The organism is Polaromonas sp. P1_F1 (genome assembly GCF_056405795.1).
This window is the reverse complement of record NZ_JBFUBJ010000008.1, coordinates 152,501-210,171: the sequence shown is the minus strand read 5'-3', so window position 1 is coordinate 210,171 and position 57,671 is coordinate 152,501. Positions and strand designations below refer to the sequence as shown.

The window sequence follows — 57,671 nt, the reverse complement described above, 5'->3', positions numbered from 1 at the left end:
TCAAAAAGTGGTTGCTGACACCTCTACGACGAATGGCTTCGACCGGAATCGACCGGAATCGACATCTTTTTTGGCAAAAAAACTGCGGCGCTTCAGGCCAGCAGCGCGGGCAGATCGGCCATGGCCGTGAACACATGCACCGCACCGGCAGCGCGCAGGGCTGCGGGCGCGTCGTGGCCCAGCTCGGGCGGGCTGTAGCCAAACACCGTGCAACCGGCCGCCACGCCGGCCGTGACGCCGGTGACGGTGTCTTCGACCACGGCGCAGCGCTTCGGGTCTACCCCCAGCGCGGCGGCGGCGGCCAGGTAGACATCCGGGAAAGGCTTGGAGCGTGGCAGCTCGTGCCCGCTGAAGATGTTGCCCTCAAAGAATGGCATCAGGCCGCACTTTTCCAGCTGCAGCTCGACCTTGAAACGGTCGGCGCCGGACGCGCAGGCGATGCGGCCCTGGTAGGCCGTGTGGATCTGGCTGACGGCCTCGACTGCGCCATGCACAGCCAGCAGCGACTCGACCAGGGCTTCGTTGCGGCGGGCGCGAAACTCCAGCATCCACGCTTCGGTCAGCGGCTTGCCGGTGTGGGCTTCGATGGTGGCGGCTTCGTCCTTGACGGCCTTGCCGACAAACATGGCCATGCATTCGGCCGAGCCGAGCTTCCAGCCGAGCTCTTCGAGCATGTCGCGGAGCACGCCGTTGGTCAGTGGCTCGCTGTCGACCAGCACGCCATCACAGTCGAATAACACCGCCTCGAATTTCATGGTTCTCTTTCATGGCCCGCTTGCGGGCTTGTGCCACCCAGGGTGAACAGCACCCATTCAGGCCGCATATTAAAACGCACCGGCAGGATACTGACGCCGAGCCCGCTGGTGATGTACATGCGATTGTCGCCGTGCGCCACCCAGCCGTGGGCCCATTCGCGCGGGCCGGCACCGGGCACCACGGGCGGGCCGTAGAAGGGAATGCTGACCTGGCCGCCGTGGGTGTGGGCGGCCACGATCAGGCCGCGCACCGGCGGCAAGTCAAACAGGCTGGCCGGCTCGTGCATGAAGACCAGCGCCTGCGCGCCCTTGGGCACCTTGCTCATCGCCTTGGCCGGCTGGGAGTGGCCGGTGTAGTCGTCACCCACGCCCACCACCCAGACGGGCGTTGCGGATGCCCCAGGTGGCACGGGCAGAGGCACGGCGTCGTTCTCGAGCACCGTGATGCCCGCACGGGTGAATGCCGCGGTGAATTTTTCGCCGTCGTGCCACCAGTCGTGGTTGCCCATGACGGCGTAGACACCCAGCCGGGCTTTCAGCCCGCCCAGCACCTGGGCGATCTCGTCTTCGGGTGTGGCGGCGGTGTCGGGCTTGTAGTCGCGGTCGGCAATGAAGTCGCCGGGCAACAGCACGACGTCGGGTTGGGCGGCATTGATCTGCGCCACGATGTCACGCGCACGCTCTACCGTCATGACGCGCCACAGCGGGCGTTTGGTGAAGTGCCAGTCGGACGCAATGGCCACTTTCAGGCCGGGCGGCCCTTTCCAGTCCGGAACGGTTTCACTGATCTCGCGGTGCGCGACCCAGCGCGGTTCGATGATGACGACCCATGTGCCCAGCAACAAAATCACCGGAACCAGAACGCAGGCCCAACAAGACCTTTGCAGTTTTACCAGGCGCTCATAAACGGACATCAACACCCGCTTCGTTCACGGCCTCCATCACGCCGGTGCTGTGTGGCGCCAGGCCGTAAGCGCGCAGGTTTTTGCGCAGCTCGGTGGCATCGACTTCGTTCCAGGCCAGGCCGCAGTCCATGCAGGCATGTGAATGCTGGTTCTGCAAAAGCACCGGCTTGCCGACAAGGGAGCGCAGCAAGCCACGCAAGGGATAGAACCGCTCCGCTTCGAAATTTCCGCGCACCACCTTGCGGCTGCTGCAGCGCAGGCAATACATGCCGCGCACGGTTTGATTGAACATTGGTGCTCCCCGCCCAGTTAAGGCTACCGCTCACATGGTACCAACGGTCCGCCGTGCAAACGGAGCCGGAGCTCCTGGCGGGCGGTTCATTGCAACTGGCCAGGTGTGGAGCCGAAACGGCGCACGGGAATGGAGTCGCCATCGGCTTCGGGCGGACTCAGGAAACGGATCGCGCGCTGGGCCTGGTCATCCTCCACCATCAGGCCCTGCAACGCTGCGTCGAGCGCCGCAAAGTCTGCGACCTCGCTACGGCGGCTACCCACCGCCACGGTGAACCGCAGCGCCATGGAGGTGGGGTCGTCGGTATCACGCATCAGCCCCAGGGCCACCAGCCGGGACAGACGAGCCCTGAACGCTTCACCCGGCATCACGCCCTCCATCACGATGCCCAGCATGTTGCGGCCAAGCCGCCCCACAGTGTCGAAGTCGCGCGTGATGGTGCGTACCAGCCGCACGCTGCGGGCCAGCAGTTCTTCGGCCTCAACGATGTTCAGCCTGTCCGGGTCGGCCGGCTCCACAGAAACATAGATGATGGCCAGGTCACGCTTCAGCTCCGGCGCGGCGTTCCAGATGCGGGCCGCGCGGTCGCGAAAGGTTTTCCTGTTAAGGAAACCGGTGAGCGGATCGTGCTCTTTGGCCGCCTGCTCGCGCACTGTATCGGCGTGGCGCAGACGGCTCCAGGCGTTGATGCACAGCATCATGACCACCACCTCCACCAGGGCAGCGGCGACCGGAGTTTCGCCGGGCAACCAGGGCGCGTTGATAAGCCCCGAGCTTTCGGCAAGGGCGAGGGCCACGCAAACAAGGTAGGGCAGGTACACCAGCAGCCAGTAGCCGCCGAAGGCCACACCACGCCGCCAGGCACGCCATGCGCAGGTGATGGTGAAGGCAAAAACGCTGAGTGTGATGGCGTGAAACATCGGCACCATGCGGTCATACTGCTCAACGAAGGGGCTGGCCGTCATGTACACGAGGCACAGCGCAACCAGCGCGCGCGCCATGCGGTGAAAGTTCCGTCCCTGCAGCCCGCCGAAGATGGACCGGGTGAACTGGAGGTTGAAGGCCAGGGCGCCCATCACAGACAACACAATCGCGTGGCTGGCAAAGGTTGTGGCGTGGGGCCACAGGTAACGCTGGGCCGCGCCGGTGTAGCAGAGGGTGGCCATGACGGTAAACACAAGGTAGCCGGCATACCAGGCATAGGTGCGGTCGCGATAGGCCAGCGCCATCTGGGCGCAGAAGAGAGCCAGCGTGATGATCACCCCCAGCTGCAGGCCCACCCACAACATCTGCACCACATCTCGCCGGGACGCCTCTGCCGTACCTACCAGCACGGGACTCAGATTGACGGGCAAGCGATGTACCACGCGGACAAAAATGTCCTGCGCGTCCGCGCCGGGCTGCGGCAACGGAAAACGCGGCCGCAGCGAATCGACAGGCCACCGCACATGCGCCACAAAGTCCCCGGCCACAGCCATGCGCCATGCACCGCCCGCATCGCGCTGAAAGAACTCATACCGATCCACGATCACGGTGGGAAATTCCAGCAGCCAATCGGTGCCATTCACCACACCCCCCGGCGCCAGCGTCATGCGCAGCCAAAGCGGCGAGGCCGCACTCACTGCATAACGCTTGCCGCTCACCAGGGGCTTGAAGAGCGCGGCATCCATGGCCGCAACCTGCGCAACGGTGGCGCTTGCGGGCAAGCCTTCGAGCACCTGCAGCGGGGCGGGGTAGGACGCCGGACTGCCGGCAGCGGCGGGCGGGGAATTCAGCCCGAGCAGAAACACCAGCCCCAACACACCGGTCCAGAGCAGCGGATTGCACTGCCGCCACGAAGCCGAACGGGTTGCGCGCTGTTCTTTCATGAAATCCATTCTTTACCCGAGATGCTATTAATACAGGAGCAACGAGAACCCGTCAATTAAAGGCTTAAAGCACCTTTTATAGCTCATCACAGGTGGTCGCCGTCGACGTAGTACCAACGGCCTAACTCGCGAACAAAGCGGCTGCGTTCGTGCAGGCGCACGGCCGGGCTGCCGGGGGTTTTCTGGCGGGCGACGAATTCGACCTCGGCGTGGGTGTCATCGATCTGGCGATGGCTGCGCACTTCCAGGCCCAGCCATTTCACATCGGGATCGAATTCAACCGATGCCGGCCGATGGCTGGTATGCCAGGTAGCGAGCAGGTAGTCGGCACGCCCAGCCACAAAGGCGGTGTAGCGCGAACGCATGAGGGACTCGGCGTCGGGCGCGGGCACGGTGTCGAAGTGACCAAGGTAGCGGCCACAGCAATTTGCGAACAGCAACGGCTTTTTGGCCGGGCCTGTGCGGCCGCAGGGGCATGGCTGAGATGGCGATGGGTTAGGCATCACCCGCGCATCAGCCGCAGGAGTTGTTGTTTGCGCGGGCCTTGCGCTCTTCCAGCGTTTCGGTGGGCGCGCCCTGCTTCACCCATTCGGCATAACCACCATCGATATGGGCCACATTGCGCATGCCCATGTCCTGCAGGGTTTTGGTGGCCAGTGCGCTGCGCCAGCCGGCCCCGCAAAAGAGGATGAACTCCTTGCCCTCATCGGAAAACAGCGGCTTGTGGTACGGCGACTCGGGGTCTACCCAGAATTCAAGCATGCCGCGCGGCGCGTGGAAGCTGTCCACCACGGTGCCGGCTGTCAGCTCGCGCACATCGCGGATGTCGACGATCTGTACCTTGGGGTCGCCGAGTTTTGACCTGGCATCTGCCACGGAATAGGTTTTGACTTGCGCCATGGCCTCGTCGACCAGTGCGCGGAATCCTTTGGTGATGGGCATGCTCTGTCTCCTGCTGTGGATCGGCAAGTTTACGGTTTGCTGCACGCAGTTGAACCAGACCCCTGACCAAAACCCAGCAGGGGCCGCGGAACCGGCTTTGCCGGGCCGCAGGCGCAGCGGCCCCCTCGGGGGGCAGGGAGCGACACGAAGTGCGCGACCGTGGGGGCTAAAGAGATCTTTGGATGATGATCTTTTGAACGTCGGAAGTGCCTTCGTAAATCTGGCACACGCGCACATCGCGGTAGATACGTTCCACCGGAAAGTCGCTGACATAGCCATAACCGCCCAGCGTCTGGATGGCGGCGCTGCAAACCTCTTCGGCCATTTCGCTGGCAAAAAGCTTGGCCATGGCGGCTTCTTTCAGGCAGGGCAGGCCAGCGTCGCGCAGGCTGGCAGCGTGCCAGATGAGCTGGCGGGCCGCTTCAATCTTCGTTGCGCAATCAGCCAGGCGAAAGCCTACTGCCTGGTGGTTAAAGATGGCGGTGCCAAAGCTCTGGCGCTCTTTGGCGTAACTCAGGGCAAACTCAAACGCGCTGCGCGCCATGCCCACACTTTGCGCGGCGATGCCGATGCGCCCGCCTTCGAGTGCGCCCAGCGCGATCTTGTAGCCTTCGCCTTCGTTGCCGATCAGGTTGTCGGCCGGGATGCGGCAGTTGTCAAAATTGATTTGTGCGGTGTCGCTGGAATGCTGCCCCAGCTTGTCTTCAAGCCGCGCCACCACATAGCCGGGTGCGCTGGTGGGCACGATGAAGGCACTCATGCCTTTTTTTCCGGCGCCCTTATCGGTAACGGCGATGACGATGGCCGCATGGCCGTTCTTGCCGCTGGTGATGAATTGCTTGACGCCATTGATCACGTATTCGTCGCCGTCTTTGACGGCCGTGGTTCGCAGTGAAGAGGCATCGCTGCCCACATGCGGCTCGGTCAGGCAAAAGACGCCGAGCATTTCGCCCTGCGCGAGTTTTGTCAGCCACTGCTTTTTCTGCTGCGCATTGCCGTAGCGCATGAGGATGGCATTGACCGGGCAGTTGGTAACACTGATCGCGGTACTGGTGCCGCCGTCGCCCGCGGCGATTTCTTCGAGCACCAGCGCAAGCGTGAGGTAGTCAAGGTTCGCGCCGCCGAACTCTTCAGGCACGCAGATGCCGTAGGCGCCGAGTGCAGCCAGGCCCTTGTGCGCCTCGACCGAGAAGTGGTGTTCCTTGTCCCAGCGCGCGGCGTGGGGCCAGAGCTCGGCCTGCGCAAAGTCGCGCACCGCGTCGCGGATCATCGTTTGGTCTTGGGTCAGGATCATCGAAATCTTTCAGTGGAGTGCAGGGCTCACCATGTGCTGAAGCGGCGGCCGTCGTAGTCAAGAAAGGAGCCCTTGTGCGCGGCGGTCAGCCCGGCCAGGGTCTTGCGCATGGCCGTGACACTTTGAACCGTGGTGAGCGGCGCGTCCAGGCCGCCCATGTCGGTTTGAACCCAGCCGGGCGACAGGGCCACCATGATGGCGCGCGGGTAGTCATGCTGGGCGGACGCCACGGCCATGTTCAGCGCAGCCTTGCTGACGCGGTAGGTCCAGCTGCTGCTGGACGGGACCTCGCCAATGCAACCCATGCCGCTGGTGATGAAGGCAAAGCGTCCCTTGCCGCCACCACCAAGCCGGGAGGCCTCGACCATGGGCGCGACTTGCGGAATGGCCTGCATGGCGCCCAGCACATTGGTGTGCAGGGTGTGGTCAAACGCCTCGCGCGTCGGCGGCGTCAGTGCATCGCCCTGCGGAAAGACGCCGGCCACGTAGAGGGCGATGTCGATCTCTTCGCCGTCCAGCAGCCAGGCCAGGCCGCTGATGCTGGCAGGCTGGGCCACGTCCAGCCGCAAGGCCTTGGCGCCCAGGGCCTTGAGGCGCTGCAGGCCTTCGTCGTTGCGTGCGGTGGCTATGACGTTGGCACCGTCCGCCAGGTACTGGCTGACGAATTCAAGGCCTATGCCGCGTGATGCGCCGATGACGAGGACTTTCATGGATTAGCCCGCGAAGTTGAAGTACTTCGACCATGACGGGTCGAACGCATTGCTCAGCTCAACGTCGGCGAACGATGCGCCGCGCAAGCTGGTGTCAATCACGCCGAGTGCGGCAGGCAGGTCGCCCACGTAATAGTTGGCCAGGCGCCGGCCGTTCCTGACCACGGTGTGGGACAGGATGCCGGCATGCTGAAGCTCCAGGCGGGTGGCGATCTGCTCCTGGACTTCGCGGGCACGCTCCAGTGCCGCATGGTCATCCACGGGCAGGCGCAGCTCGATCGCGTGGCCCAGGTCAGGCCGCGCTGCAATCGCATTGGCGCTCTGGTTGACCGCCACGATCGCCTTGTCACCCTCCTGGTCGTCTTCTTCGTCGTCGCCCTCTTCGTCGCCGTCCTGGTTGTTGCCAAAGACGACCGTCATGACAGACCACCGGTGTTCGCCGCTCGGGAACAAGCCTGTGTGCCCCAGTTCATTCGTCCAGAACGCGTCGAGTACAGCGCCAAACTTGTCGAGCGTCGTGGAGCCGGCCACCTCGTCCGAAAACGCGTCGACGAAATCCACAAAGCCCACCTTGACCGCGAAGTCGTACTCGCCCAGCACATGGTCGAGCATGATGAAGGTCATGTTGCGCGCATGGTCCTGCATGTCGCTGGGCAGTTCACGCGCAAACATGACTTCGATGCCCACCTGCCCTTCATCGGCGACGTGGCCGATCAGCACGTCGGAGGTGGCCAGTTCAAAGTTGTCCATCCGCATGGGGAAGTCGGGGCTTTCCGTGCGGGCGCGAAAGGCAGTGAGGCTGTAATGCTTCAGCGGCGGCGCGCGCTTGACGAAATCCAGCAGCAGCGGAAAGGTTTCGGTACTGCCGTGCGCGGTGGCGATCAGTTCGACCTGCTGGTCGCCGTCGTCAGCCGACATTTCCAGCGCCAGCCCTTCCAGGTACTCCTCGAGAACTTCATTGATGCTCTCGACCTGGTCGCGTACCGGCTGGCGGACAAGCTCCGCCTCGCCCTCCTGGAATTTCAGCCAGAACGCATCGATGCGCTGGGCGAGCTCAGCGGGTGAAAGCGTTTGTGGTGCTTCTTGCGTCATACCAGCTCGATCGCCATGGCCGTGCCTTCACCGCCGCCGATGCACAAGGTGGCAACGCCTTTCTTCAGGCCGCGGGCCTTGAGCGCGTGGATCAGCGTGACCAGGATGCGGGCGCCGGACGCGCCGATGGGGTGGCCCAGCGCGCAGGCGCCGCCGTTGACGTTGACGATGTCGTGGCTGATGCCGAGTTCTTTCATCGCGGCCATGGGCACCACGGCGAAAGCTTCATTGACTTCCCACAGGTCCACGTCTTTGGCGCTCCAGCCGATCTTCTTGAGCAGCTTGTTGACCGCGCCGACCGGGGCGGTGGTAAACCATTCAGGGTCTTGCGCAAACGTGGCGTGGCCGAGGATGCGCGCGATGGGCGTGGCGCCCAGTTCTTTGGCGGTGGATTCACGCGCCAGCACCAGGGCGGCGGCGCCGTCGTTGATGGACGAGCTGGAGGCGGCGGTGATGGTGCCGTCTTTCTTGAAGGCAGGCTTGAGTGTGGGAATCTTGTCGAGCTTGACCTTGCCCGGGCCTTCGTCGATAGAGATCACCGTTTCGCCGCTGCGGCCCTTGACGGTGATGGGCGTGATTTCGGCCTTGAAGGCACCGGATTCGGTGGCGGCCTTGGCGCGGTTCACGCTGGCGGTGGCAAAGGCGTCCTGCGCTTCGCGGGTGAACTTGTACTTGTCGGCGCACTGCTCGCCGAAGGTGCCCATGGCGCGGCCGGGTTCATAAGCGTCTTCCAGGCCGTCGAGCATCATGTGGTCATAAATGCGGTCGTGCCCGATGCGGATGCCGCTGCGGCCCTTGAGCAGCAGGTGGGGTGCGTTGGTCATGCTTTCCATGCCGCCGGAAACCATCACGTCGCGGCTGCCGGCGATGAGCTGGTCGTGCGCGAGCATGGTGGCTTCCATGCCGGAGCCGCACATTTTGGACAGCGTGACGGCGCCCACGCTGGCGGGCAGGCCGCCCTTGAAACCGGCCTGGCGTGCCGGCGCCTGGCCCTGGCCGGCCATCAGACAGTTGCCGAACAGCACTTCATCGACCTTTTCAGGCGCAATGCCGGAACGTTCGATGGCGGCCTTGATGGCGTAGCCGCCCAGGTCATGGGCCGACAGGCTGGCGAAGTCGCCCTGGAAGCCGCCCATGGGGGTGCGGGCTGCGCCAAGGATAACGATGGATTCAGACATGAGGAGGTCCTTTCAACAGGTAAGAAAAATTCGGGAGGCATCTGTCAACAAGCCGCGACGGACGCAGGATAAGTAGCAAAGCCAAGGTGGAGCGCGCTCCCAGCCAGCCAGGGCCGCGGAACCGGCTTTGCCGGGCCGCAGCCGCAGCGCCACCGAGGGGCTGGAGCCCGCGGCTCCAAGCCTGCCTGCGCAGGCTTGGACGGGCGACAGAGGCGAAGCGTCTCGCGAGCCGCGGCCTGCAAGGCCTCGCGCATTACACGGAGCCGAAGGCGAAGTGAAAAGCGTGGGGGCCAACATCTTCTAGGGCGTCAGGCCGCTCAGGCCTGTGAGCACGGGCTCGGGCGGCAGTTGCATGAGGACTTCATCGTGGGGAGCACCGGGGCTGTGCAGCGCGACAAAGCGTTTCTCGCGCTCATAAGGAAATACGTCGTGCACGTGGCCGGCCTGGATGCGTGCCTGGTGGCTTTGCCAGAAATGGGCGTCGAGCAGGTCGCCGTGGTGCTTCATGAAGACTTCGCGCACCGCGTCATTGCCGAGCAGGAAGGGGCCGAAAGTTTCGGGGAACACGTCCTTGGGGCCGACGGTATACCAGACCTCGCCGCTCATCTCTTCTTCCTCGTTGCGCGCGGCGGGCACCTTGCGGAAGTTGCAGTCGGTGATGTATTCGATCTCGTCGTAGTCGTAGAACACGACCTTGCCGTGGCGCGTGATGCCAAAGTTCTTCCAGAGCATGTCGCCGGGGAAGATGTTGGCGGCCACCAGGTCCTTGATGGCGTTGCCGTATTCGACGACGGCACGCTCGATCTGGTCCTGGGCTGCCGGCTCTTTCACGCCGGCGTCAAAGGCTTCCTGCAAATAGATGTTGAGCGGGATCATGCGCCGCTCGATGTAGACATGCTTGATGATGACTTCGGTGGCACCGTCGCCGTCGCGGTCGCTGATCTCAAGCTGGCTGGGCGCGAACTTTTCGATCTCGGCGATCAGCTCGTCGCTGAAACGTTCGCGCGGAAAGGCCACTTCGCTGTATTCCTGCGTGTCGGCCATGCGGCCCACGCGATCATGCTGCTTGACCAGCAGGTACTTGCCCTTGATCTGCTCGCGCGTGGTGTCTTTTTGCGGCGGGTAGTAGTCCTTGATGACCTTGAACACGTAGGGGAACGAGGGCAAGTCGAACACCAGCATGACCATGCCCTTGATGCCGGGCGCAATGCGGAACTTGTCGGTGGAGTGCCGCAGGTGGTACAGAAAGTCGCGGTAGAAAAGCGTCTTGCCCTGCTTGGCCAGGCCCAGCGCGTTGTAGATTTCAGCGCGCGGCATGTGCGGCATCATGCTGCGCAAAAACTGCACGTAGGCTGACGGGATGCCCATGTCGACCATGAAGTAGGCGCGGGCAAAGCTGAACAGGATGAGCAAATCATCTTCACCAAACAGCGCGGCGTCGATGACCAATTTACCGGCCTTGTTGTGCAGCACCGGCAGTGCAAACGGCACTTCGTTGAAGCCGTTGATGATCTTGCCCACAACGTACGCGCCCTTGTTGCGGAAAAACAGGCTGGTGAGTACCTGGATCTGGAAGTTGGCGCGCAGCTTGACGTCGGTGAGCCGCCCGCTGATGGCTTCAAGCACATAACCCGCGTCGCGCTCGAGGTTGTCAAACGGCAGGCGCAGGTCGAAGTCGCGCACCAGCTGCAGCAGCACCTCGCGCATGTTGTCGCGGGTGGGGTAGTAGGCGCGGTAGGTCGGCTGCGACACCAGCTCGTCGTTCTCGATGTATTCGGTGCTGACGGCGGGCCGCACGAAGATGAAGTCGTTCTGGAAGTAGCTGCGGTGCAGGATCTTGGTGGTGACCGAATTGAAAAACGTTTCGGCCAGCTCGGGCTGGTGGTGATTGACCAGCAGGCCGATGTAATGGAGCTTGACCTGCTGCCAGACGTCCATGGGCTGGTCGCCGGCCTTGAACTCGCGCTCCAGGCGCATGGACGCTTCGCGCACGCGCAGGTCGTAGAACTCGATGCGTTCGCGCTGCGCGCGCTGCTGGCCGTGCCAGTCTGCCGTTTCAAAGCGGTGCTTGGCGCGCGCGGACTCGGTTCGGAACAGTTGGTAGTGGCGGTTAAAGCCGTCCATCATCGCCTTGGCGATGTCGTAGGCAATGCTCGAGTCCAGGCGCTGGGGGAACATGGCTTGCTGTGCGCCGTTCAGACCAGCTGCTGCTGTTCACCGCCGCCGACGCGGGCGTTCCAGGTATCCCACACACGGTCGATGGCCTTGCCGTAGAACTTGTTGAGCTCGTCGGGCGCCGACACGCTCATCTGCAGGTCCTGCAGCAGACCGTCATGCACACCGAAGGCCCAGCCGTGCACGGTGACCTCCTGGCCGCGCGCCCAGGCATCAACCATCACGGTGCTGACGGAAACATTGACCACCTGCTCGATGACGTTGATATCGCAAAGGGCTTTGGCGCGCACCTCTTCGGGCAGGCTGTCAAGGAGCTGGCGGTGGCGGTGGCGCACATCCTGAATGTGGCGAAGCCAGTTGTCGGCCAGGCCGATGCGCGCGCCTTCCAGCGCGGCCTGCACGCCCGAGCAGCCGTAGTGCCCGACCACCATGATGTCCTTGACCTTGAGCCGCTCGACCGCGAACTGGATGGCCGAGAGTGCGTTGAGGTCAGAGTGCACGACGATGTTGGCGACGTTGCGGTGAACGAACACCTCGCCGGGCTCCAGGCCGGTGATCTGGTTGGCGGGCACCCGGCTGTCAGAGCAGCCTATCCACATATACCTGGGCGTCTGCTGCTTGACAAGGCTGGTGAAGAAGCCTGGGCGCTCGGCTTCCATCTGCGCGGCCCAGGCGCGGTTATGGGCGAAGAGGTCTTGGAGCGATGTGGTCATGGTCGTATTTTCACCTGCCCGCGGGGATGCCGTCCGGCAAGCGGCAGAAAGTCATGTTTCATCGATCGCTCTCGCCTTCAACAGCGCTTTTTCGCCCAGGCATTTATCGGTCAGGGTGGCGAGCTCTTTGTCGCTGAACGGGTTCGAGGGTGCGGGGTTCGGCCCGACTTTCACGATGGATGCGTCGACCAGCAAAGGTCCTTCCCCGGAAAAATCACAGACAAAACGGTATTTGCCGTCGGTGAGCGAGGCGGTCAGCATCTTCCGGGTCTGGTACAGCTTGCCACTCTGGTAGCACCACCTGTCCACTTCACCGTCACCCTGGACCAGTCCGGTCAGGCAGCGGTCTCCTTCGCGTTCATAGAATACGCCCTTGCCTCCCGCCAGGAGTGGGCGCAGGTTCTTGAAGTCAGGCGTTGGGCCGAGCGAATACATCAACTGCTGGGCGGGATAAGGATTTCCGGCGCCATGGGCGTATTCAAACAGCGTGAGGTTTCCCATGCTTGCCCACTTGAACTGCTCACATCCCGTGTGATGCGCCAGGCCCTTGGCGGTAAAACCCATGGGTTCGTCAAGGTCGATGCTGACGGTGGTGCCGTCCCGCAGGGTGAGGCCGACGGCGTAGGCCGCGAAACGGCCCTTCAGGGCGAGCATAGCTTCCTCGGAGACCTCCCCCACCCTTGAGGCATCCAGAAAGACGTTCACGGCCTTTCCCCGCAGAGATTCGGGGACGCCGCATTCGAACGTAGCGTCGGCTTGCGGCACTGCCGCGTAGGGCGGGGGCTCATCTTTTTCGCACGCACCGAGAAGCGCGGCAAGCACGAGCACAAGGAGCCATCTCGCCGTCTGATGTATCACTGGCATGGGTACCGGCCTTACATGGTCTCGGCGAACAATTCGCGTCCAATCAGCATGCGGCGGATTTCGCTGGTGCCGGCACCGATTTCATAGAGTTTGGCGTCGCGCCAGAGGCGGCCCAGCGGGTATTCGTTGATGTAGCCGTTGCCGCCGTAGATCTGCACACCCTCGCCGGCCATCCAGGTGGCTTTTTCGGCGCACCAGAGGATGACGGAGGCGCAGTCCTTGCGGACCTGGCGCACGTGGTCGGTGCCGAGCATGTCGAGGTTTTTGGCCACGGTGTAGGCAAACGAGCGGCCGGCCTGCAGCACGGTGTACATGTCGGCGACCTTGCCCTGGATGAGCTGGAACTCGCCGATGCTCTGGCCGAATTGCTTGCGGTCGTGGATGTAGGGCACGACGTTGTCCATGACGGACTGCATGATGCCCAGTGGCCCGCCGGTGAGCACGGCACGTTCGTAGTCGAGCCCGCTCATCAGCACTTTCGCCCCGCTGTTGAGGCCGCCGAGGATCTGGCTGGCCGGCACTTCGACGTTGTTGAAGACGAGCTCGCCGGTGTGGCTGCCGCGCATGCCGAGCTTGTCGAGCTTTTGCGCGACGGAAAAGCCCTTCATGCCTTTTTCAATCAGGAAGGCGGTCACGCCGCGCGCGCCAAGCTCGGGTTCGGTCTTGGCATAGACCACCAGGGTGTCGGCATCGGGGCCGTTGGTGATCCACATCTTGCTGCCGTTGAGCAGGTAGTAGCCGCCCTTGTCTTCGGCCTTGAGCTTCATGCTGATGACGTCGCTGCCGGCGCCGGGTTCGCTCATGGCCAGCGCACCCACGTGCTCGCCCGTGATGAGCTTGGGCAAATATTTTTTGCGCTGCTCATCGGTGCCGTTGCGCTTGATCTGGTTGACGCAGAGGTTGCTGTGCGCGCCGTAGGACAAGCCCACCGAGGCGCTGGCGCGGCTGATTTCTTCCATGGCGATCATGTGGGCCAGGTAGCCCATGTTGGCGCCGCCGTATTCCTCACCCACGGTGATGCCGAGCACGCCGAGCGAGCCCATTTTTTTCCACAGGTCCATCGGGAACTGGTCGTTGCGGTCGATCTCGGCGGCGCGCGGGGCGATTTCGGCCTGCGCGAATTCGCGCACGGCGTCGCGCAGGGCGTCGATGTCTTCACCGAGCATGAAGTTGAGTCCGGGCATGTTGGTCATGGTGGGCTTTCTGAAGTCGTATGACGGGATTGGATTAGTAGGTCTTGGGCACGGGCACCAGCGTCTGCTGCATCAGCGCGCAGGCGCTTTCCTTGCCCGCTGCGCCGACGTGCGTGACTTCAGCGGTCGTGACGATGATGCGCTTGCCGGCCTTGACGACGCGGCCCAGGGCGCGCAGCTCGCCGTCCCTGAAACCGGCCATGAAGTTGATCTTGTATTCGACCGTGGTGACCTCGGAATCTTCCGCAGCCATGGTCAGCGCGGCGTAACCACCGGCGATATCGGCCAGCGCGCCCATGGCGCCGCCGTGGAAAGTGCCTTGTTGCTGCGTGACGTGCTCCGAATACGGCAGGGCCACCTCGCACAGGCCGGGCTCCACGCGCAGCAGGCGCGCACCGAGGTGCTGCATCAGGCCCTGGCGCAAAAAGCTGGCTTCAATGCGGCGAAACAGTGTGGACGGTGCGGCGGTTGCATCCATGGAAGACCCTTTGAACGGATAAAAGGCGGCTCTTGTTTTAGTTGACGTTTACGTAAACGTCAATTATGCCTGCTGGCGGAAGCGCTGTCCAAGGGCGGTGAAAGCTTCGCGCGCGACCTGAGCGTCCGTGCGATCGCGTCCCGAAGGGGAAAGAGATGCGCATCGCCGGCAAATTGCGCTTCCCGTGAATTGCCCGTATGGACAATCACCATGCGGGCGACGGGATCGACAAAGATATTCTGGCCGCCGACACCCCAGAAAAAGGACCGGCCGCCGGCCGCCTGTGGAATCCAGACGTGCAACCCATAGAACGGGGCCCCCTTGGGCTGCGGCTTGTCCGGCCGTAGCATGACCATCTCGTCGATCCATGCGGCGGGCACGACCTGCCCGCCTGCCGCCTGCCCCCGGTTCAGCACCAGCGTCCCCAGCCGGCCGTAGTCGCGCAGGCGCGCGGCGAACTGGCCTTGAACACCCTCCTCGCCATGGAAATTCTTGATCCAGAAGCCGCTGCCCTCGGCCCCGAGGCGCGACCACATCCTGTCCTCCAGATATGCGGTGTTGCTCACGCCCGTACGTTCGCTCAGCATGAGGCCGAGCAACGCGCTCACCGCGCCGTTGTAGCTGAAGGTCTTGCCGGCGGGGGATCGATCCGTCCTCTCCTGCAGGTAGCGCCGCATGCTCTGGCGCGGCGAGACGGTGGGGTCGGTCGCGCGGTTGTCCGATATCGCGCCCGCCTCGTAGGCGGCATGAAGCTTGGCCGAGGTGGCCATCCGCAGCAGATCCTCCACCGTGTCGTCGGCAAATGCGCTGGCTCCGAAGCCGGGCAAGACCTGCCTGACGGTGGTGCCCAGCGCCAGCTTGCCTTCCGCGACTGCCACGCCGACCAGCAGCGACAGGATCGTCTTCGACATGGACGCCGAGAGCAGCGCGTCCTGGGCGCCGGTTCCCTGCAGGTATCGCTCATAGACGATCCGGTCCTCATGCAGGACGAGAAACCCCGTCGTGCAGAAACGGGTCAGGTACTCCTCGAGCGAATGGGCTTGCGGATCCCCGGTAACGCGATACGTCACATCCTCCAATGGCAGGCCATGGCCGAACACCGCCGGCGCACCGGCCGCCCGCGCTTCATTGAACGGAAATCGCTGCTGGGGGTTGAGGAATGAACCGGTGCATCCCTGTTGGGCCGCCGCGAGGGCGGGCAGGCCCACCGCGAACAGGACCAGGGCCGCGCGGCGCAGGGAATCGATCGTCATGGGGCTAGTCGCAAAGCAGGTCACCGCTACGCCGCCTGCTTCGCTTTCTCAAGTTTCGCCAGCAGCGCCTTGGCCTCGCGCTCGTGCGTTTTCACCTCTTCGAGGTTGCCCTGCAGTTCGGTCATCTGCTCCTCCAGCTGTGCGCGGTGCTGCGCCAGGATGGCGAGGAACTTGCGCAGCTGCGGCCCGGTGTCGCGCGGGCTGTCGTACATGTCGATGATGTCCTTGGCCTCGGTCAGCGACAGGCCCAAACGCTTGGCGCGCAGGGTAAGCTTGAGCCGGGTACGGTCACGCGCGGTGTACACGCGGTTGCGTCCGCCCGCCCCTTCGCGCTGGGGCTGCAGCAAGCCCATGTCTTCGTAAAAACGCATGGCGCGCGTCGTCAGGTCAAACTCTTTTGCCAGGTCGCTGATGGTGTAGGTAGTGGCCATGATGTGGTCTTTGCAAACGCGGGCGACAGCGCGAAACAGGCGCGGTCCCTACAATGGTTGTGTATGACGTTTACGTAAACGTCAAATATACCGCGAATGATGACATGAACCTCCTTGAGCAGCAACTGGATTACCCCTTTGGAGACACCCTGCCCGAGTCGGGCATGGCCATGGAGGTGGCGCCGGACGTCAAGTGGATACGCATGGCCCTGCCCTTCGCGCTGAACCACATCAACCTGTGGCTGCTGCGCGACGAGATGGACGACCCGGACCGGGCGGGCGCGAAGATACAGGGCTGGACCATCGTGGACTGCTGCATCAGCCGGGAAGAGTCCAAAGCGCAGTGGGAGGCGATTTTTGCCACCCAGCTGGAAGGCATGCCGGTGCTGCGTGTCATCGTGACGCACATGCACCCCGACCATATCGGGCTGGCGCACTGGCTCTGCGAACGCTGGACCACGCCCAAACGGGTGTGCATGTTGTGGATCAGCGCCACCGACTATCTTTCGGCCCGCATCGGCTCACAAAGCACCACGGGTTTCGGCGGGGAAAGCGCCGCGCGCTTTTTTGCCGCGCACGGACTGGTGGATCCGGAATCCGTCGAGAAAATCCGCGGCCGGGCCAGCTACTACCCCGGCATGGTCCCGGCCGTGCCGGCCAGCTACGTCCGCATCATGGACGGCATGACGGTGCGTATCGGCGGGCGCGACTGGCGCTGCATCAGCGGCTACGGCCATGCGCCCGAACACATCGCGCTGCACTGCGAAGCGCTGGACACCCTCATCAGCGGCGACATGGTGTTGCCGCGCATTTCAACCAATGTCAGCGTTTACGACATGGAGCCGGAATCGAACGCGCTCACGCTGTTTCTTGAGTCCATCGACAAATTCCTGCCGCTGCCTGAAGACACGTTGGTGCTGCCCTCCCACGGCAAACCCTTTCGCGGCCTGCACACACGCATAGGCCAGCTGCACGACCACCACCGCGACCGCCTGGCCGAAGTGATGACGGCCTGCACCGCCGCGCCCTGTAGTGCCGCCGACATCCTGCCCATCATGTTCCCCCGCAAGCTGGACCTGCACCAGACCACCTTCGCCATGGGCGAAGCCGTGGCGCACTTGCACGCACTGTGGTTTGGAGAAAAGCTCACGCGGCGGCTGGACGCCGACGGGATTTACCGTTTCAGTAGCGTTAGTCCGTAAGCGGGGTCAAGACACGCGCTATGTTTTTAGTAGCTTCTCGCGCTCGCCAGGATTGGTCCGCAGTCCGACTAGGCACATAAGAATGCAATGGATGGCTGTGGGGCCCCTTCTTTACCAGCAGGGGCCGCGGGACTGACTTTGCCAGACCGCAGGCGCAGCGCCCCCTCGGGGGGCAGCGCATTACACGAAGCCGAAGGCGAACTGAAAAGCGTGGGGGCTCAAGCCCTCCACTTCCGGTTAGCCGTCACCAAAGCGGTGAGGTAGCCGTGCAGCCATTCAAAGTTGACAGGTTTTTTCAGCAGGTGGGCGTGCTGGGGCAAGCCTCCGCGTGCCGCAATGGCGTCGGGAGGCAAGCCGCTGATGACAACGATCTGCATGTCGGCCAGTTGCACGTTGCGTTTGAGTGTCTTGAGCATCTCAATGCCGTCCACGCCGGGCATGGACAGGTCCGTGATCAGCAGGTCGGGCCGCATGCTGGCGATATCCATCATGGCCTCCAGGGCAGATGGCATCCAGGTGCAGTCAACCGGCAGGTCCCAGTCTTCAAACTGGCAGCGGTACAGCTCGCGGGTGTCTTCGTCGTCTTCCACCATCAGCACCCGCAGGCGGCTTTTGGGGTCGGTGTCGACACGGGACAGCTGTGGGCTGTTTTTGGCCAGGTAGGCGTTGATGGACTGCAGCGCAATGCGGCGGTGCCCACCCAGCGTCTTCCACGCCTCGATTTCCCCTTTTTCAACCAGGGACTGCACCGTCGCAACGGAGAGCCCCAGAAGCTTGGCTGCATAGCTGGTGCCGCAGTAATCCTCGCTGGAGAAATCCGCAGCCGTGATCGCGGCCTCGAAGGACTTGGGTTCACGCGCCATGGCAGACCGAACGGGGATTGGAGTGTTTCATTTTGGGCATTTTAATCAATTCGACTCAATCGCTTCATAGAAAATGATAGTAAGCATCAACTAACGCCAGTTAGCGCTGCCGGCGTCAGGGAGACAGCGGTGCGGTGGGCAGGGTGAAGAAGAACGTTGCCCCCTTGCCGGGCGCCGCCTCGGCCCACAACCTGCCGCCGTGCCGCTTGATCACGCGGCTGACGGTGGCCAGCCCGATGCCCGTGCCCGGAAACTCCGCGACAGCATGCAGGCGCTGAAACGGCTTGAAGAGCTTGTCGGCATAAGCCATGTCGAAGCCGGCACCGTTGTCCCTGACGAAAAACTCCGGCAGCCCCGCTGCATCAAGCTGGCAGCCTACGGTGATTTCGCTGAGGGGTTGCTGGGCACTGAACTTCCAGGCGTTGCCGATCAGGTTTTCCATCACCACCCGGACCAGCCGGCTGTCGCCGTGCGCCTTCAGGCCTTTTTCGATGTTCACCGCAACCTTGCGCTCGGGGTCGCGCACCCGCCATTCGTCCAGGATGATGCGGGCAAGCTCCGACAGGTCCACCACCTTGTTGTTCAGGGGGGTGCGCGACACCTGCGCCAGCGACAGCAGGTCTTCAATCAGTTGCCCCATCTGCGCCACGCCGGCCTGGATACGTGCCAGGTAGTGCGTCACTTTCTCGCCGGCATCGGCCCCCAGGTGTTTGCCCAGCAGGCGGCTGAAGCCGTCCACGGTGTTCAGCGGCGAGCGAAGGTCGTGCGACACGGAGTATGAAAACGCTTCGAGTTCCTGGTTGGACAGGCGCAGGGCGGCTTCAATGGCCTTGATCTCGGTGATGTCCGCGTCGATGCCTACCCAAAAGGCCACTTCACCGCGTTCGTCCAGCACGGGCGATGCGCGGTAGGACATGGTGTGCACGCCGTCCCTGGCCAGCACGCGGCGTATGCCCGAGTATTGCGACCGCGTCTCCCGGGCGACCTGCCAGCGGGCCCTGATATCGGGGAGGTCGTCCGGATGAATGGCCGTAAACCACTGCGTGCCGGTCCAGTCCTCCATCTTGCCGCCCGCCAGGTCAAACCAGGCTCGGTTGAAGTAGGTGGCCGCGCCGTCCGGGTCGCTGGTCCATACCACCTGGGGCGCCTGTTCGGCCAGCGCCCGGAAGAGCGCCTCTTGCCGCTCCAGCGCCAGTGTGCGCTCGGCGACTTTCTGCTCCAGTCCGGTGTTGAGCTGGCTGACCTCCTCGATCAGGCGAGAGTTCTGGATGGCGATGGACGCGAGCTGGGCCAGTTCGAGCGCCACATATTCGTCCTCCTGCGTGAACTCACCCTCGTATTTGTCGGACAGCTGGAGCAGCCCGATGTTTTTGCCGTCGCGGCCCGTCAGCGGCACGGCCAGCCAGCCGCGCATGGCTGGATGCTTGTCGGCGTAACTGCCGAAGCCGTGCCAGCGCGGATGCGCCTCCAGCTCGGCCTGGGTCATGCGCATGGACCGGTTGGTCTGGCAGACCAGGGCGTAAATGCCGGTGCCGTCGGGCGGCTCGATCATGTCCCGGTATTTCGCATATTTTTCGGAAAGCGACAGGGCGTTGATGGCCTGCCCCCAGTCGCTGTTCACGGTGAGGCTGACGATCGCCTGGTGCGCGCCTATCACCCCCCGGGCCTGCTCGGCCACCTCGTGCATGGTGCTTTCAAGCGTCTGATGCCAGGTGATGGCCTGGGCTGCGTCGGCGGCGCGCTGCAAGGTGTACAGGTGTTCCTGGACCTCATTTTCAACCTTGACCTGGGCCGAGATATCCAGCGCCAGGACAAAACGCGCCGGGCGGCCGGCATACCGCACCGAGGTTGAAAAAGGACGGGCGGTGAAAAATGACCCGTCTTTGCGGCGATGCTCCCAGCGTTCCTTGACGATCAAAGGCGAGGCGGCGTGCTGGGTCCGGAGGTTTTGAGCTTCTGCTTCGCTGCGAATGTCGTAGATCGTCATCGACAGAAACTCTTCCATCGTATAGCCATAGCTCTTAACGGCGGCTTCGTTGACCATGAGGAAGCGATAGGTCTCGGCGTCAAAAACCCACATCGGGATCGGCGCCATTTCAAAGAGAGCCGAGTAGCGGTGCTCGCTTTCTACCAGTGCCTGCTCTGCCAGCTTGCGCTGGGTGATGTCGCGCTGCACCGCGACCCAGTGGGTGTAGTGGCCTTTGGTGTCGGTGATCGGAACAATGTCGAGCTCCAGCCAGACTTCCTCGCCGCTCTTGGTGTAGTTGATGAGCTCCGCGCGTACCGGCTGCCATTTTTCCAGTGCGGCCTTGATGCGGTCGAGCTCGTCCCGCTGCGTTTTGGGGCCCTGCATCAGGCGTGGTGTTTTTCCCAGCACCTCCTCACGCGTGTAACCCGTACGGCGCTCAAAAGCATCGTTGACAAAGATGATGCGCGGGCCGGCGCCATCGATGGGTGCGGCCTCGGTGATGAGCACAATGTCGTTGAGCCGGGATACGGCGGTTTCCAGAAGGCGCAGGTGCGCCTGCGCTTCGTGCTGTTCCGTGATGTCCTGCAGCACGCCGACCAGGCTCACAACCTTGCCGTCCCGCTGCAAAGCCCGGCCCTGCGTGCGCACCCAGATGCGCCGGCCCTTTGCCGTGATGAGGGGCAGCTCCAGGTCCCATGGCGTTGCCTGCTTCAGGGCAGCCAGGGCGACCGAGCGGATGGTGCGCCGCGCTTCGGGTGCATAAAAGTCGAGCGCCTCCTCAACCCCCAGGCCGGCCGCCGGATCGAGTTCGTGGATGCGGTAAATTTCTTCAGACCAGTAAGGCGTCATGGTGTCGACAGCGACCTCCCATCCACCGACTTTCCCCAGCGCGCCGGTGCGGTTCAGCAGCTCCGTGCTGCGGGCCACCACCAGTTCCGCGCGCTTGCGGTCGGTAATTTCCTGGATCACGCCGGAGCGGCGGCGCCCCGACGGGCCGCGGCCCGCGCCTTGCCCCTCCTGCCCGGTGTCCCCGGGCTGCGCTTCGTCAGCGCGGCCAAACAGGTGGACCCATCGAATCTCGCCAGCGGATGTAACGATGCGAAATTCAATGTCCAGCGGCTGGTTGGTCCGAACGGACAGATCGCGCCGTTCCTTGAAGGCCTGGCGGTCCCCGGGATGGACCAGCTGCATGAATCTGCCATGGCTCCTGTCGAAGGTCGCGCGGTCAACACCGAGCACCTCGTAAACCTCATCGGACCACCAGCTTTCATCGGTGCCGGTGTCCAGCTGCCAGTAGCCGATGCGGCCCAGGCGCTGGGCGTCCCGCAGTTTCTGCTGGATGGCTTCGCTGTTTGCCAGTTCGGCCTCCAGGACACTCCGATGTTGCTCAAGCGACTCGGCCATGCGGTTAAAGCCCGTGGATATCCTCGCAAACTCCCCGAAATCGTCAGGCCGGCCTGGTGGTATCCGCACATCCAGCCGGCCGTTCTGGAGCTGCCGGATGGCCTCAAGGATGTTTCGGGTGGGCTCCACGATGGCGCGCCCGCCGATGACCCAGGCGATGCCGCCGCCCACAAATGCCACCAGCAACAACACCACCAGTTCCAGCCACAGCTGTTCCCGGCTGGCGCCGACGACCAGTTCGCGGTCCAGGCTGACCGCCACAAAAAAAGCGGCGTGTACGTCGGGGCTGCTGGGCATGAAAGCCCACAGGCGGCGTTGCCCGGTGCCGTCCGGCCCATCGCTGGTTCCGTTACGCATCTGCTGCACGGCCGCCTTCAGCACGGGGCTTCTGGCCACCTGCCCGATTCGTATGGGAAGGTCGGGTTTGCCCGCCAGCAGCACGCCGCCGCGGTCGTGTATGCCCAGCGCGCCGCCGGGCGGCAGCTGGACGTCGATGGTGGATTTCGCCATCTCGGCCAGGTCAACCGACGCAAAAGCCACAATGTCAACGCGCCCGTCCTTGTCCAGCAGCGGCAACGCAAATGTGATGGAAGGCCGGCCCGTGGCACGCCCCACAATGTATTCACCCACCACAAAGCTGCGCTGCTCAACGGCATTGCGGAAATAGGCACGGTCGCCCAGGTAGCCGAGCCGCACGCCTTCCTGCCCGTTGCACAGCGCATAGCCGTCCGTTCCCACAATACCGAAATTGGCGTAAAGCGGAAACAGCTTGTTGAGCTCTACAAGGTAGCGGTTGCAGCGGTCGGCGTTGCCGTCCCGCAGGCCGGGCACATGAACAATCGCCGTCAGTATCTGCCGGGCCGATTCCGCCAGGCGCTGCTGGCTGGATGCGGCCAGCGATGCGGCGAATTGCAGGTCGGTTTGGGCGCGCTCGACGGCGGCGTCGGCGTTGTAGACGGCCTTGAAAATGGACAGGCCAAACATCGGCACTATCGCCACCAGCACGAGCATGACAAGGCGGGTCCGCAGCGTGATATGAAGCTTCATGGCATCAGCGCCGCAGGTACCGGCACCGGGTGTTTCTGGGCCACCGGTGCGTCACGGGATGTCAGCCGGCAGCGATGGATTCATTGACGCCCAGCCAGTAGGCCTGCAGGCGGTTGAGCTTTTCGGTCAGCCCCCCAAAATCGACAGGTTTACGGACAAACCCGTTGGCCCCGCTCTGGTAACACGCCACGATGTCGGACCGCTCGCTGGAAGATGTCAGCATGACGACCGGCACCAGCGCGGTCAGGGGATTGGCCCGCACGCTGCGCAGTACGTCCAGGCCGGAGAGCTTGGGCAACTTCATGTCCAGCAGGATGAAAGCCGGCTGCCTTTGCGTGTCGCGCCCCGCATGGGCACCCTGGCCGAATAGAAAGTCCAGCGCCTGCACACCGTCCCGGGCGACGGCAATCTCGGCCGTGACGCCCTGCTCCTCCAGCGTCAGAACGGTCAGTTCCAGGTGGTCCGGGTTGTCTTCAACTACGAGTATGAGTTTGTCGTTCATGTGGACTTCAGGTGCGCGGAGTCAATCCCTGTCGTTTTCTGCTTTTTTTGGTGTTTTCTCATATTACCAAGTAAAGAAACGCCGCAGTACTGTGATTTGTACCCCCTTTGACGTCGCTCAACGGGGCATGCCAAACGCAGCAGCGCCGGCCTACCAGCGGGGAATTGCTTCGTCCTTGAGCTGGCCGCGCAGCTCTGCGTAGTCGGGCACCACCGCGCGCACGGTGTCCCAAAAACGCGGGCTGTGGTCCATGACACGCAAATGGCTCAATTCATGAACCACCACGTAGTCGATCACCGACTGCTTGAAATGGATCAAGCGCCAGTTCAGCCGGATGGAACCATCGGCGCTGGCGCTGCCCCAGCGGGTGCCGGCGCTGGAAAGGCTGAGCTTGCGCCACTGCACGCCCAGGTGCGGCGCGAAATGGTTGAGCCGCTCGGTAAAGATGCGCTTGGCCTGGCGCATCAGCCAGGCCTGCACGGCATCGCGGATCTGCTCGGGCGTGGCATGGTGGGGCAGGCCCACGTGCAGCGTGAGCTGCGCCACGCCGGGCAAGGTGCCGTTGGCCGCATCGCCGTTGCCCTGCAACAAGACTTCGGCGGCGGCGGGGCCGGTTTTGAGTTCGGCGCCGACGCCGCCGAAAGCGTGCCGCGGATCGATCACCACAATGACCTGGTCACCCAGGAAAGGCAGCGTAGTGCCGTCCTTCCAGTCAATGCGTGCGGACTCCAGGCGCTCATGGCGGGAGCGGGTTTCCTGCAGCTTGGCCAGGATCCAACCGGACTTTTCCAACACGGCCTTGTCGATTTCATACAGCGGCACCCATTTGGGCGCACTGACCGTGAGGCCGTCGGCGCCGGCAGAAAAGCCGATGGTCTTGCGTTTGCTGCGGCGAAATTCGTAGGCCACCAGCACACCGCCCAGGACGGTCTCACGGCTGGCGCGGGGGTGGCGGAAAGTAGCCGGGGCCAGCGCCTGCTGGATGGTTTGTGCGGGAAGATGGGGGCCGACGAAATCTGCCGCCGCTATATTTTCGATAGCTGGTTGCGCACTGTTATCGGTCGTCTCAGGCCTTTTTGGCTTGATTTTTCTGGCTTTGGAGCCGCTGGGAACGCCAGCAAGCGGCGCCGGCGCGGAATCAAACAGGTCGAGCGTGAACTGAAGAAGCCGTTGCATCATGGCAGTTTAGCTTGACAGCATGGGCAGGCTGGCCGCTCAGGTATTGGGCGCGACGGATGTGGCGGGCGCGGCGACCACTTCTCCGGCATAAGCCTCGGGGTCAAGGCGCCGCATTTCGGCTTCGATCCAGGTTTCCACCTCGCGCATCAACTCGTCGGGCTGCCGGCCCGCGCTGTCGATGGGCTTGCCGATGGAGATGTCAACGATGCCCGGGGTTTTGATGAAGGCCTTGCGCGGCCAGCATTTGGCCGAGGTCACGGCAATCGGGATCACGGGAGCGCCGGTTTCAATGGCCAGGCGCGTGCCGCCGGATTTGTAAGTACCCTTCTGGCCACGCGGGATGCGTGTGCCTTCGGGAAACATGATGACCCAGGTGCCCTGTGCCATCAGGCGCTTGCCCTGCACGACGACCTTGTTGAAAGCCTGTGAGCGCTGGCTGCGGTCGATGTGGATCATGTCCATGCGCGCCATCGCCCAGCCGAAGAACGGTACGTACAAGAGCTCCTTCTTGAAAACGTAGGCCAGGGGGTGTGGCATCAGCGTAGGCATGCACAGGGTCTCCCAGGTGCTCTGGTGCTTGAGCAGCAGAACAGCGGCGCTGGTCTGGCCCGTGGGCAAGTTTTCCATGCCGGTCACCCGGTTCTTGATGCCCAGGATGAAGGTGCCGCCGCTGACCGCCACGCGCAGCCAGCCCGCGCACATCCAGTACATGGTGTTGCTGCTGACAAAGAGGGAGGCAATCACCACAAAGGTCGCCCAGGGGATCACCGTGACGGCCATCCACAGCAGATGAAGAATTGATCGAATCAGGCGCATGTCAAGGTTTCCGGTATCTGGCAGGTTGTGGATGCTGGTGTACAGCAGTTTTCACGATGTTTTAAGGCTCTAACCCTTATCTGGTCAGCGCAGGTAGCTAGCATTTTTATAGCATCGCCTACAAGGCCACTTGCAGGGGCCGGGCACTGCGTTCGAGGATGAAATCGGCAAATGCCGATAAATCGGTATGCAACTGCGTGCCTTCGGGCAAGCCTTCAGGCCGCCCGCCGCTGCGGTACCGTGCCGACTTGCCCGTCAGCACCAGGTGCGGTTCACACCCCGCAGCTGCGCCGGCCTGCAGGTCGCGCAGCGAATCCCCTGCGGTGGGCACGCCTTTGAGCGGCACGCCGAAACGCGCACCGATCTGCTCAAAAAGGCCAGGCAGCGGCTTGCGGCAGGTGCAGCTTTCCTCGGGGGCATGCGGGCAGTAAAACACCGCATCAATGCGCCCGCCGACCGCGGCCAGCAGCTTGTGCATCTTGGCGTGCATGGCGTTGAGCGCCGCCACGTCGAAGAGGCCGCGCCCCAGCCCCGACTGGTTGGACGCAATGACGACGTGCCAGCCGGCATGGTTCAGGCGCGCAATGGCCTCCAGCGAACCCGGCAGCGGCAACCACTCGTCCGGCGCCTTGACGAAGTCGTCGCTGTCGCTGTTGATGGTGCCGTCGCGGTCGAGGATGACGAGTTTCATCGTGTTTGCCTTGAAAAAAGTTCAGGTGGCTAGTTTGGAGAGGTCAGCCACCCGGTTCATCGATTGATGCAGGGTTGCGAGCAGCCCGAGCCGGTTGGCGCGCAGCGCCGGGTCTTCGGCGTTGACCATCACGCCGTCGAAGAATGCATCGACCGGCGCTTTCAGGGCGGCCAACGCCTGCAGCGAAGCGGCGTAGTCGCCGGAGGCAAAAGCAGCTTCGGCTTTGGGCCCCACGGTCTTCAATGCATCAGCGAGAGATTTCTCGGCGGCTTCCAGCAGCAGCTCAGGTTTGACGGCAGCTTCGACCGTGCCTTCAGCCTTCTTCAGGATGTTGCCGACGCGCTTGTTGGCCGCAGCGAGAGCCGGTGCCTCGGGCAGTGCGGCAAAGGCCCGCACGGCCGCCAGGCGCTTGGCCACATCGCCCAGGCGCTGGGGCTTGAGCGCCAGCACGGCATCGACCTCTTGCGCACTGTAGCCTTGCTCACGCAGGGAGCCGGCGAGGCGGTCGTAGATGAAATCGACCAATGCGACGGATGCGTCCTGGATCTTGTCACCGAACACCGGCTGGGCGCCCTGCACCAGTTCCAGCAGGCCCAAAGGCAGGTCTTTCTCGACCAGCATGCGGATCACGCCCAGCGCGTGGCGGCGCAGCGCGAACGGGTCCTTGTCGCCGGTCGGCAGATTGCCGATGCCGAACATGCCGACCAGCGTTTCCAGCTTGTCGGCCAGCGCGACGATCACGCCGACGGTGTTGCGTGGCAGTTCGTCGCCGGCAAAACGCGGCTTGTAATGGTCTTCAATCGCGTCGGACACGTCGGCGTTGAGGCCGTCGTTGAGCGCGTAGTAACGGCCCATGGTGCCTTGCAACTCGGGGAACTCGCCGACCATGTCGGTCACCAGGTCGGTCTTGGCCAGTTCGGCAGCGCGCTGCACATCGGCCACATTGGCATTCAGGCGATTGGCGATCGCCTCGGCGATGGCGCGTACGCGCTGCGTGCGTTCGCCCTGCGTGCCCAGCTTGTTGTGATACACCACTTTGCCCAGGCCTTCAACGCGCGAAGCCAGCGTCTTCTTGCGGTCCTGGTCAAAGAAAAACTTGGCATCCGCCAGGCGCGGGCGCACGACGCGTTCGTTGCCGCCAATCACTGCGCTGGCATCCGTCGGGCTGATATTGCTGACGACCAGAAACTTGTTGGTGAGCTTGCCCGACGCATCGAGCAGCGGGAAGTACTTCTGGTTGGCCTTCATCGTGAGGATCAGGCATTCCTGCGGCACGCCCAGGAATTCTTTTTCGAATTCGCAAATCAACACATTGGGGCGCTCGACCAGTGCGGTCACTTCGTCGAGCAGCGCGTCGTCTTCAATCGCCCTGGCGCCGCCGCCAACTTTGGCTGCGGCTGCAGCAAGCTGCTTGATGATTTCGGCTTTGCGCGCGGCAAAACTGGCGATCACGGCGCCGTCTTTTTGCAGCGTGGCGGCGTAGCTGTCGGCATCCTTGAGCACCACCGGGTCGACGGCCGCTTCAAAGCGGTGGCCGTGCGTGATGTTGCCGGCCTTCAGGCCCAACGCCTCGACGGCAACCACATCGCCGCCGTGCAGCGCAACCAGGCCGTGGGCCGGGCGCACAAACTTCACATCGCTCCAGCCATCGGCCAGCTGGTAGGTCATGACTTTGGGGATGGGCAATTTGGCGATGGACTCGAGCAAGGCCTTTTGCAGGCCCTCGGCGAGGGTCGCACCTTTGACAGTGCTGTCGTAGAACAGCACCTCGGCTTTGCCGTCGAACTCGTGCTTGAGACCAGCCACAGCCGAAGCATCAGCGCCCAGTGCCTGCAGCTTTTTGAGCAACGCAGGCGTGGCATTGCCGGAGGGATCCAGCCCCACGGCCACCGGCATGAGTTTTTGCGAAACGGCTCGATCCGGCGCCTGTGATAGCACGTTGGGAATGTACGCTGCTAGCCGTCGAGGTGTCGCAAAAGACTTTGAGTTGATGATCTCGGAGCGCAGAACAAGATGATGCTTTTCAAGGATGTTGAATAGCACATCGGTAAATGCATCACCGAGCATCTTGAGCGCCTTGGGCGGCAGCTCTTCGACAAACAGTTCAACGAGAAGATTTTGGGAGGCGTTCATTGGTTTTTTCGGGAATGTCGGAGCGCAAAAATGGCCAGGGCTGCAACCATCAGCGGCAGCCAGATGGTTTGGATCTCATTGAGCAACACGTCGGCGCCGCGTTGCGTGAAGAACCGGGAAAAGGAGACCGGCGACACCTCAACGGGCCGCCAGGGGCTGAAAAAGCGCTGGTCGGAAAACGGCCAGTAGAGGGGAATGGCCACGCCGCCATTGGTCAGGGTGTCCAGCAAGGGATGCGAGAACACGCAAAGCGCTATCCACGCATAGCCCTGCCATGGCGCCAGTTTCCAGTGCCGCGCCAGCCACCAGCCGATGAGGCCCACAACGAGCGCAAAGCCCAGGGTGTGGGTAAAGCCGCGATGCCCCCAGATCCCGCCGTAATGGATGCCGAGCTTGAAGGCGATGCCGTCAAAGTCGGGGAGGATGGCCGCGACCATGCCCGCCGCCAGCATGGAAGGCGGTATCCGCTTGCTACCGAGGGCCACCGCAGCAGCAACGGGAACGGCGATGTGGGAAAAGATGGTGGGCATCGAAGATCAGCTCACCGTTTTGGCGTGGCATCGGCGTAGTGCAACACCGTGGGAAACGGATCGTAAAAATGGTGAAGCAGCTTGCGCCATGCCTGGTAGGGCTCTGACTGGCGGAAACCCACGGTGTGGTCTTCCAGGGTGTTCCAGCGCACCAGCAGCATGTAGTGATGGTCGTTTTCCAGGCAGCGCTGCAACTCGTGGCCCTGGTAGCCACCCATTGACGCGATGATGGCCTGCGCCTGGGCAAAAGCCGCCTCGAAAGCGGATGCTTCGCCGGGCTTGACCTGCAACTGGGCGATTTCCAGAATCATCAGGCGGCCTTCTTCGCCATCTGCTCCACCCATTCGCGCGGTGCCATCGGAAAACCCAGGCGCTCACGGCTTTCGTAATAGCTTTGCGCCACGGCGCGGGCCAGGTTGCGGATGCGGCCGATGTAGGCGGCGCGCTCGGTCACGCTGATGGCGCCGCGGGCGTCCAGCAGATTGAAGCTGTGGGCAGCTTTCAGCACTTGCTCATAGGCCGGCAGGGCCAATTGCACGTCGATCAGGTGCTTGGCCTGCTTTTCGTGCGCGGTGAAGGCGGTGAACAGGAAGTCGGCGTCGCTGTGCTCGAAGTTGTAGGTGGACTGCTCGACCTCGTTTTGCTTGTAAACGTCGCCATAGCTGAGCTTTGAACCGTCGGGCCCTTCGGTCCAGGTCAGGTTGTAGACGTTGTCCACGCCTTGCAAATACATGGCCAGGCGTTCCAGGCCGTAGGTGATTTCGCCGGTGGCGGGTTTGCAGTCGATGCCGCCGACCTGCTGGAAATAGGTGAACTGCGTGACTTCCATGCCGTTGAGCCAGACTTCCCAGCCCAGGCCCCAGGCGCCCAGCGTCGGGTTTTCCCAATCGTCTTCGACAAAACGGATGTCGTTTTTCTTCAGGTCAAAGCCCAGCGCTTCCAGAGAGCCGAGGTAGAGCTCGAGGATATTGGCCGGTGCCGGCTTGAGCACGACCTGGTACTGGTAGTAGTGCTGCAGGCGGTTGGGGTTCTCGCCGTAACGGCCGTCCTTGGGGCGGCGGCTGGGCTGCACATAGGCGGCTTTCCAGGGCTCGGGGCCCAACGCACGCAGAAACGTCGCAGTGTGCGAAGTGCCTGCGCCGACTTCCATGTCGTAGGGCTGCAGCAGCGCGCAACCCTGGTCAGCCCAATAGGACTGCAGCTTCAAAATAATTTGCTGGAAAGTAAGCATAAGAGTGGAGTTTTGCCAAACGCGGGGCACCTGGATTGCAGGCCCGGGGAGCGGCGCCTCAGGTGGCGGCCGCCAAGCCGGTCATTTTACGCGGCGGCGCGCGGGCGCCTTGGTGAGCGCCTTACCGGTCGGCATCACTGGCGGCATCTGGGTGGGCGGCACATACCAGCCGGGCCCGGTCTTGAAGGCCTCGACCAGAAAATCCACCATCACACGGACCTTGGCGCTCAGGTGCCGGCGGCTGGGGTAGACCGCCAGCACATCGATTTCAGGCATGCGGTAGCCCGGCAGCAGGGGCACCAGCCGGCCTTCGCGCAGGTCTTCCCCGACGAGGAAGGCCGGCTGCCAGATGATGCCCAGCCCGGCCACGGCCGCTTCGCGGGCGGTATCGCCATTGTTGGCGTGCATGATGTAGTTGACCTTGACCACATGGGGGCGCCCCTCGCCGTCGATGAAATGCCATTCGTTGGCGGTGGCGGCATAGGTGTAGCCCAGGCAGCGATGGCCCGCGAGGTCGGCGGGCACAGCAGGGTGACCGTGCTTTTTCAGATAGGCCGGCGCGGCACAGAGGATGTTGCAGGAAGTCGCGAGCTTGCGGGCTGCATGGGTGGCCGGCCCCGTGCGCGAGATGCGTATGGCGAGGTCGTAGCCTTCTTCCACGATGTCCACCACGCGGTCACTGAGGGCAATGTCGAGTTCCACCTCCGGATAGCTTTGCATGAAGCGCGGCCACAGCGGCGCCAGGTGACGGATGCCAAAGCTCACAGGCGCATTGATGCGCAGGCGCCCGCGCGGCTGCAGGGTTGCCGACGAGGCCAGCGCCTCCGCGTCGGCAACCTCTTCAAGAATCGACTTGCTGCGCTCATACAGCGCTTCGCCGCTTTCGGTGAGCGAGAGCTTGCGGGAGCTGCGGTTGAGCAGGCGCGTGCCGAGGTGGGCTTCCAGCTCATTGATATAGCGGGTGACGTTGGCCGGCGAGGTGTCCAGCGCATCGGCCGCACGCGTGAAACTGCCGCGGCCCACCACGGTGACAAACATCTCAAACGCACGCAGCCGGTCCATTTCAACCCCCATCATTCATAAAAGATGAATGATTAAATCAGTTTTACGGCCTTCCTCCAATAGAAGATGAAACTTACATTGGACTCATCGGCAGGCAGGAAGCCCACCGAACCAGGAACCTCCACCCAAGACAAAGGAAATCGACATGACCACGCAAACCACTTCATTCACACCCCGCTTCGCCAACAAGACCGTGCTGGTCACGGGTGGCAACAGCGGCATCGGCCTGGCCACCGCCTTGCAATTCGCCGGGCAAGGCGCGCGGGTCGTCATCACCGGCCGGGACCAGGTGTCACTGGACCAAGCCAAAGCCCAACTGGGCACAGGCGCCATCGCCCTGCGCAACGACGCAGGGGCCAGCGGCTCGGCCAAGGCATTGGCCGCCGCGCTGGTTGCCGAAGGCATTACGCTGGATGCCGTGTTCATCAACGCAGGCCTGGCCAAGTTCGCCCCGCTGGAAAGCGTAGACGAAGCACTCTGGGACGACACCTTCAACGTCAACGTGAAAGGCGCATTCTTTGCGATCCAGGCGCTGTCGCCGCTGCTGAACACGGGCGCCGCCATCATCCTGAACGGATCGATCAATGCCCACATCGGCATGCCCAACTCCAGCGTTTACGCCGCCAGCAAGGCCGCGTTGATTTCGCTGGCAAAAACGCTGTCGGGTGAGCTGGTGGCGCGTGGCATCCGCGTCAATGTGGTGAGCCCCGGCCCGGTTACGACGCCGCTGTACGGCAAGCTTGGCGTGCCTGCAGACCAGCTCGATGCGCTGGCCGCCGGCATCCAGGCGCAAGTGCCGCTGAAACGCTTCGGCACGCCCGACGAAGTGGCCAGCGCCGTGGTGTATTTGTCATCGCCTGATGCGGCTTTTATTGTCGGCACCGAGCTGATCGTCGACGGCGGCATGAGCCAGCTGTAAGCACTTCCCGCGCTCGCCGCGCAAACAAAAGAGGGCGATGCCGTTGCCGGCATCGCCCTCCTTTTTTGGTTGCGCAAAAACTCAGTATTGCCAGAAGATGCGCTGCAGTTCCTTGCTGTCAATGTTCTTGGTCAAGGCCACGGCGGCCAGGATGCGGGCCTTTTGCGGGTTCAGGTCATGCGCGACCACCCAGTCGTACTTGTCGTCAGGCTGCTCGGCGTTGCGCAGCACAAAGCCTTCGGGCACACGCGAGGAGCGCACGACCTGGATGCCTTTGGCGCGAACTTCCTGCAGCGCAGGAACCACACGGTCGGCCACGGAGCCGTTGCCGGTGCCGCCGTGGATCAGGGCCTTGATACCAGTCTTGCCGACAGAGTCCACCGCGGAGCGCGGCACGTTGCCGTAGCCATAGACGATATCGACCGGCGCCAGCGCCTCGAAATCATCAATGTTGAATTCGGACTGCGCGGTGTGGCGCTTCACGGGCGCGCGGAACCAGTAATTCTGGCCTTCCACCACCATGCCGAGCGGGCCCCACTGGCTCTTGAAGGCCTCGGTCTTGATGTTGATGGTTTTGGTGACATCACGGCCGCTCTGGAGTTCGTCGTTCATCGTGACCAGCACGCCTTTGCCGGCGGCATCCTTGCTGGCGGCCACGCTGACGGCGTTAAACAGGTTGAGCGCACCATCGGCCGACAGCGCCGTACCCGGGCGCATGGAGCCGACCACCACGATGGGCTTGCTGGTGCGGATCACGAGATTCAGGAAGTAGGCGGTTTCTTCCAGGGTGTCGGTACCGTGGGTCACCACGATGCCGTCCACGTCGGACTGCTTGACCAGCGCCGAGATGCGCTTGCCCAATTTCACCAGGTTGTCGTTAGTGAAACTTTCGGAAGCAATTTGCGAGACCTGCTCGCCCTTGACGTTGGCCACGTTGGCCAATTCCGGCAACCCGGCCAGCAACTTGTCGACCGGCACCTTGGCGGCAGCGTAGGTCGCGCTGTTCAGGGCCGAAGCGCCGGCGCCGGCAATGGTGCCGCCGGTGGCCAGGATCACGACATTGGGTTTGGCGGCGGTTTGCGCCAGCGCGGGCGCGCCGAGCGTGGTAAACGCCACCAGGCCAAGCGCGGCGCCCATGTGACGAAATGTTGAGGTTATTTGCATGTATGTCTCCAAGGAAATGGAATTTGTCTGATTTTTTGCGCACAGCGAGCAAAACAAGCGGTTTCACCTGCCTGTGCGGCGATTTCCCTGGCCTTGCGGCCAAAGGTGGCTCATCGTAGCGACGCTGGCAGTCCCCAGCGATGCATAATGTAACGAGGGGTATGACTAAAACTCACACCCCTCAGCAGCATGGCCCCATGCGTCTCCGGCGACCCGGCAGCGACATACCCGCAGCGACATGAACCTCAGGCAACTTGAAGTCTTCCAGGCGGTGATGCAGACCGGCAACATGAGCGCCGCGGCGCGGCTGATCTGCATCACGCCCTCGGCCGTCAGCAAGACGATTGCGCACACGGAATTGCAACTGGGCTACAAACTTTTTACCCGCGGCAAGGGCACGCTGGCCCCCACGCCCGAAGCGCGCGTGCTGTTTGAAGAATCCTCGCAAATCCACCAGAAGCTGGACGGGCTCAAGCGCATTGCCGTCAACCTGCGGCAGTCGGCCGGCGGCCAGGTACGGCTTGCGGCCATTCCGTCCGTCAGCCATGAGTTTCTCCCGCTGGTGCTGGAAAGGCACATGGCGCGCTACCCGCGCGTTCGCGTCGAGGTGCGCACCCTGCACCAGGACCAGATGGTGCAGGCACTGTTGACGCGCAGCGTGGACTTTGCCCTTGGTTTTTATGAACACCCGCACCCGTTGCTGACCAGTTCGACGCTGGTGAGCGGCCCGCTCTACCTGGCCGTCACACGCGACATCTGGCAGCGGGCCGTGAAGGCCAGGCGCCAGAACCCGATGTCTTTCCTGGCCAGCATGCCGCTGATACGGCTGGTGGGTGAGGACCCGATGTGTCAGTCGATCGACGACCTGGCGCGCCACCTGGGCCTGACCGCCCCCGAAGGTTTGCAGGTGCACACCTCGCGGCTGGCGCTGGAGCTGGTCAAGCGCGGCATGGGCTGGACGGTGGTGGACTTCCTGACGGCCAGCAACCTGGACCCGCAATCATTGACAGCGGTGCCGCTGCATGACTTTGCCCAGGCGCCACTCCAGATGTATTTTGCGAGCAGCACACCACCTGGTCAGGATGCGCTGCGCATGCTGGAGATGCTGCCAGAACTTTTACACGGCGTGATGGCTGCAACGTACTAAGCACACCCGACTCATCGCAGCCCCCAAACCAGCAGGGGCCGCGGAACTGGCTTTGCCAGGCCGCAGGCGCCGCCCCTGGAAGGGGGAAGGCGCTACACGCAGTGAGCGTCCGACGGGGTGGGCCAGTCTAGCGACGGCGGCGGAACGCCCCAGCCAGGACCGCAACGCCCAGCCCCAGCCCCCACAGCGGCCACAGGCCGTAGCGGGACACCCAGTGGGCATACGGCGTGATGCCGTTGCGGCCCTGGACGTCGCCGTTCAGCACGCCGCGGGTGTGGCGCTCCAGCGAATGCGTGACTTTGCCCTGATGGTCGATGATGACCGTGGCACCGGTGTTGGTGGCGCGGATCATCGGTCGGCTGAATTCCAGCGCGCGCATGCGCGAAATTTGCAGGTGCTGGTCAATCGCCACGGTGTTGCCGAACCAGGCGATGTTGCTGACATTGACAAAGATGGTCGGGGCGAGCGCAGGATCGATGAAGCGTGCGCCCAGCTCTTCGCCAAAAAGGTCTTCGTAGCAGATGTTGGGCGCCAGCCGCTGGCCTTTCCATTCGAAGGAAGCCTGCCCGACCGCACCCCGGTTGAAGTCGCCCAGCGGGATGTGCATCATGTCGATGAACCACCTGAAACCCGTCGGTATGAACTCGCCGAACGGCACCAGGTGATGCTTGTCGAAACGGTAAGGCTCTGCTTGCCCGGGCTTGAAGCCCAGCACAGAGTTGGCGTACCCGGCCTGGGAGCTGCCAATCGGCAGGCCGATCAATGCCGCCTGGTTGCCGGCGGCAAACCTTGCCTGCAGCGCTTGCCAGTAGCCTTCCGGCAATTGCTGGGGCAGCACGGGGATGGCGGTTTCAGGCGCCACCACCAGCGGCGCTTTCGCATCGCGCAGCTGCTGGCCGTACCAGCGCAGCGCCGTGGCCACACCTGTGCCGGGCTGGAATTTTTCGTTCTGGGGAATGTTGCCCTGCAGCAGCGAGACACCCAGCGGCTCGGCGGGCTGGACCGGGGTATCGCCGGGCCAGGCGCTTTGCACCGGCAGATAACCCGCCACTATGCAGACAACCAGGATGCCGGTCACGTTCAGCCATTGCACATGGGATGAGCGCAGGGTCATCGCCAGCCATGCTGCAACCAGCGCGGCCAGGAAAGTCAGCCCATGCACGCCCACCCACGCGGCCAGCGGCCTGGCCCAGCCGTCGACGTGGGCATAACCGCCCTCGCCCCAGGGAAAGCCGGTAAAGAATTCGACCCGGGCCAGCTCTGCCAGCAGCCAGAGGGCTGCAAACACCGTGGCACGTGGCAGCCTGCGCCTGGGCGCCAGCTTCACGAAAAATGCGCAGGCCGCTGCGTAGTAGAGCCCCAGAAAGGCGGCGAGCAGCACGATGGCCAGTACGGTCAGGGGCGCTGCCAGCCCGCCGTAGTAGTGCATGGAAATGAACAGCCACCAGAAGGTGCTGCACAACATCGCCGTGCCGAAAAGACCGCCCATCCAGGCGGCGCGCTTCCAGGAGCGGCAGCTGTCAAGTTGCGCGGCAAACAGGAAAAGCGCCAGCAGTTGCAGCCACCACAGCGGCTGGCCCTGTGCAAAACCAAAATCAAAAGGCCAGGCCATGCTTGCTGCATGGGCGCAACCAGCTATCAAAATAATAGCAATCTGGAACGGCGAAATGCCTTTGCGCGGCGGCGGGTTGCGCGCGTGCTCAAGCAACGCAGGCAAGGTCGGGAGATGGGACATCATGCTTTGAATCGAATCCCGTCCCATAGTCAGCCCGCCCTTTTTTTCGTGAATTCGTTGTCAGACGCCGGCGCTGACCGGCGACACCTTGAACCAGCGCACGGCCCCACCTTTGGTGTGCAGTACGGTGAACTGCAGGCCGGCCAGCGCGTAATGCTCGCCGCGCTTGGGAACATGGCCCATCTCATGCGCCACCAGCCCCCCGATCGTATCGAAGTCGGTTTCGGGCAGCGTCACACCAAAAGCTTCGTTGACACGCTCGATGGAGGTGTCGCCGCTGACGCGGTAGGTATGGTCGCTGAGGCCGAAGATGTCGCCCTCGTCTTCGGCAATGTCGAATTCGTCCTCGATCTCGCCGACGATCTGCTCGAGCACATCTTCAATGGTGATGAGGCCGGCCACGCGGCCGAATTCGTCAATGACGATGGCAAGGTGGTTGCGGTTGCCGCGGAATTCACGCAGCAGGTCGTTCAGCCCCTTGCTCTCCGGCACAAAGACGGCGGGCCGGAGCAGGGCCTTGATGTTGAGTTCGGGCGCGCGCTGCAGCTTGAGCAGATCCTTGGCCATCAGGATGCCGAGGATGTTTTCCTTTTCGCCTTCGTAGACGGGAAAGCGCGAGTGGGCGGTGTCGATCACCAGGTGCAGCAGTTCGTCGAACGGCGCGTCGATGTTGATCACGTCCATGCGCGGGGCTGCCACCATGACATCGCCCGCCGTCATGTCGGCCATGCGGATGACCCCCTCGAGCATCTCGCGGCTCTGGGCTCCGATGACGTCATTGTCCTGGGCTTCCACCAGGGTCTCGATCAACTCGTCCTTCGAGTCGGGGCCTGGGTGGAGCATTTCAGCGAGCTTCTGCAAAAAGCCGCGTTTGTCTTCTGGCCTGGAAGACCGACTGGGGGGAACGTCGGACACGTGATGGGCGGTCGGTAGTTGTGAAGGGGCTAAGGATAGCTGAAATCCTTGACGGTGCGCAGGCGTAATTGGCCGCCGCGTGCCGAAGCGGTTGGCTTTTGTATTTCCTGTTTGGGTTTGTGTCCATTCAGGGACACGTGGCGGAGGTTTGGATGATTTTTGGCGCGTAGCCAATGGAAATGAGCGCGAGCAGCTATTGAATTGATAGCGCCAAGCACGTCTTTACGGCAGCTGCTGCCTGGGTTGAGCCGGCACGCAGCCGGCTCTTGCGCCGACCCCGCGCGGGCCCCAGGCTGAAGCCATCACATCGGCATGCGGTCCCGTCCATCACGCACGCCCTGCCGCACTTCCTGAACCATCGCCAGCAGGTCCCAGAACTGCTTGGCCTGAACCTTGAGGCGGTAGTCGGTCTGGGCGATCTGCTCTTCGACCATTTCGGTCATGCGCGAGTCCAGGTCGGCCGGCGGCAGCTTCAGGTAGGCCTCGCTTTCAGAGCCGTCGCGTTCGATCGTGGCGCCGGCCTTGCGTGCGATGTTGAGCATGGCGGTGTTTTCGCTCAGCGCGTGGATGAACATCATGTCGACACCGTTGTTTCGGGCGTGCATGACGGCGCGGTCAAAAAGACGCGAGCCGTAGCCGCGGCCACGCGCCTGGGCCAATACAGACACGCCGAACTCGGCGCAGCTTTTCAGGTTGGGGTCGGTGCTATGCGCAAGGTGGGCCATGGCGATCAGTTCGAGCTTGCGGTTGTAGATGCCGAAAATCTCGTCGCGCTCGAAGTTGAGCCCGTCCACATAGCGGTGAATCTGCTCATCGTTGGCCGAATAGCCAAAGCGCAGGTAACGGTCGTGGGGGCTCAGGGCCAGCAAATGGGTGGCGATGCGTTCCCCGTGGCTGGGGCCGATCGAGCGGATGGGAACCATGACGGGCTGGACGTGACGCGCTGGAGGTGCCGCGGAGGCGCGCTCTTCCACGGGAGGCCGGAAGAATTCCTTGCCTGCGTTATAGGATGCTCTTAAAAGGGTGCTGGGTGTAACCATGATCTCAATATAAGGGTTTTCCCTAGAATCAACAGTCTAGGGGCTTCTGAATCAGCGTCAATAGAGGGTCGCTTCAAAAAAACACCCTTATGTGGATTTTTCCCAATAAATACGGGCGCAGGCAGCTATTAAAAATATAGCAAACTGACACTTTCAGTTGCTCCGGCGCGTGGATTGTTGTGATACAGCAACACTTTTCGCGCACATCCGGGCAAGTCAGGCACATGGAAATGCCGGTTCCCCGGCTTCGCCCCCGGTTCAGCTCACAAAGGAACGGCCGTCGTCGCCTTGACCCGGTCCAGCACAAAACTCGTTTTGCAGTCCTGCACGCTGGGATGTTTGAGCAGGGTGTCCATGATGAAACGGCTGTAATGCGCCATGTCCTGCACCAGCACGCGCAGCAGGTAGTCCATCTCACCAGTCAGCGCTGCGCACTCGGCTACTTCAGGCCAGGTCTGCACGCTGGCCCGGAACAGGTCCATGGGGTTGCGCTTGTGGCTTTCGGTGTGCTTTTCCAGCCGTACGTTGATGTAAGCCGTGAGCCCCAGCCCCACAGCCTCGGGCTTGACGAGCGCCACATAGCGGTCGATGACGCCGCTTTCTTCAAGCCGCTTCACGCGCCGCAGAACCGCACTGGGTGAAAGCCCCACCTGCTCGGCGAGCAGATCGAAGGTAGCGCGACCATCGGCCTGCAGGCTGCGCAAAATGTGCCGATCAAGCTTGTCAAGTGCTTCCATGCGGATTATTTTGCAGTTTTACTGCGCCAATAGCAATACAAACGCCCCATTTCGCAGTAAAACTGACCGCCAGCGCCGCTAAAGTTACTTTATACGCACACCTATCTGGAGACACGCATGAATGCACGCGACGACACCGCCCTGAACTTTGAACAGGGCGCGGCCTGGGACAACCCCATGGGCACCGACGGTTTTGAGTTCATTGAATATGCGGCACCCGACCCTGTCGCCATGGGTGCGTTGTTCGAGCGCATGGGCTTCACGCCGATTGCCAAACACCGCCACAAGAATGTCACGCTGTACCGCCAGGGCGGCATCAACTTCATCCTCAATGCTGAGCCCGACTCGTTTGCCCAGCGCTTTGCGCGCCAGCACGGCCCCAGCGTCTGCGCCATCGCTTTTCGCGTGCAGGACGCCAAGGCCGCCTATGAACGCGCAATCTCACTGGGCGCCTGGGGGTATGCCCACACATCGGCGCCTGGTGAGCTGAACATTCCGGCCATCAAGGGTATTGGCGATTCGATCATCTACTTCATCGACAAATGGCGCGGCAAGAACGGCGCGCAACCCGGCGACATCGGCAACATCGGCTTTTACGACGTGGACTTTGAAGCCTTGCCCGGCGTGCAGGGTGACGCGCTGAACCCCGCCGGCCACGGCCTGACGTATATCGACCACCTGACGCACAACGTGCACCGCGGCCGCATGGACGAATGGGCCGGCTTTTACGAACGGCTCTTCAATTTCCGCGAAATCCGCTACTTCGACATCGAAGGCCAGGTCACCGGCGTGAAGAGCAAGGCCATGACCAGCCCCTGCGGCAAGATCCGCATCCCGATCAACGAAGAGGGCAACGAAAAAGCCGGCCAGATTCAGGAGTACCTGGACCGCTACCAGGGCGAAGGCATCCAGCACATCGCCATGGGCAGCAACGACCTGTTCACTACGGTGGATGCATTGCGCAGCAGCGGCGTGAAGCTGCTGGACACGATCGACACCTATTACGAGCTGGTCGACAAACGCATCCCCGGACACGGCGAGAGCGTGGCCGATTTGAAGAAGCGCAAGATCCTGGTGGATGGAAAAAAGGGCGCGTTGCTGCTGCAGATCTTCAGTGAAAACCAGCTCGGCCCGATCTTCTTCGAGTTCATCCAGCGCAAGGGCGACGACGGTTTCGGCGAAGGCAATTTCAAGGCGCTGTTTGAAAGCATCGAGCTGGACCAGATGCGCCGCGGGGTTTTGTCGGGCGCCAAGGCAAGCGCACAATAAAGTTTTTCCATCCCCCAACCTCACGGAGATTGCCATGTCACTTTGCCCGCAACTGCCCCATCGCCTGGCCGCATTGGGTGTCGCCACCGCTGCATTTTTTGCGGTGACGGGGGCATATGCCCAGACGGCGGTCAGCGTCGCTCCGGCCTCCAGCCTGGACAGCGTGCAAAAAGCCGGCGTGCTGCGCATCTGCACGCCGGGCGACTACAAGCCCTTCAGCTTCCAGAAGCCCGACGGCACGTTTGAAGGTATCGACGTGGACCTGATGGCCTCCCTCACGGCCAGCCTGGGTGTGAAGCCTGAGTGGGTCAAGACCAGCTGGTCCAACCTGATGCCCGACATGGCGGGCGGCAAATGTGACATGGCTGTTGGCGGCATCTCGGTAACCACCGAGCGGCAAAAGCGCGCCTTCTTCAGCACGCCCTACATGGTCAACGGCAAGACGCCAATTGCGCGCTGCGCCGATGTGGCCAAATACCAGACCGTGGCCGACATCGACAAGCCCGCCACGCGCGTCATCTTCAATCCGGGCGGCAGCAACGAGCGTTTTGCCCGCGCCAACTTCAAGCAGGCGCAGATGCGGCTCAACCCCGAGAACCTGACGATCTTTGACGAAATCCTGGCCAACCGCGCCGATGTCTTCGTCACCGAATCGGCCGAGGCGATCACCCAGCAGAGGCTGAAGCCGGGCCTGTGCGCGATCAACCCCGACAAACCGCTGCAGTACGGCGAAATGGCTTACCTGTTGCCGCGCGGGGACGTGACGTTCAAAGCTTACGTGGACCAGTGGCTGCACCTGGCCAAAGCCAGCGGTGACTACCAGCGCGTGGAGAGCCAATGGCTGAAGTAGAGAGCAACACGCCACCGCCGGCAGTCTACGGCCAGTCTGACCGCCCGCCGCGGGGTGACTACGCACGTGGCGGCCAGGTCAATGCGGACTACACCTGCCCCCAAAACTACGCGGCCTATACCGCGCAAGACCACGACACCTACCGGCGCCTCTACACGCGGCAGACGGCGCTTCTGGCGGGCCGGGCCTGCAGCGCATTTATCAAAGCCCTGCCCAGCCTGGGCGCAAGTGATGCCATCCCGCGGTTTGAAGACGTGAACGAGCGGCTCTTCAAAGCCACTGGCTGGCAGCTGGTGGGTGTGCCGGGGCTGATTCCCGAGGTGCCCTTTTTCACGTTGCTGGCGAATCGCAAGTTTCCGGTGACGGACTGGATACGCACGCCGGCCGAATTCGACTACATCGTCGAGCCCGACATCTTTCACGATTTGTTCGGCCACGTGCCGCTGCTGTTCGACCCGAGCTACGCCGATCACATCCAGGCCTATGGCAAGGGCGCGCTGAAAGCGCATGCGTTGGAGCACGGCGCCCAGCCGATTCCCGGCGCGGTCGAAATGCTGTCGCGCCTGTATTGGTACACCATCGAATTTGGCCTGATGCGCGACAAACAAGGCAACGATGAAGTCCGCGCCTACGGCGCCGGCATTCTCAGCAGCCCCGGCGAACTGGCCTGGAGCGTGGAGTCTGCAGAGCCCAGGCGCATCGCGCTGCGGGACAATGCCGACCTGCTGCGCTGCATGTCGTCGACCTACAAGATCGACAGCTTCCAGCAGCAGTATTTTGTGATCGACAGTTTTGAAGCGCTGCTGCGGCTGACGGAGCCGGACTTCACGCCGTTTTACAAGACGCTGGCGCAACAGGCTGCACAGCAAAAGACTCTCAGCCTTGCTTGAGCCGGCCCGGCACTATCTGCACTCTCTGAGTAAGCCGCCTGACACAGCCCCTGATCACCTGATCAAAAGTGGTCACCGGTGGTTTCTATGATGTGCGGCTAACCAAAAGATTAGACTTGACCGGCATGAGCACGCAGCCGGCTACAACGGCAGCTTGCATCCTGTCGTGTCGCTGCGAGGCGTTTTCGCACGCGAAGGACCAACAATGCCGCGCCGCCTTGCGGCATCCGACCTACCAGCCCCTATTCTCACAACGCGAGGTTTTTGTGAACTATTGATTGATGTTCACTCCTCTGAATGACCGACAATTCAACACTGATACAACACTGCGAGGCAACAGAGGAGCCCGTAGCACATCAGGTGTTTATTACGCGCACTTCCTCCTACAAAATGAGGAGGTAAAAAATTGTTACACCGCTTACGATGCACTCCCTAATGGAATTACCGGCACACATGAACCGAAGCACGAAGGTGCTGCTGGTCATGGATGTGGTGGAGTCCGTCAGGATCATGGAGCAGGATCAAGATGGTTTTGTGCGGCGGTGGCAAGAACTGGTACAGCAGATTGAGCAGCAAATTCTGCCGCTGCATGGCGGGCGCATCGTCAAAAGCCTGGGGGACGGTTTAATGCTGGAATTTGCCGGCGCCCAAGGGTCTGTCAAAGCAGCCTTCGCTATTCAGCACTTCTGCCAACGGGCCAATGCTGCCTTCCGCCCAGAGCAACAGATGCATCTGCGCATGGGCGGCCATTTGGCGAGCTTTGTGACCGACCAGCATGACATTTACGGCACAGACGTGAATTTGACAGCGCGCGTCTGTACTTTGGCGGGGCCCGGTGAGATAGTCGTGACGTCCGATCTACGTGATCAAGTCTCGTCCGTGCTGGACGCAGATGTTGAAGACTTGGGGGAATGCCACCTCAAACACGTCAAAGAGCCGATCAGGGCGTACCGGATCGGGCCGCCAGGCAATGCACCGGTAATACCGTCCGGCACCGCAGTCCAGCTGAACTTGCGGCCGACTATCGCGGTGATCCCTTTCGCGATGCGCAGCAGCGAGCCGGGACATGAACTCCTTGGCGAGGCCTTGGCCGACGAAGTGATTGCCGCTTTGTCCCGCACCTCCGAACTTCATGTGATCTCGCGTCTTTCGACCACTGTGTTTAGGGAACGTCCGGAGGCAATGGAAGACATACGGACCCACTTGGGCGCTACGTATATCTTGTCTGGCACATGCCGCAGCGCCGGAACACAGTTGGCGTTGTTCGTTGAGTTGATCGAAGCAAAGACAGGTCACATCCTCTGGGCGGACAGTCTGAAGGGTCAAGTACACGGCTTATTTGCGGCAGACGATGAACTGATCGCACGATTGGTTTCTGCCATTAGCTCGTCAGTCATGGCGCAACAACTTGAGAAAGCACGAAGGCAATCTTTACCCAATCTTGAAGGATATACGCTGTTACTCGGTGCTGTCGCACTCATGCATAGAAACTCCCCCTCAGATTTCGAGCGAGCCCGGCAGATGCTGGAGCATCTGATTGACCGTAGCCGTCGGCATCCAATGCCGCACGCATGGTTAGCCAAGTGGCATGTACTTCGCGTGCAACAGGGGTGGTCCACAGACTCTGCGAAAGAGGCTCAACTCGCGTTGAATTGCACCAAGCAGGCCATGGATAGTGAGCCGGACTGTGCTTTCGCCCTCACCGTAGAAGGATTCATATACACGAACCTTCTACGACAGCTAGACGCAGGCTCTCAACGCTACGAACAGGCGCTTAGCATCAATCCTAATGATTCGCTAGCGTGGCTGCTCAAGGGGACAATGCACGCGTTTAAAGGAGAAGGAGATATGGCCGTTGTGGGGACCGAAAGAGCCCTAAAGCTTTCACCGCTTGATCCACTTCGGTATTTTTACTTCTCCTTGGCGGCCACCGCCGCCAATTCAGCGGGTCAATACGCCAAGGCTCTAGAACTAATCACTCTATCGCTTCGAGCCAACCGCACGCATACGTCCAGCCTGCGAACCTTGGCAGTTGCCCAGGTGAACTTAGGGCAGCTTGACCAAGCAGAAAAGACCGTTGCCGAGCTGCTGAGATTAGAACCCGCTTTAACAGTGCGCAGCTATTTAGCACGCAGCCCAAGCAGTCAGTATGAGATAGGGAAAACTTGGTCCGCAGCCCTTCAAAAAGCTGGCCTGCCATATTAACAACACTACTTCAGGGGGTTTTTTATGAGTATTTTTAGTTTGCTTGGCGGTACCGGCGGCACAGGTGGTACGGGCGGCACTGGCGGCACTGGCGGCACAGGTGGCACAGGTGGTACTGGCGGGACCGGAGGTACGGGTGGCACGGGCCCCAGCCCCCTGCTTTCGGACGCTCTCATCAGGAGTCGGGCAGCGCTGGTCGGCCCATTCAAGGGTGCCGTATTCCCGATTGACCTTCCGGTGCCGCTGGACAAACCAGAGCGCCTCGTCCAGTGGGATGTGATGCCCAGATTGCAAGTTTGCGGCTTGGAACTGGTGTCGGGTTTGCACTTTCAGGTCAATCAGTCTGCAAAAGAAATCGCAGTCGAATTTGTAGACCTGACGCAAAAGCCGCTATCCAACATGAAGCTTGCCACCTTCGTCAGGCCCGACGTGGCAGTCTTCCGGCAACAACTTCAATTGGTTGAAAATTACGCCCAACTGCGGGAGGACAGAGGGGTGGAAATTCTGGCGCAAATGTCCAGCTTAACTCCCTTCTGGGGCTCAGTCGTAGGACTAACCGATCACCGGCACAAATGGACGATGGAGCTCGTGACGCTAATGCTTGCCTTGGCAATTGACGTAGAAATGCGCCTCAAGCACGCTTTCGCTTGTCCACGCCCTGTGGAGCTTTCGCCACAAATACAACCCATGATTCCTACGCCTGGGCACGCAAGTTGGCCAAGCGGGCATGCGACTGAAGCCTTCATAATTATCACGGTGTTGCTCACACTACTGCCGTCAGGCCACAAATACAAAGAACAATTGGAACGGCTCGCGGCCCGTATTGCAGTCAACCGCACAGTAGCCGGCGTTCACTATCCCGTAGACAGCGCCGCTGGCCGTTTGCTCGGAACCGCTCTCGCAGAATTTTTTATCGCACGTTGCCAAGGCGCCAAAAGTTCAGCTGTATGGGGCTTCGATGGACGGAAATTCCAAGGAAAAAAGGGCGAGCCCGTCGACTTTGACATGCGCGTCTCCATGACAGACAACCTCAGTGGCTACTATCGATACAAGACCACCAGGCAAGCGATACAAAAATCACCAATACTTGCTTTTATGTGGGCTAAAGCGGCAGCCGAATGGCTGCCTCTCAAATAGGTCGGCCATGAACTGGAGCAAATTGCCCAAGGGCGAATTTACCGGTATTGACTGGGCGTTGCCCAATGCCACCAATGGTTTTGACCCTTACCTGGTCTGGGCCGAAACCGACAGTTTTGCCGGCTATGGCGACACACAGCCCAAGTGGTTGCCCATCGCTATTGAGCTGACGCGGGGTACCACGGTGTCCCAGCTTATTGCCGCGGCCTCCCCCAAGTGGCTCCATGTGCCACCTGTGTATGCCGGCACGGTCGCGCCGGCTGGCCTGAGGTTTTGCACCGCGCGGGTCAGGCCTGCGTTTTTCAAGGCAATTCAGCCGGGTGGCAGCCTTCACCCGCTGGTACTACGGCTTGAGCTGGGGCTGCCTGCAGCTGAATACGCTGACGATCCGGTGGGGAGCTCGCACACCAATCCACCTCCACATTCGCGCGGCGAAGCGTACCAAGCTGAAGCCAGTGCTGAGCGCCTGCTTTCGGGCAAGGTGTTCGGACTGATTGACGATAGCCTGGCATTGGCCCATGCGAATTTTCTCCATCAGGGCAAGGCCCGTACCCGCTACTTCTGGCGGCAAGACGCACGAGGCAAGGGCCGCACACCCACCGGGTTGGGCTATGGACACGAGCTAACCGCCGCAGACATCAATGCAGCCATGCAGGCCAATGTCTATAACGGCTTGGTGGATGAAAGCGCCGTTTATGTCGCACTGGGGCTTTCTACCCTGGGCCAGAAACAGCCCAAGACCGAGCGCTTTTTTCACGCGCTGGACACGTCGATCAGTCACGGCTCACATGTCATGGATCTGGCAGTGGGGCCGCGCAAGCTGCTGGCCCAGGTGGCCAACTTGCCGCCTGCGTATGACGCGCCGCCTAGCTGGGCGCTGGCCAACGACGATGCCAGCCGCGCGCCGCTGGTTGCAGTGCAACTCGACTACGACACCGTGCAAGACACCTCGGGCGGCTCGATGAATGTGCATGTGCTGGACGGGTTTATGTACATCCTCTCTCGCTGCACCCCCACGGCCAAGGTGACGGTGAACGTGAGTTTTGGCACGCTGGCCGGGCCGCATGACGGAACGTCGCTGCTTGAGGCAGCCATGGACCAGCTGATCACCCTCCTTCATGGCCGCCTGCAGATTGTTGTGGCTGCTGGCAATGGCTACCAACTGCGCATGCATGCCAATACAACGCTGGCGAAAAACAAGTCCGCCACGCTGCATTGGTGCGCACTGCCCGACGATACAACGCAAAGCTTTGTGGAGCTCTGGATTGAAGAGAACCGCGAAGGCCTGGAGATTGAAATTACGCCGCCAGGGCAAGCGGCCTTGCCAGCATTGAAGTTTGGCCAGTCCCGAATGTGGGCCAACAGCGACAAGCAGCCCCTTTGCGCGCTGATTTATCCAAAGACGGTGGCCACTGGCCGGCGTGGCACCTGCGCCCTGCTGGCGGTGTCACCCACCTTCAGCTTCGAGAAGAAAGACGTCACAGCTCCCAGCGGAGTATGGCAAATCAAGCTGACGAACACCGCCACAAAATCGGTCACGGTGGATGCCTACGTGGAGCGAGACGATGTGGTCATCGGCACCCATACCGGAGCGCGCCAATCGCACTTTGAGGACGAGTGGTACGACACCAGCGGCAACCCCGGCTCCTTTGTCGATCACCCCAACAATCCAAGCCTGATCCGGCGCAGCGGCAGCTTCAACAGCATTGCCACGGGCAGTAAAACTGTGTCGGTCGGCGGCACCCGTATCACGGGGTCGAAATGGGCGCACTATTCCCCGCAAAAACCAGACCCCGATGCAGCGCGGCCGCAGCGACCCGGCGTCGTCAAAATCCCGGATGCAGCCGCCTCCAGCGACGAAAACCCGGCCACGCTGGGTGTCAGTGCCGCAGGGACGCGTAGCAGTGCCGTGGTGCGCTTGCAGGGTACGAGCGATGCGTCGCCGCAAGAGGCTCGCCGGATTTTTAACGAACGCTAGGCTCTCGGTAAGGACTCACCAACGGCTCGGCAGCTTTTTGAGCAGCGTGATGCGTTTGGTGCCCATTTCGATGTACCCGCCTTTTTCCAGGTCCTTTAAGAGGCGGCTGACCATTTCGCGGGAGGCGCCGACGCGGCTGGCAATCTCCTGATGGGTGATTGATTCAAGAGTGACAGCCTCATTGGCAGGGTCGCGCTCCACCGCATCGCCATGTCCTTCAAGCACGGCAATCAGCCGTCCGTACACATCGAGCAGCGCCATGTTGCGCGCCGCTTCTGTAGCAGCACGCGCCCTGCGAATCACCTGAACCACGAGATTGATTGCGAATCCTGGCTCATCACCCAAGTGTTCGCTCACATCGGTACGACTGAGCACCGCACAGGTGCAAGGCTCAAGGGTAATAACTGAAGCCGAACGGGGTCCGCCGTCCAGCGACATTTCCCCAAAATAGTCGCCCGAATGAATCCTGCCGTAGGTGATTTCCCGGCCGCTTTCGTCCATGGCGAACACCTTGACACTGCCCTTGAGCAGAACAAACAGGTTGTCGCCGATTTCCCCTTCGTTGATGACAACGGCTTTTTTGGGATAAGTTCGCACCACGCCTCGCAGGGCGAGCGTGCGCAATTCGGGAATCAAATGGGCATACAGCCCCTCATCGGAAGGTGGTGGTGAACTCATGATCACCCGTAATCTAGCACGTCGCCGGGACGTACGGGGCATCTATCAGTGGATTTGTCCGAGCGGCAGGGGGGCAATAGGCGGCAAAATCGCCACGCGATTGACCAGTTCACGAACGCCGCTGGAGGCGGTCTTGGCGCAAAGGCTGCGCACATGGCTGCGCACGGTGGAAACCGCAACTTTCATCTGGAGAGCGATTTCCGGCGTGCTCAAGCAGCGGCACAGGAAAACCAGCACCTGCTCCTCCGTATGCGTGAGACCGTGACTGCGGGCAAAGGAGCCAAAAACACCCGACTCGCTCACGCCCACTCGAGACAAAAAGAGGGCAATGCGCTCACAGGGGCTGCCTGCCTGACGATGCAATGGCACCACGGCAAGGGTAAAGTCCACGCCGTTGGCCACCAACCTGATCAGGCTGCGTTTTCCGGCAACTGCTTTGCCCATGGCAATCTGGAAGGCCTTGGCATCTGCCTGCATGAGGACCTTCAGCTCTCCCCTGTCCACCCCCAACACAACAGAGCGCTCAAGTTCGCGCCGCGCGATTTGATTCGCGTGCAAAATCCGCCCCTGGGCGCTGACAACGAACACCCCGTGCGCCAGCTCATCGACCAGCAGGGCCAGCAGCGCAGGCGTGGAATCAGACTCGGGTTCCAGCAGAGGCGGCAGAGGTCGGACAGCCTCTAACAGGCTGGTATTGGGCATTGCATAGAGTGTCAAGGGCTTGCTCCATCCTACAAATAGATGAGCATAAAAAGCCCGGGTCAATGTAGATAGTGAATATGCCGGGTCTTTTTTGTGAGAAATTCACATCGCCGGTTGCCGACGGGGGAGGCTTAAGGGGCTGACGGCAAGCGTCGATACGCTGGTTCAAGCCGGATCACTGTCCAGCATGGCCAGGGTAGCGTTCATGACGCCCGGCAAAAATGCCATCTGCACATGGGCCGCGCCGCGAACCAGGCGATTGTCGGCGCCAGGCAAGGTGGCCGTGGAGGTCGGAAACACGATGTTGTCGCAGTTGGAGTACCAGCAGGTAAACAGTGTATGCCGGTGTGCAGGCATCTCATGGTCCAGTTGGGTCTGCCAGTCGGACAGGAGGCGCATCTGGCGCCCATTGTGGCCATGCCCAAACCGGGCCAGCCAGGTTCCGCGGTGCGGTGTGCCGATGGTGACGACATGATGTACCCGGGCTTCGGCCTTCATGCGCTTGAGCCAGGCTCTGGCAGCCAACCCGCCCATGCTGTGGCATACCAGCAAGGGGGCAAGGCCTGTGGCTTGGGTGACCCGCACCACTGCGTCGTCAATTTGGGGGGCGTAGCCGTCTATGGAGCCGAACAGGGGCTCGAGATTGACAGCGACAAAGGCGCGTCCGCTGCCTCGAACCCGCTTGAGCCAGGGTGTCCACAGGCCACGATTGCAGAAGAACCCGTGCACAAACACCACGCCGCGGCGACCTTGGGCTGTCTCGGCCGGCAGGACCCTGTCCGGGACAGCATTGGAGCGAAAGGGCTGGCGCCAGCAGAACACGCGAGGAGCCGTCAATGTCTCACCCAGCCATGCGCGCAGAAGTTCTGTCCAGGTGGGCTGGGGCGCCGGATCTGCCTTGTTGATGTACCGAAGGAGTAAAAACTCAAGGGCGAGGAAACCGGTGTACCCCAGTGCAATCAGCAGGAAGCCGGTGACGGCCAGCATGGGAGAGCTGCTGCGGAACCAGAACAGCCAGCCGAAAGCCGCGGCGACCAGGGTCAGGGTGATGAATCTTTGCAGTTGAGCCAGCATGAATGAATCGGCGCGAGATCAAACCCGCAGTATCTCAGGCCAGTGTGACATCCTTGCCCGACATTTTTTTGGCGAGGCCTTGCGCCAGGCGATTCACGGCGCCGTAGATGGAAAGTTGCGGATTGGCGCCAATGCTGGTGGGGAAAAGCGACCCGTCGTGAATCGAAAGATTTTCGAGTTGCCAATGCACGCCGTCGGGCCGGGTAACGCCCTGTCGTTCAGCGCCCGCAAGGCTGCAGCCGCCCATGACATGGGCGCTCACCACCCGCGTGAGCATCGGCTTCATGGGCAAGGCATTGACCGCATCACGCGCCTCGGCCCAAGAGGTATAGGGCCTGGCCATTTCGTGCAGCGGCAAAACCTGTTTGGCACCCGCTGCAAACTGGATTTCCATCATTGACAGCAGAGCCCTGCGCCCACCCTCCATGACGTAGTCCGTCAGCGGATAGTCCAGCACGGCGGAGTTGTCACTGCGCAGCTTCACCTGGCCGCCAGGCGACTCATCATGAAAACCATCGCGAAGCAAGGCCAGCAGCGTGTGGTTGTAGGGAAAAGACTTGAGCAGGTCGTGCTGACTCTGACCGAAGCCCGGGACTGTCGACGCAAAAATGATCGGGTGCAGAGGTGGGGCTTCCAGCTTGTAGCCAATCGGTCCGTCAATCGCCTGGGTTTCCAGGAAATGGTCAGAGTAGATAGTTTGCGGCGCACCGCTCCAGGCCTCCACCTTCTGGGCAAACACACTGGAGGACATCACGACCGGGTGCAGGAATGTCCGGGCGCCCAGCACGCCGTGCGGGTCGGGGGCCTGGGAGCGCAGCAGGACGGCCGGCGAGTTGATGGCACCACCGGCCAGCACATAGTGTTTTGCTCTTATTTTGATAGCTGGTTGCGCATGTCCTGATTGGGCCAGCGCCCCATTTGGCTCTACACCCCGGCATATCAGCGCGGTGACCCTGCCATTGGCCAGTTCAAGGCTTTCTGCGCGGGTTTCAGTGAGCAGTTGCGCCCCGCGGTCGAGCGCGGCGGGAATGGTGGTGACCAACATGGACTGCTTGGCATTGGTGGGGCAACCCAATCCGCACGAGCCCAGGTTCCAGCAACCCTTGACGTTGCGGGAGATCGCCGAAGCGGGAATGCCCAGTTTGGCGGCGCCTCTTCGCAACAGGTCGTTGTTCTCGTTCGGCGGCACCAGCCAGGGCGTGATGTTCAGCCGCTGCTCGGCCTGCGCGAAATACGGTGCAAGCGCTTCCACGGTGTAGCCCCCCAGCCCAAACCTGTCCTGCCAGAATTGAAGCGTGGAAGCGGGTGTTCGGAAAGAGCTGGTCCAGTTCACCGTGGTGGAGCCACCCACGCAGCGCCCCTGCAGGATGTTGATGGCTTTGTCTTCTGTTTTGCGGGCGGCGCTTTCCTGGTAAAGCGAAGGATAGGCCTCTGACTCTTTCTGGTTGAAATCCGAGCTGCTTCTAAGCGGGCCTTCTTCAACGAGCACCACCTGCAAGCCGGCCTTGGCCAACAGCTCGGCCGTGACTCCGGCGCCTGCGCCGCTGCCGATAATGGCGACGTCACAGGTGATTTTTTCAGGTACCGGGCCGAGCGCGCCACCCATGACTTTCCAGCCGCGCGCAATACCTTCGCGGATCGGGTCTTTCAGTTGACTCATGCTGCTTTCGATGGCTTCAGATTTTGACGGGACCGGGATAGCCCAACATTGGCCAGCTGGACGGCTCGGAAAAATACGCGCCGGCCGTGATGTCGTGCAGGGCGGCGTACGCCTGCTGGCGCAGCGCGAAGCTTGACAGGCGCATATCCTGAAGCGCCTGCTGGATATCTGCAACAGAGGCTTCGGGCCAAGGCCGGCTCAAGCGGGCCAGCGCATGCCGGCCGCCAGCACTGGCCAGCAACGCCAGCAGCTGGGACAACTCCGCCTGCGCATGAGGCGGAAGGGATTGAACCAGGATGTCGATCCGGCTGAGCAAGCCCTGCAGCGCAATTTCGCGTGGGCCGGCGTCTGCAGGCAGCGTCGTATCCAGAACGGCGCGGCCCACGGCGGAAAAAATCTCACGCCCCGAGTGAGTCAAGACTCCCCCGGTCAGGCCAGGCTGCAGCAAAGCAGCAGCGCCGCCGGCGACAACCAGCACGGCCGCCGACGCGGCACCGAGCTTGAGAAGCGTTCTTCTTTGCATCCGGGAAGTTTCTCATGCGCATTTAGGTTTCTATAGGGGGCCGTACCTAGATAAACTCCGGGTTTGTATGGACGCATCCGCACAACAAATTCATCACGCACTGCAAACCGTTGCGCAGCTTCGGCAGCAGCACGCGGCAGACCCACCGCTGGCCAGGGCGAGCGCGGAGGTCAAACGGTTTCAGGCGCGCCGTTTTCAGGCCACTTACTCGGACCTGCTGCACAGCCCGCGGTATAAAACTGCCGCCACCTTCTTCCTGCAGGAGCTGTACAGCGACAAAGACTACGCCGAACGCGACCAGCAGTTTGCGCGTATCGCAAGCACCATCGCCAAACTTTTCCCGCAACCTGTTGTCAGCACGGCTGCCGCGCTGGCGGAAGTGCACGCGCTGACGGAGAAACTCGACGACCTCATGGCGCGGGAATGGCTGGCGGACACCGCAGCCATCCCGGAAAGCGGCGACTGTGGGAGATACATCCGGTGCTGGCGCCGGGTCGGGGATGTAGCCGCACGCACCCGGCAGCTTGAAGTTGTCCTGCACCTTGGGGACGAACTCAACCGCCTGACGCGGACGTTCGGCCTTCGCACGCTGCTCAAGATGATGAGAGGGCCAGCTGCCGCGGCGGGGTTGAACTCCCTGCAGCACTTTCTGGAAACCGGCTTTGACGCCTTTGCCAACATGCGCGGAGCCGACGAGTTCCTGCGCTTGATCAAGGACCGCGAAACGGCCTGGATTCATACCCTGTTCGCGGACGATGCTGTCACCTGCGAGACCAGATTGGGCCATTTGCTGGCTGCCGGACCGTAATGCCACGCCGGCATTAGGACAAGCCCCATAAGGATTCCACTGCGCGGCTTTCACAATGGGCCGCAAGGAGTGTGTATGAACAAGCATTGGCTCAAAAGTTATCCCGCAGGCGTCTCACACGAGATCGACACCGAGCAGTTCCGCTCGTTGAATCATCTGCTGGAGGACTCGTTCAAGAAAAACGCGGCCAAACCTTTTTCGGTTTGCATGGATCGCTGGATGACGTACGGACAGCTCGATGAGCTGTCGTCGGCTTTAGGTGCCTGGCTGCAAAGCTTGGGTCTTGAGAGCGGGGCGCGGGTTGCGATCATGCTGCCAAATGTTCCGCAGTTTGCAGTCACCATGTCGGCCATCCTGCGGGCAGGCTATACCTGCGTCAACGTCAATCCGCTGTACACCGCCCGTGAACTGGAACACCAGTTACGCGACTCCGGGGCCACTACCATCGTCATTCTGGAGAACTTCGCTGCCACACTGGCGGAAGTGATTGAGCGCACACCAGTGAAGAACGTCGTCATGGCGTCCATGGGTGATTTGCTGGGCTTCTGGTATGGCCAATGGATCAACTTCGCAGTTCGCCACCTGGCCAAGCTGGTGCCCGCCTACAAATTGCCGCTTGCAAACGGGCGCACCGTGACAGCCTTCAATCGCGCAATTGCCGAAGGTAGCCGCCTGCCTCTCAGGCCTGCGCAGACCACACTGGATTCAATCGCCTTTTTGCAATACACCGGCGGCACAACCGGATTGTCAAAAGGCGCCGTACTCACGCATCGCAATATCGTTGCGGCCATTCTTCAGGCTGAAGAATGGTTCACGCCGGCTCTAGAGCGGATAGGCGATGTCAGCAAGACAAACAATATCGCTGCTTTGCCGCTGTATCACATCTTCGCGCTGACGCTATGCCTGCTCTCGATTCGTTGGGGAGCTCATCTGACACTCATTCCGAATCCGCGTGACTTCGGTAAATTCATCGCGGTGCTCAAGAAGCGTCCGTTTCACATGTTGCCGGCCGTCAACACGCTTTTTAATGCGTTGCTTCAGCACCCTCAGTTCAAGACGGTAGATTTCTCCGCCCTTTGTGTTTCGCAGGCGGGTGGCATGGCCGCGTCCGAAGGTACGGCGAAACACTGGTTGCAGGTTACAGGTTGCCCCATGATTGAAGGCTGGGGCATGAGCGAGACTTGCGCCATCGGCACCAACAATCCGGTGATGAACAAGGAGTTCACCGGCACCATCGGCCTGCCGTTGCCCAGCATCGAAATCGCCATCAAGGATGACGATGGCCTATCGCTCGCACTTGGCGAATCCGGCGAGATCTGTATCAAGGGTCCGCAAGTCATGACGGGCTATTACCAGCAGCCTGAAGAGAACAAAAAGGCGTTCACCTCCGATGGCTTCATGCGCACCGGTGATATTGGCATCATGGACGAGCGCGGTTACACCAAAATCATCGATCGCAAGAAGGACATGATCATTGTTTCGGGATTCAATGTGTTCCCCAATGAACTTGAGAACGTCATTTCCCTGTGCCCAGGCGTTGTTGAGTGCGCAGCCATTGGCATTGCCGACGAAAAGCAGGGCGAAGCTATCAAGGTTTTTGTGGTGAAAAATGACCCTACACTGACCGAAGACGATGTGAGCGCCTATTGCAAACAGCACCTTACTGGGTACAAACGCCCCAAATACATTGAATTTCGCGATGACTTGCCCAAAACCAACGTTGGAAAAATCCTCAGGCGTGAACTGCGAACGGCGGCCTGAAGCGCTGCAGGGTTTGCTAGCTTCTGATGGCCAAGCCTGATTTACCCGCAGGAATGCAGGTTTTTGAGCGCGGCTGGCTCTCTGCAAACAATATTCTTTTCACCGGCGGTGGAAAAACCTTGCTGGTTGACAGTGGTTATTGCACGCACGCGCCGCAAACGCTGTCGTTGATCGAGTCCGTCCTCGGGTTCCGTCCTCTCGATATTCTCGTCAACACGCACCTGCACAGCGATCACTGCGGCGGCAATGCTGCCTTGCAGGCGCGTTATCCCGATTTGCATACCCTTATTCCTCCTGGCCATGCACAACAAGTAGCCGACTGGGATCCCGTGGCGCTGACTTATTTTCCGACCGGTCAGCTGTGCCCACGGTTCACCTTCACTGATGCGATGAAGCCGGGTGGGTCCATGCGGTTCGGGTCCGAGATGTGGCAGATTCATGCGGCACCTGGGCATGACCCGCACTCGCTGATTTTCTTTGAACCCCAAAGTCGTGTGCTTATTTCTGCCGATGCTTTGTGGGAGAACGGCTTCGGCGTGGTGTTTCCCGAGCTGGAAGGTGCCGATGCATTCACTGAGGTCGCCGCGACTCTGGATTTGATTGAGCAATTGAACCCCAAAATCGTCATTCCCGGGCACGGCCGTGTCTTTGCCTATACCTCCGAGGTGCTAACGCTAGCACGTCAGCGGTTGAATTCATTTGTAAGCAATCCGCCCAGGCATGCGCACCATGCTGCTAAGGTTCTGCTGAAATTCAAATTACTCGAAATTCAACGCCAGGATTTCGATGACTTTGCAAAATGGGCCCTGGCAACGCCTTATTTCATGCAGATCAAAGCCAAATTTTTCGCGGACATCCCTGCCCGCGCGTGGATTGAGCAATTGGGCAACGAACTCGTGACTGCCGGCGTGGCCAACAGAGACGGTACGCATATCGTGAATACCTGAATCACTGCGGCCCTGCGAGTTTTGACATTCATTTTTATCGCTGCTGTGCCGATCGCCTCTTGGCGAGCATCTAGACGCCTGCTTTAAGTACGCGGCACAAATACAAAAACAAAAGCCCGCATGAATTCATGCGGGCTTTTTAAACTCTGTGGCCTGGTCAATAACCAAGCGCACAAAAGAAAACGCCCGGTTGAAAAAAAATCAACCGGGCGTTCCTTGCTGTAAGAGCCTGACGATGTCCTACTTTCACACGGGAATCCGCACTATCATCGGCGCTAAGTCGTTTCACTGTCCTGTTCGGGATGGGAAGGAGTGGTACCAACTTGCTATGGTCATCAGGCATAACTTGTTGACAGATTGTCCAAAGAACAATCCATCGAATTCATAGAGTAAATCAGCTTGTATTTAGATTCGCACAGCTGCTGAGCTATGCTTTTTGAATGCGTCAACTTGGCATAACAACTTCGAATTAATCAAAGTTATAGGGTCAAGCCGCACGAGCAATTAGTATCAGTTAGCTTAACGCATTACTGCGCTTCCACACCTGACCTATCAACGTCCTGGTCTTGAACGACTCTTTAGGGGGCTCAAGGCCCCGGCAGATCTAATCTTGAAACGAGTTTCCCGCTTAGATGCTTTCAGCGGTTATCTCTTCCGAACTTAGCTACTCGGCAATGCCACTGGCGTGACAACCGATACACCAGAGGTTCGTCCACTCCGGTCCTCTCGTACTAGGAGCAGGCTTCCTCAAATCTGCAGCGCCCACGGAAGATAGGGACCAAACTGTCTCACGACGTTTTAAACCCAGCTCACGTACCTCTTTAAATGGCGAACAGCCATACCCTTGGGACCGGCTACAGCCCCAGGATGAGATGAGCCGACATCGAGGTGCCAAACACCGCCGTCGATATGAACTCTTGGGCGGTATCAGCCTGTTATCCCCAGAGTACCTTTTATCCGTTGAGCGATGGCCCTTCCATACAGAACCACCGGATCACTATGTCCTGCTTTCGCATCTGCTCGACTTGTCAGTCTCGCAGTTAAGCACGCTTATGCCATTGCACTATTATCACGATGTCCGACCGTAACTAGCGTACCTTCGAACTCCTCCGTTACACTTTGGGAGGAGACCGCCCCAGTCAAACTGCCTACCATGCACTGTCCCCGATCCAGATAATGGACCTAGGTTAGAACCTCAAACACACCAGGGTGGTATTTCAACGTTGGCTCCATGCGATCTAGCGACCACACTTCAAAGCCTCCCACCTATCCTACACAGATCTGTTCAAAGTCCAATACAAAGCTACAGTAAAGGTTCATGGGGTCTTTCCGTCTTTCCGCGGGGAGATTGCATCATCACAAACATTTCAACTTCGCTGAGTCTCAGGAGGAGACAGTGTGGCCATCATTACGCCATTCGTGCAGGTCGGAACTTACCCGACAAGGAATTTCGCTACCTTAGGACCGTTATAGTTACGGCCGCCGTTTACTGGGACTTCAATCAAGAGCTTGCACCCCATCATTTAATCTTCCAGCACCGGGCAGGCGTCACACCCTATACGTCGACTTTCGTCTTAGCAGAGTGCTGTGTTTTTAATAAACAGTTGCAGCCACCGATTTTTTGCAGCCTCATTGGGCTCCCCAAGTAAATGGTTCACCTACTAAAGGCACACCTTCTTCCGAAGTTACGGTGTCAATTTGCCGAGTTCCTTCTCCTGAGTTCTCTCAAGCGCCTTAGAATACTCATCTCGCGCACCAGTGTCGGTTTGCGGTACGGTCGTGTGTAGCTGAAGCTTAGTGGCTTTTCCTGGAAGCAGGGTATCACTCACTTCGTCTGCAAGCAGACTCGTTATCACCCCTCATCTAAGCCCGGCGGATTTACCTACCAGGCACGACTACAGGCTTGAACCAACATATCCAACAGTTGGCTGAGTTAACCTTCTCCGTCCCCACATCGCACTACACATCGGTACAGGAATATTGACCTGTTTCCCATCAGCTACGCATCTCTGCCTCGCCTTAGGGGCCGACTCACTCTACGCCGATGAACGTTGCGTAGAAAACCTTGCGCTTACGGCGAGGGGGCTTTTCACCCCCTTTAACGCTACTCATGTCAGCATTCGCACTTCTGATACCTCCAGCAGGGTTTACACCACCACCTTCACAGGCTTACAGAACGCTCTCCTACCACTTGCAATAAATTGCAAATCCGCAGCTTCGGTAACTGGCTTAGCCCCGTTACATCTTCCGCGCAGGACGACTCGATCAGTGAGCTATTACGCTTTCTTTAAATGATGGCTGCTTCTAAGCCAACATCCTGACTGTTATAGCCTTCCCACTTCGTTTCCCACTTAGCCAATTTTAGGGACCTTAGCTGGCGGTCTGGGTTGTTTCCCTCTTGAGTCCGGACGTTAGCACCCGGTGCTCTGTCTCCCAAGCTGTACTCATCGGTATTCGGAGTTTGCATTGGTTTGGTAAGTCGCCATGACCCCCTAGCCAAAACAGTGCTCTACCCCCGATGGTAATACTTGAGGCACTACCTAAATAGTTTTCGGAGAGAACCAGCTATTTCCAAGTTTGTTTAGCCTTTCACCCCTATCCACAGCTCATCCGCTAGTTTTGCAACACTAGTCGGTTCGGACCTCCAGTGCGTGTTACCGCACCTTCATCCTGGCCATGGATAGCTCACTTGGTTTCGGGTCTACACCCAGCGACTGATCGCCCTATTCGGACTCGATTTCTCTACGGCTACCCTATTCG

The 57,671-nt window shown here is 61.2% G+C and carries 50 protein-coding genes and 2 rRNA genes (1 of these 52 cut by a window edge); 12 read left to right on the top strand and 40 right to left on the bottom strand.

The window, feature by feature from the left end:
- Positions 1-92: 92 nt before the first annotated feature.
- From AC1DZE_RS19855 to AC1DZE_RS19775, 17 genes are all read right to left on the bottom strand, one after another.
- Complete coding sequence (locus tag AC1DZE_RS19855; protein ID WP_477672300.1) at positions 93-755, bottom strand: HAD family hydrolase; 663 nt, start codon at positions 753-755, stop codon at positions 93-95.
- Entirely contained in the window at positions 752-1,606 is an 855-nt protein-coding gene (locus AC1DZE_RS19850; protein ID WP_477672299.1) for a metallophosphoesterase, read from the bottom strand. The genes AC1DZE_RS19855 and AC1DZE_RS19850 overlap by 4 nt, the downstream gene beginning before the upstream one ends.
- Before the next feature lie 49 nt (positions 1,607-1,655).
- Positions 1,656-1,952 carry a hypothetical protein gene (locus AC1DZE_RS19845; RefSeq protein WP_457282841.1) on the bottom strand — a complete coding sequence of 99 codons (297 nt, stop codon included), beginning with the start codon at positions 1,950-1,952 and terminating at the stop codon, positions 1,656-1,658.
- Between the two features lie 86 nt (positions 1,953-2,038).
- Complete coding sequence (locus AC1DZE_RS19840; RefSeq protein WP_477700460.1) at positions 2,039-3,820, bottom strand: 7TM diverse intracellular signaling domain-containing protein; 1,782 nt, start codon at positions 3,818-3,820, stop codon at positions 2,039-2,041.
- An 86-nt stretch (positions 3,821-3,906) separates the two neighbouring features.
- Positions 3,907-4,323: a YchJ family protein gene (locus tag AC1DZE_RS19835; protein WP_477674158.1), complete on the bottom strand. Its 417-nt coding sequence runs from the start codon at positions 4,321-4,323 to the stop codon at positions 3,907-3,909.
- 10 nt (positions 4,324-4,333) lie between these two features.
- Positions 4,334-4,762: a rhodanese-like domain-containing protein gene (locus tag AC1DZE_RS19830; protein ID WP_477674157.1), complete on the bottom strand. Its 429-nt coding sequence runs from the start codon at positions 4,760-4,762 to the stop codon at positions 4,334-4,336.
- Between the two features lie 166 nt (positions 4,763-4,928).
- A complete protein-coding gene (locus AC1DZE_RS19825) occupies positions 4,929-6,056 on the bottom strand; it encodes an acyl-CoA dehydrogenase family protein (protein ID WP_477674156.1) in 1,128 nt (375 codons plus the stop codon).
- Positions 6,057-6,082: 26 nt separating this feature from the next.
- Entirely contained in the window at positions 6,083-6,766 is a 684-nt protein-coding gene (locus tag AC1DZE_RS19820; RefSeq protein ID WP_477700459.1) for an SDR family oxidoreductase, read from the bottom strand.
- A 3-nt stretch (positions 6,767-6,769) separates the two neighbouring features.
- The gene (locus AC1DZE_RS19815; RefSeq protein WP_477700458.1) at positions 6,770-7,858 is read right to left on the bottom strand and encodes a DUF695 domain-containing protein; all 1,089 of its coding nucleotides are present in this window, start codon (positions 7,856-7,858) and stop codon (positions 6,770-6,772) included.
- Positions 7,855-9,036, bottom strand: a complete 1,182-nt coding sequence (locus tag AC1DZE_RS19810; RefSeq protein WP_477670098.1) for an acetyl-CoA C-acyltransferase — start codon at positions 9,034-9,036, stop codon at positions 7,855-7,857. Before AC1DZE_RS19810 ends, AC1DZE_RS19815 begins: the two co-directional genes overlap by 4 nt.
- Before the next feature lie 300 nt (positions 9,037-9,336).
- Positions 9,337-11,214, bottom strand: coding sequence for a bifunctional isocitrate dehydrogenase kinase/phosphatase (gene aceK, locus AC1DZE_RS19805; RefSeq protein WP_477670099.1), 1,878 nt, complete (start codon positions 11,212-11,214; stop codon positions 9,337-9,339).
- A gap of 17 nt (positions 11,215-11,231) precedes the next feature.
- A complete protein-coding gene (can, locus tag AC1DZE_RS19800; protein ID WP_477666831.1) occupies positions 11,232-11,924 on the bottom strand; it encodes a carbonate dehydratase in 693 nt (230 codons plus the stop codon).
- 51 nt (positions 11,925-11,975) lie between these two features.
- Positions 11,976-12,752: a hypothetical protein gene (locus AC1DZE_RS19795; RefSeq protein ID WP_477670100.1), complete on the bottom strand. Its 777-nt coding sequence runs from the start codon at positions 12,750-12,752 to the stop codon at positions 11,976-11,978.
- 47 nt (positions 12,753-12,799) lie between these two features.
- Complete coding sequence (locus AC1DZE_RS19790) at positions 12,800-13,981, bottom strand: isovaleryl-CoA dehydrogenase (protein ID WP_477670101.1); 1,182 nt, start codon at positions 13,979-13,981, stop codon at positions 12,800-12,802.
- 34 nt (positions 13,982-14,015) lie between these two features.
- The gene (locus AC1DZE_RS19785; RefSeq protein ID WP_477670102.1) at positions 14,016-14,459 is read right to left on the bottom strand and encodes a PaaI family thioesterase; all 444 of its coding nucleotides are present in this window, start codon (positions 14,457-14,459) and stop codon (positions 14,016-14,018) included.
- Between the two features lie 59 nt (positions 14,460-14,518).
- Positions 14,519-15,712, bottom strand: a complete 1,194-nt coding sequence (locus AC1DZE_RS19780) for a serine hydrolase domain-containing protein (protein WP_477672070.1) — start codon at positions 15,710-15,712, stop codon at positions 14,519-14,521.
- Between the two features lie 26 nt (positions 15,713-15,738).
- On the bottom strand, positions 15,739-16,143 hold the full coding sequence (locus AC1DZE_RS19775) for a MerR family transcriptional regulator (RefSeq protein WP_457282826.1): 405 nt from the start codon (positions 16,141-16,143) through the stop codon (positions 15,739-15,741).
- 104 nt (positions 16,144-16,247) lie between these two features.
- Between AC1DZE_RS19775 and AC1DZE_RS19770 the strand changes: the two genes are divergently transcribed.
- Positions 16,248-17,345: an MBL fold metallo-hydrolase gene (locus AC1DZE_RS19770; RefSeq protein ID WP_477672069.1), complete on the top strand. Its 1,098-nt coding sequence runs from the start codon at positions 16,248-16,250 to the stop codon at positions 17,343-17,345.
- A 218-nt stretch (positions 17,346-17,563) separates the two neighbouring features.
- On the opposite strand, the gene AC1DZE_RS19765 is transcribed toward AC1DZE_RS19770, so the two are convergent.
- From AC1DZE_RS19765 to AC1DZE_RS19715, 11 genes are all read right to left on the bottom strand, one after another.
- Complete coding sequence (locus tag AC1DZE_RS19765; RefSeq protein ID WP_477649333.1) at positions 17,564-18,208, bottom strand: response regulator; 645 nt, start codon at positions 18,206-18,208, stop codon at positions 17,564-17,566.
- Positions 18,209-18,323: 115 nt separating this feature from the next.
- Positions 18,324-22,628 (bottom strand): PAS domain S-box protein, encoded by a 4,305-nt coding sequence (locus tag AC1DZE_RS19760; RefSeq protein ID WP_477672068.1) that lies wholly within the window; start codon positions 22,626-22,628, stop codon positions 18,324-18,326.
- A 61-nt stretch (positions 22,629-22,689) separates the two neighbouring features.
- Positions 22,690-23,130: a response regulator gene (locus tag AC1DZE_RS19755; RefSeq protein ID WP_348049366.1), complete on the bottom strand. Its 441-nt coding sequence runs from the start codon at positions 23,128-23,130 to the stop codon at positions 22,690-22,692.
- 150 nt (positions 23,131-23,280) lie between these two features.
- Entirely contained in the window at positions 23,281-24,309 is a 1,029-nt protein-coding gene (locus AC1DZE_RS19750; protein ID WP_477700457.1) for a M48 family metallopeptidase, read from the bottom strand.
- Between the two features lie 36 nt (positions 24,310-24,345).
- Positions 24,346-25,125, bottom strand: a complete 780-nt coding sequence (locus tag AC1DZE_RS19745) for a lysophospholipid acyltransferase family protein (RefSeq protein WP_477670107.1) — start codon at positions 25,123-25,125, stop codon at positions 24,346-24,348.
- 118 nt (positions 25,126-25,243) lie between these two features.
- Positions 25,244-25,816: a D-glycero-beta-D-manno-heptose 1,7-bisphosphate 7-phosphatase gene (gene gmhB / locus AC1DZE_RS19740; protein ID WP_457282820.1), complete on the bottom strand. Its 573-nt coding sequence runs from the start codon at positions 25,814-25,816 to the stop codon at positions 25,244-25,246.
- 21 nt (positions 25,817-25,837) lie between these two features.
- Positions 25,838-27,949 carry a glycine--tRNA ligase subunit beta gene (glyS, locus tag AC1DZE_RS19735; RefSeq protein WP_477672065.1) on the bottom strand — a complete coding sequence of 704 codons (2,112 nt, stop codon included), beginning with the start codon at positions 27,947-27,949 and terminating at the stop codon, positions 25,838-25,840.
- Positions 27,946-28,479: a metal-dependent hydrolase gene (locus tag AC1DZE_RS19730; RefSeq protein WP_477672064.1), complete on the bottom strand. Its 534-nt coding sequence runs from the start codon at positions 28,477-28,479 to the stop codon at positions 27,946-27,948. Before AC1DZE_RS19730 ends, glyS begins: the two co-directional genes overlap by 4 nt.
- A gap of 11 nt (positions 28,480-28,490) precedes the next feature.
- Positions 28,491-28,790, bottom strand: a complete 300-nt coding sequence (locus tag AC1DZE_RS19725) for an antibiotic biosynthesis monooxygenase family protein (RefSeq protein WP_477649325.1) — start codon at positions 28,788-28,790, stop codon at positions 28,491-28,493.
- On the bottom strand, positions 28,790-29,710 hold the full coding sequence (glyQ, locus tag AC1DZE_RS19720; protein WP_348049382.1) for a glycine--tRNA ligase subunit alpha: 921 nt from the start codon (positions 29,708-29,710) through the stop codon (positions 28,790-28,792). Before glyQ ends, AC1DZE_RS19725 begins: the two co-directional genes overlap by 1 nt.
- 81 nt (positions 29,711-29,791) lie before the next feature.
- Complete coding sequence (locus AC1DZE_RS19715; protein ID WP_477700462.1) at positions 29,792-30,772, bottom strand: LysR family transcriptional regulator; 981 nt, start codon at positions 30,770-30,772, stop codon at positions 29,792-29,794.
- Positions 30,773-30,917: 145 nt separating this feature from the next.
- On the opposite strand from AC1DZE_RS19715, the gene AC1DZE_RS19710 reads away from it, so the two are divergent.
- Positions 30,918-31,691 (top strand): SDR family oxidoreductase, encoded by a 774-nt coding sequence (locus AC1DZE_RS19710; protein WP_477700456.1) that lies wholly within the window; start codon positions 30,918-30,920, stop codon positions 31,689-31,691.
- A gap of 81 nt (positions 31,692-31,772) precedes the next feature.
- Here the strand turns inward: AC1DZE_RS19710 and AC1DZE_RS19705 are convergent, their stop codons facing one another.
- On the bottom strand, positions 31,773-32,828 hold the full coding sequence (locus tag AC1DZE_RS19705; RefSeq protein WP_477673971.1) for an asparaginase: 1,056 nt from the start codon (positions 32,826-32,828) through the stop codon (positions 31,773-31,775).
- Between the two features lie 265 nt (positions 32,829-33,093).
- Between AC1DZE_RS19705 and AC1DZE_RS19700 the strand changes: the two genes are divergently transcribed.
- On the top strand, positions 33,094-34,002 hold the full coding sequence (locus AC1DZE_RS19700) for a LysR family transcriptional regulator (protein WP_477670112.1): 909 nt from the start codon (positions 33,094-33,096) through the stop codon (positions 34,000-34,002).
- A 127-nt stretch (positions 34,003-34,129) separates the two neighbouring features.
- Here AC1DZE_RS19700 and lnt read toward each other — a convergent pair whose 3' ends face one another.
- From lnt to AC1DZE_RS19680, 4 genes are all read right to left on the bottom strand, one after another.
- On the bottom strand, positions 34,130-35,740 hold the full coding sequence (gene lnt, locus AC1DZE_RS19695) for an apolipoprotein N-acyltransferase (protein WP_477673892.1): 1,611 nt from the start codon (positions 35,738-35,740) through the stop codon (positions 34,130-34,132).
- 57 nt (positions 35,741-35,797) lie between these two features.
- Positions 35,798-36,580: an HlyC/CorC family transporter gene (locus AC1DZE_RS19690; protein ID WP_254806495.1), complete on the bottom strand. Its 783-nt coding sequence runs from the start codon at positions 36,578-36,580 to the stop codon at positions 35,798-35,800.
- Positions 36,581-36,954: 374 nt separating this feature from the next.
- A complete protein-coding gene (locus AC1DZE_RS19685) occupies positions 36,955-37,692 on the bottom strand; it encodes a GNAT family N-acetyltransferase (RefSeq protein ID WP_477700455.1) in 738 nt (245 codons plus the stop codon).
- Between the two features lie 263 nt (positions 37,693-37,955).
- Positions 37,956-38,429, bottom strand: a complete 474-nt coding sequence (locus AC1DZE_RS19680) for an Lrp/AsnC family transcriptional regulator (RefSeq protein ID WP_477670115.1) — start codon at positions 38,427-38,429, stop codon at positions 37,956-37,958.
- A 117-nt stretch (positions 38,430-38,546) separates the two neighbouring features.
- Between AC1DZE_RS19680 and hppD the strand changes: the two genes are divergently transcribed.
- The 6 genes from hppD to AC1DZE_RS19650 all read left to right on the top strand — a co-directional run bounded on the left by hppD (position 38,547) and on the right by AC1DZE_RS19650 (position 46,758).
- The gene (hppD, locus tag AC1DZE_RS19675; protein WP_477670116.1) at positions 38,547-39,698 is read left to right on the top strand and encodes a 4-hydroxyphenylpyruvate dioxygenase; all 1,152 of its coding nucleotides are present in this window, start codon (positions 38,547-38,549) and stop codon (positions 39,696-39,698) included.
- 34 nt (positions 39,699-39,732) lie between these two features.
- Positions 39,733-40,548: a transporter substrate-binding domain-containing protein gene (locus tag AC1DZE_RS19670; protein WP_477670117.1), complete on the top strand. Its 816-nt coding sequence runs from the start codon at positions 39,733-39,735 to the stop codon at positions 40,546-40,548.
- Positions 40,536-41,438: a phenylalanine 4-monooxygenase gene (gene phhA, locus AC1DZE_RS19665; protein ID WP_477673638.1), complete on the top strand. Its 903-nt coding sequence runs from the start codon at positions 40,536-40,538 to the stop codon at positions 41,436-41,438. Before AC1DZE_RS19670 ends, phhA begins: the two co-directional genes overlap by 13 nt.
- 453 nt (positions 41,439-41,891) lie before the next feature.
- A complete protein-coding gene (locus AC1DZE_RS19660) occupies positions 41,892-43,643 on the top strand; it encodes a tetratricopeptide repeat protein (RefSeq protein ID WP_477673637.1) in 1,752 nt (583 codons plus the stop codon).
- A 24-nt stretch (positions 43,644-43,667) separates the two neighbouring features.
- The gene (locus AC1DZE_RS19655) at positions 43,668-44,780 is read left to right on the top strand and encodes a phosphatase PAP2 family protein (protein WP_477700454.1); all 1,113 of its coding nucleotides are present in this window, start codon (positions 43,668-43,670) and stop codon (positions 44,778-44,780) included.
- Between the two features lie 7 nt (positions 44,781-44,787).
- Positions 44,788-46,758 (top strand): S8/S53 family peptidase, encoded by a 1,971-nt coding sequence (locus AC1DZE_RS19650; RefSeq protein WP_477670121.1) that lies wholly within the window; start codon positions 44,788-44,790, stop codon positions 46,756-46,758.
- Between the two features lie 15 nt (positions 46,759-46,773).
- Here the strand turns inward: AC1DZE_RS19650 and AC1DZE_RS19645 are convergent, their stop codons facing one another.
- From AC1DZE_RS19645 to AC1DZE_RS19625, 5 genes are all read right to left on the bottom strand, one after another.
- Positions 46,774-47,436 carry a Crp/Fnr family transcriptional regulator gene (locus AC1DZE_RS19645; protein ID WP_477670122.1) on the bottom strand — a complete coding sequence of 221 codons (663 nt, stop codon included), beginning with the start codon at positions 47,434-47,436 and terminating at the stop codon, positions 46,774-46,776.
- A gap of 45 nt (positions 47,437-47,481) precedes the next feature.
- Positions 47,482-48,201 (bottom strand): helix-turn-helix transcriptional regulator, encoded by a 720-nt coding sequence (locus tag AC1DZE_RS19640; protein ID WP_477670123.1) that lies wholly within the window; start codon positions 48,199-48,201, stop codon positions 47,482-47,484.
- Between the two features lie 102 nt (positions 48,202-48,303).
- Positions 48,304-49,212 carry an esterase/lipase family protein gene (locus tag AC1DZE_RS19635; RefSeq protein ID WP_477670124.1) on the bottom strand — a complete coding sequence of 303 codons (909 nt, stop codon included), beginning with the start codon at positions 49,210-49,212 and terminating at the stop codon, positions 48,304-48,306.
- Positions 49,213-49,246: 34 nt separating this feature from the next.
- Positions 49,247-50,872: a GMC family oxidoreductase gene (locus tag AC1DZE_RS19630; protein WP_477700453.1), complete on the bottom strand. Its 1,626-nt coding sequence runs from the start codon at positions 50,870-50,872 to the stop codon at positions 49,247-49,249.
- Between the two features lie 16 nt (positions 50,873-50,888).
- The gene (locus AC1DZE_RS19625; RefSeq protein ID WP_477670126.1) at positions 50,889-51,395 is read right to left on the bottom strand and encodes a hypothetical protein; all 507 of its coding nucleotides are present in this window, start codon (positions 51,393-51,395) and stop codon (positions 50,889-50,891) included.
- A gap of 67 nt (positions 51,396-51,462) precedes the next feature.
- Between AC1DZE_RS19625 and AC1DZE_RS19620 the strand changes: the two genes are divergently transcribed.
- The 3 genes from AC1DZE_RS19620 (at position 51,463) to AC1DZE_RS19610 (ending at position 54,911) form a co-directional block, all read left to right on the top strand.
- Positions 51,463-52,203 (top strand): DUF8198 family protein, encoded by a 741-nt coding sequence (locus tag AC1DZE_RS19620; protein ID WP_477670127.1) that lies wholly within the window; start codon positions 51,463-51,465, stop codon positions 52,201-52,203.
- Positions 52,204-52,278: 75 nt separating this feature from the next.
- Positions 52,279-53,964 (top strand): AMP-binding protein, encoded by a 1,686-nt coding sequence (locus AC1DZE_RS19615; protein WP_477670128.1) that lies wholly within the window; start codon positions 52,279-52,281, stop codon positions 53,962-53,964.
- A gap of 26 nt (positions 53,965-53,990) precedes the next feature.
- Entirely contained in the window at positions 53,991-54,911 is a 921-nt protein-coding gene (locus AC1DZE_RS19610; protein WP_477670129.1) for an MBL fold metallo-hydrolase, read from the top strand.
- Between the two features lie 227 nt (positions 54,912-55,138).
- On the opposite strand, the gene rrf is transcribed toward AC1DZE_RS19610, so the two are convergent.
- Positions 55,139-55,251 (bottom strand): 5S ribosomal RNA (gene rrf, locus AC1DZE_RS19605).
- A 143-nt stretch (positions 55,252-55,394) separates the two neighbouring features.
- Positions 55,395-57,671, bottom strand: a 23S ribosomal RNA gene (locus tag AC1DZE_RS19600) (it continues 603 nt past the right edge of the window).

Coding starts and splice junctions, on each gene's coding strand:
- AC1DZE_RS19855 (WP_477672300.1), bottom strand. CDS start 755: ATGAAATTCGAGGCGGTGTTATTCGACTGTGATGGCGTGCTGGTCGAC.
- AC1DZE_RS19845 (WP_457282841.1), bottom strand. CDS start 1,952: ATGTTCAATCAAACCGTGCGCGGCATGTATTGCCTGCGCTGCAGCAGC.
- AC1DZE_RS19840 (WP_477700460.1), bottom strand. CDS start 3,820: ATGAAAGAACAGCGCGCAACCCGTTCGGCTTCGTGGCGGCAGTGCAAT.
- AC1DZE_RS19835 (WP_477674158.1), bottom strand. CDS start 4,323: ATGCCTAACCCATCGCCATCTCAGCCATGCCCCTGCGGCCGCACAGGC.
- AC1DZE_RS19830 (WP_477674157.1), bottom strand. CDS start 4,762: ATGCCCATCACCAAAGGATTCCGCGCACTGGTCGACGAGGCCATGGCG.
- AC1DZE_RS19825 (WP_477674156.1), bottom strand. CDS start 6,056: ATGATCCTGACCCAAGACCAAACGATGATCCGCGACGCGGTGCGCGAC.
- AC1DZE_RS19820 (WP_477700459.1), bottom strand. CDS start 6,766: ATGAAAGTCCTCGTCATCGGCGCATCACGCGGCATAGGCCTTGAATTC.
- AC1DZE_RS19815 (WP_477700458.1), bottom strand. CDS start 7,858: ATGACGCAAGAAGCACCACAAACGCTTTCACCCGCTGAGCTCGCCCAG.
- AC1DZE_RS19810 (WP_477670098.1), bottom strand. CDS start 9,036: ATGTCTGAATCCATCGTTATCCTTGGCGCAGCCCGCACCCCCATGGGC.
- aceK (WP_477670099.1), bottom strand. CDS start 11,214: ATGTTCCCCCAGCGCCTGGACTCGAGCATTGCCTACGACATCGCCAAG.
- can (WP_477666831.1), bottom strand. CDS start 11,924: ATGACCACATCGCTCCAAGACCTCTTCGCCCATAACCGCGCCTGGGCC.
- AC1DZE_RS19790 (WP_477670101.1), bottom strand. CDS start 13,981: ATGACCAACATGCCCGGACTCAACTTCATGCTCGGTGAAGACATCGAC.
- AC1DZE_RS19785 (WP_477670102.1), bottom strand. CDS start 14,459: ATGGATGCAACCGCCGCACCGTCCACACTGTTTCGCCGCATTGAAGCC.
- AC1DZE_RS19780 (WP_477672070.1), bottom strand. CDS start 15,712: ATGACGATCGATTCCCTGCGCCGCGCGGCCCTGGTCCTGTTCGCGGTG.
- AC1DZE_RS19775 (WP_457282826.1), bottom strand. CDS start 16,143: ATGGCCACTACCTACACCATCAGCGACCTGGCAAAAGAGTTTGACCTG.
- AC1DZE_RS19770 (WP_477672069.1), top strand. CDS start 16,248: ATGAACCTCCTTGAGCAGCAACTGGATTACCCCTTTGGAGACACCCTG.
- AC1DZE_RS19765 (WP_477649333.1), bottom strand. CDS start 18,208: ATGGCGCGTGAACCCAAGTCCTTCGAGGCCGCGATCACGGCTGCGGAT.
- AC1DZE_RS19760 (WP_477672068.1), bottom strand. CDS start 22,628: ATGAAGCTTCATATCACGCTGCGGACCCGCCTTGTCATGCTCGTGCTG.
- AC1DZE_RS19755 (WP_348049366.1), bottom strand. CDS start 23,130: ATGAACGACAAACTCATACTCGTAGTTGAAGACAACCCGGACCACCTG.
- AC1DZE_RS19750 (WP_477700457.1), bottom strand. CDS start 24,309: ATGATGCAACGGCTTCTTCAGTTCACGCTCGACCTGTTTGATTCCGCG.
- AC1DZE_RS19745 (WP_477670107.1), bottom strand. CDS start 25,125: ATGCGCCTGATTCGATCAATTCTTCATCTGCTGTGGATGGCCGTCACG.
- gmhB (WP_457282820.1), bottom strand. CDS start 25,816: ATGAAACTCGTCATCCTCGACCGCGACGGCACCATCAACAGCGACAGC.
- glyS (WP_477672065.1), bottom strand. CDS start 27,949: ATGAACGCCTCCCAAAATCTTCTCGTTGAACTGTTTGTCGAAGAGCTG.
- AC1DZE_RS19730 (WP_477672064.1), bottom strand. CDS start 28,479: ATGCCCACCATCTTTTCCCACATCGCCGTTCCCGTTGCTGCTGCGGTG.
- AC1DZE_RS19725 (WP_477649325.1), bottom strand. CDS start 28,790: ATGATTCTGGAAATCGCCCAGTTGCAGGTCAAGCCCGGCGAAGCATCC.
- glyQ (WP_348049382.1), bottom strand. CDS start 29,710: ATGCTTACTTTCCAGCAAATTATTTTGAAGCTGCAGTCCTATTGGGCT.
- AC1DZE_RS19715 (WP_477700462.1), bottom strand. CDS start 30,772: ATGGACCGGCTGCGTGCGTTTGAGATGTTTGTCACCGTGGTGGGCCGC.
- AC1DZE_RS19710 (WP_477700456.1), top strand. CDS start 30,918: ATGACCACGCAAACCACTTCATTCACACCCCGCTTCGCCAACAAGACC.
- AC1DZE_RS19705 (WP_477673971.1), bottom strand. CDS start 32,828: ATGGGCGCCGCGCTTGGCCTGGTGGCGTTTACCACGCTCGGCGCGCCC.
- AC1DZE_RS19700 (WP_477670112.1), top strand. CDS start 33,094: ATGAACCTCAGGCAACTTGAAGTCTTCCAGGCGGTGATGCAGACCGGC.
- lnt (WP_477673892.1), bottom strand. CDS start 35,740: ATGATGTCCCATCTCCCGACCTTGCCTGCGTTGCTTGAGCACGCGCGC.
- AC1DZE_RS19690 (WP_254806495.1), bottom strand. CDS start 36,580: ATGCTCCACCCAGGCCCCGACTCGAAGGACGAGTTGATCGAGACCCTG.
- AC1DZE_RS19685 (WP_477700455.1), bottom strand. CDS start 37,692: ATGGTTACACCCAGCACCCTTTTAAGAGCATCCTATAACGCAGGCAAG.
- AC1DZE_RS19680 (WP_477670115.1), bottom strand. CDS start 38,429: ATGGAAGCACTTGACAAGCTTGATCGGCACATTTTGCGCAGCCTGCAG.
- hppD (WP_477670116.1), top strand. CDS start 38,547: ATGAATGCACGCGACGACACCGCCCTGAACTTTGAACAGGGCGCGGCC.
- AC1DZE_RS19670 (WP_477670117.1), top strand. CDS start 39,733: ATGTCACTTTGCCCGCAACTGCCCCATCGCCTGGCCGCATTGGGTGTC.
- phhA (WP_477673638.1), top strand. CDS start 40,536: ATGGCTGAAGTAGAGAGCAACACGCCACCGCCGGCAGTCTACGGCCAG.
- AC1DZE_RS19660 (WP_477673637.1), top strand. CDS start 41,892: ATGAACCGAAGCACGAAGGTGCTGCTGGTCATGGATGTGGTGGAGTCC.
- AC1DZE_RS19655 (WP_477700454.1), top strand. CDS start 43,668: ATGAGTATTTTTAGTTTGCTTGGCGGTACCGGCGGCACAGGTGGTACG.
- AC1DZE_RS19650 (WP_477670121.1), top strand. CDS start 44,788: ATGAACTGGAGCAAATTGCCCAAGGGCGAATTTACCGGTATTGACTGG.
- AC1DZE_RS19645 (WP_477670122.1), bottom strand. CDS start 47,436: ATGAGTTCACCACCACCTTCCGATGAGGGGCTGTATGCCCATTTGATT.
- AC1DZE_RS19635 (WP_477670124.1), bottom strand. CDS start 49,212: ATGCTGGCTCAACTGCAAAGATTCATCACCCTGACCCTGGTCGCCGCG.
- AC1DZE_RS19630 (WP_477700453.1), bottom strand. CDS start 50,872: ATGAGTCAACTGAAAGACCCGATCCGCGAAGGTATTGCGCGCGGCTGG.
- AC1DZE_RS19625 (WP_477670126.1), bottom strand. CDS start 51,395: ATGCAAAGAAGAACGCTTCTCAAGCTCGGTGCCGCGTCGGCGGCCGTG.
- AC1DZE_RS19620 (WP_477670127.1), top strand. CDS start 51,463: ATGGACGCATCCGCACAACAAATTCATCACGCACTGCAAACCGTTGCG.
- AC1DZE_RS19615 (WP_477670128.1), top strand. CDS start 52,279: ATGAACAAGCATTGGCTCAAAAGTTATCCCGCAGGCGTCTCACACGAG.
- AC1DZE_RS19610 (WP_477670129.1), top strand. CDS start 53,991: ATGGCCAAGCCTGATTTACCCGCAGGAATGCAGGTTTTTGAGCGCGGC.